Annotated in this window: 56 protein-coding genes, 1 tRNA gene and 1 pseudogene (1 of these 58 only partly in view); 25 read left to right on the top strand and 33 right to left on the bottom strand. The window is 70.1% G+C overall.

Annotated elements, in window-relative coordinates; genetic code table 11:
• From AX721_RS18315 to AX721_RS18300, 5 genes are all read right to left on the bottom strand, one after another.
• On the bottom strand, positions 1-425 hold part of the coding region annotated (locus AX721_RS18315) for an L-serine ammonia-lyase (protein WP_068877416.1) (this coding region is incomplete at its 3' end). The annotated region extends 650 nt beyond the left edge of the window; 425 of 1,075 annotated nt are visible.
• Positions 426-496: 71 nt separating this feature from the next.
• Positions 497-1,222, bottom strand: a complete 726-nt coding sequence (locus AX721_RS18310; RefSeq protein ID WP_231733266.1) for a DUF1963 domain-containing protein — start codon at positions 1,220-1,222, stop codon at positions 497-499.
• A 158-nt stretch (positions 1,223-1,380) separates the two neighbouring features.
• Positions 1,381-1,899 carry a hypothetical protein gene (locus AX721_RS28055; protein ID WP_231754739.1) on the bottom strand — a complete coding sequence of 173 codons (519 nt, stop codon included), beginning with the start codon at positions 1,897-1,899 and terminating at the stop codon, positions 1,381-1,383.
• Between the two features lie 393 nt (positions 1,900-2,292).
• Complete coding sequence (locus tag AX721_RS18305) at positions 2,293-3,189, bottom strand: pirin family protein (protein ID WP_068877414.1); 897 nt, start codon at positions 3,187-3,189, stop codon at positions 2,293-2,295.
• A 22-nt stretch (positions 3,190-3,211) separates the two neighbouring features.
• Positions 3,212-3,709 (bottom strand): Lrp/AsnC family transcriptional regulator, encoded by a 498-nt coding sequence (locus AX721_RS18300; RefSeq protein ID WP_068877413.1) that lies wholly within the window; start codon positions 3,707-3,709, stop codon positions 3,212-3,214.
• A 142-nt stretch (positions 3,710-3,851) separates the two neighbouring features.
• On the opposite strand from AX721_RS18300, the gene AX721_RS18295 reads away from it, so the two are divergent.
• Positions 3,852-7,286 carry an indolepyruvate ferredoxin oxidoreductase family protein gene (locus tag AX721_RS18295; RefSeq protein WP_068877412.1) on the top strand — a complete coding sequence of 1,145 codons (3,435 nt, stop codon included), beginning with the start codon at positions 3,852-3,854 and terminating at the stop codon, positions 7,284-7,286.
• A 390-nt stretch (positions 7,287-7,676) separates the two neighbouring features.
• Here AX721_RS18295 and AX721_RS18290 read toward each other — a convergent pair whose 3' ends face one another.
• The 3 genes from AX721_RS18290 to AX721_RS27470 are packed head-to-tail and all read right to left on the bottom strand — an operon-like array spanning position 7,677 to position 9,030.
• A complete protein-coding gene (locus AX721_RS18290; protein ID WP_068879202.1) occupies positions 7,677-8,168 on the bottom strand; it encodes a hypothetical protein in 492 nt (163 codons plus the stop codon).
• Positions 8,165-8,836 (bottom strand): spermidine synthase, encoded by a 672-nt coding sequence (locus tag AX721_RS18285; protein ID WP_068877410.1) that lies wholly within the window; start codon positions 8,834-8,836, stop codon positions 8,165-8,167. Before AX721_RS18285 ends, AX721_RS18290 begins: the two co-directional genes overlap by 4 nt.
• A 17-nt stretch (positions 8,837-8,853) precedes the next feature.
• Positions 8,854-9,030, bottom strand: coding sequence for a hypothetical protein (locus AX721_RS27470; protein ID WP_156467243.1), 177 nt, complete (start codon positions 9,028-9,030; stop codon positions 8,854-8,856).
• Between the two features lie 185 nt (positions 9,031-9,215).
• On the opposite strand from AX721_RS27470, the gene AX721_RS18280 reads away from it, so the two are divergent.
• Entirely contained in the window at positions 9,216-10,424 is a 1,209-nt protein-coding gene (locus tag AX721_RS18280) for an acyl-CoA dehydrogenase family protein (protein WP_068877409.1), read from the top strand.
• Positions 10,425-10,431: 7 nt separating this feature from the next.
• Here the strand turns inward: AX721_RS18280 and AX721_RS18275 are convergent, their stop codons facing one another.
• Positions 10,432-11,298, bottom strand: a complete 867-nt coding sequence (locus tag AX721_RS18275; protein WP_082765497.1) for a DUF1206 domain-containing protein — start codon at positions 11,296-11,298, stop codon at positions 10,432-10,434.
• Between the two features lie 158 nt (positions 11,299-11,456).
• Here AX721_RS18275 and AX721_RS18270 point away from each other — a divergent pair, with 158 nt between their 5' ends.
• On the top strand, positions 11,457-11,669 hold the full coding sequence (locus tag AX721_RS18270) for a hypothetical protein (RefSeq protein ID WP_156467242.1): 213 nt from the start codon (positions 11,457-11,459) through the stop codon (positions 11,667-11,669).
• A gap of 17 nt (positions 11,670-11,686) precedes the next feature.
• Here the strand turns inward: AX721_RS18270 and AX721_RS18265 are convergent, their stop codons facing one another.
• Positions 11,687-12,856: a serine hydrolase gene (locus AX721_RS18265; protein ID WP_068877407.1), complete on the bottom strand. Its 1,170-nt coding sequence runs from the start codon at positions 12,854-12,856 to the stop codon at positions 11,687-11,689.
• A 113-nt stretch (positions 12,857-12,969) separates the two neighbouring features.
• On the bottom strand, positions 12,970-14,274 hold the full coding sequence (locus AX721_RS18260; RefSeq protein WP_068877406.1) for a tetratricopeptide repeat protein: 1,305 nt from the start codon (positions 14,272-14,274) through the stop codon (positions 12,970-12,972).
• Positions 14,275-14,453: 179 nt separating this feature from the next.
• On the opposite strand from AX721_RS18260, the gene AX721_RS18255 reads away from it, so the two are divergent.
• The 4 genes and pseudogenes from AX721_RS18255 to AX721_RS18245 all read left to right on the top strand — a co-directional run bounded on the left by AX721_RS18255 (position 14,454) and on the right by AX721_RS18245 (position 17,249).
• Positions 14,454-15,080 carry a TetR/AcrR family transcriptional regulator gene (locus tag AX721_RS18255; RefSeq protein WP_197422639.1) on the top strand — a complete coding sequence of 209 codons (627 nt, stop codon included), beginning with the start codon at positions 14,454-14,456 and terminating at the stop codon, positions 15,078-15,080.
• 48 nt (positions 15,081-15,128) lie between these two features.
• On the top strand, positions 15,129-16,241 hold the full coding sequence (locus tag AX721_RS18250) for an NAD(P)/FAD-dependent oxidoreductase (RefSeq protein WP_068877404.1): 1,113 nt from the start codon (positions 15,129-15,131) through the stop codon (positions 16,239-16,241).
• A gap of 113 nt (positions 16,242-16,354) precedes the next feature.
• Positions 16,355-16,450, top strand: a pseudogene (locus AX721_RS28420) (nitronate monooxygenase); the annotation flags it as partial.
• Between the two features lie 184 nt (positions 16,451-16,634).
• Positions 16,635-17,249 carry a nitronate monooxygenase family protein gene (locus AX721_RS18245; RefSeq protein WP_231733271.1) on the top strand — a complete coding sequence of 205 codons (615 nt, stop codon included), beginning with the start codon at positions 16,635-16,637 and terminating at the stop codon, positions 17,247-17,249.
• Between the two features lie 108 nt (positions 17,250-17,357).
• On the opposite strand, the gene AX721_RS18240 is transcribed toward AX721_RS18245, so the two are convergent.
• Genes AX721_RS18240 through AX721_RS18230 form a run of 3 tightly spaced genes read right to left on the bottom strand, consistent with a single transcriptional unit; the run spans position 17,358 to position 21,435 of the window.
• Positions 17,358-18,611 carry a PQQ-dependent sugar dehydrogenase gene (locus AX721_RS18240; protein ID WP_068877419.1) on the bottom strand — a complete coding sequence of 418 codons (1,254 nt, stop codon included), beginning with the start codon at positions 18,609-18,611 and terminating at the stop codon, positions 17,358-17,360.
• An 8-nt stretch (positions 18,612-18,619) separates the two neighbouring features.
• The gene (locus tag AX721_RS18235; protein ID WP_068877403.1) at positions 18,620-20,407 is read right to left on the bottom strand and encodes an asparagine synthetase B; all 1,788 of its coding nucleotides are present in this window, start codon (positions 20,405-20,407) and stop codon (positions 18,620-18,622) included.
• Entirely contained in the window at positions 20,407-21,435 is a 1,029-nt protein-coding gene (locus tag AX721_RS18230; RefSeq protein WP_068877402.1) for a glycosyltransferase, read from the bottom strand. The genes AX721_RS18235 and AX721_RS18230 overlap by 1 nt, the downstream gene beginning before the upstream one ends.
• A gap of 102 nt (positions 21,436-21,537) precedes the next feature.
• On the opposite strand from AX721_RS18230, the gene AX721_RS18225 reads away from it, so the two are divergent.
• Positions 21,538-21,614, top strand: a tRNA-Met gene (locus AX721_RS18225).
• Positions 21,615-21,662: 48 nt separating this feature from the next.
• Here AX721_RS18225 and AX721_RS18220 read toward each other — a convergent pair.
• Positions 21,663-21,878 (bottom strand): hypothetical protein, encoded by a 216-nt coding sequence (locus AX721_RS18220; protein ID WP_068877401.1) that lies wholly within the window; start codon positions 21,876-21,878, stop codon positions 21,663-21,665.
• A 156-nt stretch (positions 21,879-22,034) separates the two neighbouring features.
• Here AX721_RS18220 and AX721_RS18215 point away from each other — a divergent pair, with 156 nt between their 5' ends.
• Entirely contained in the window at positions 22,035-22,232 is a 198-nt protein-coding gene (locus AX721_RS18215) for a hypothetical protein (protein ID WP_068877400.1), read from the top strand.
• A 7-nt stretch (positions 22,233-22,239) separates the two neighbouring features.
• Here AX721_RS18215 and AX721_RS18210 read toward each other — a convergent pair whose 3' ends face one another.
• Positions 22,240-22,860, bottom strand: a complete 621-nt coding sequence (locus tag AX721_RS18210) for a class I SAM-dependent methyltransferase (protein ID WP_068877399.1) — start codon at positions 22,858-22,860, stop codon at positions 22,240-22,242.
• Between the two features lie 17 nt (positions 22,861-22,877).
• Entirely contained in the window at positions 22,878-23,927 is a 1,050-nt protein-coding gene (locus tag AX721_RS18205) for a DUF2125 domain-containing protein (protein WP_068877398.1), read from the bottom strand.
• Between the two features lie 37 nt (positions 23,928-23,964).
• Here AX721_RS18205 and AX721_RS18200 point away from each other — a divergent pair, with 37 nt between their 5' ends.
• Complete coding sequence (locus tag AX721_RS18200; RefSeq protein ID WP_068877397.1) at positions 23,965-24,501, top strand: gamma-glutamylcyclotransferase; 537 nt, start codon at positions 23,965-23,967, stop codon at positions 24,499-24,501.
• On the opposite strand, the gene AX721_RS18195 is transcribed toward AX721_RS18200, so the two are convergent.
• From AX721_RS18195 to ftsE, 4 genes are read right to left on the bottom strand one after another with little or no spacing between them, the layout of a single operon-like run.
• Positions 24,498-25,202 carry a 1-acyl-sn-glycerol-3-phosphate acyltransferase gene (locus tag AX721_RS18195; RefSeq protein WP_068877396.1) on the bottom strand — a complete coding sequence of 235 codons (705 nt, stop codon included), beginning with the start codon at positions 25,200-25,202 and terminating at the stop codon, positions 24,498-24,500. The two genes, AX721_RS18200 and AX721_RS18195, sit on opposite strands and share 4 nt — an antisense overlap.
• Complete coding sequence (locus AX721_RS18190; RefSeq protein ID WP_068877395.1) at positions 25,199-25,828, bottom strand: YdcF family protein; 630 nt, start codon at positions 25,826-25,828, stop codon at positions 25,199-25,201. The genes AX721_RS18195 and AX721_RS18190 overlap by 4 nt, the downstream gene beginning before the upstream one ends.
• Positions 25,828-26,718 (bottom strand): ABC transporter permease, encoded by an 891-nt coding sequence (locus AX721_RS18185; protein ID WP_068877394.1) that lies wholly within the window; start codon positions 26,716-26,718, stop codon positions 25,828-25,830. The genes AX721_RS18190 and AX721_RS18185 overlap by 1 nt, the downstream gene beginning before the upstream one ends.
• Positions 26,715-27,425 (bottom strand): cell division ATP-binding protein FtsE, encoded by a 711-nt coding sequence (gene ftsE, locus AX721_RS18180; RefSeq protein WP_156467240.1) that lies wholly within the window; start codon positions 27,423-27,425, stop codon positions 26,715-26,717. The genes AX721_RS18185 and ftsE overlap by 4 nt, the downstream gene beginning before the upstream one ends.
• A gap of 72 nt (positions 27,426-27,497) precedes the next feature.
• On the opposite strand from ftsE, the gene AX721_RS18175 reads away from it, so the two are divergent.
• From AX721_RS18175 to AX721_RS18160, 4 genes are read left to right on the top strand one after another with little or no spacing between them, the layout of a single operon-like run.
• A complete protein-coding gene (locus AX721_RS18175) occupies positions 27,498-28,304 on the top strand; it encodes a DUF3426 domain-containing protein (RefSeq protein WP_082765498.1) in 807 nt (268 codons plus the stop codon).
• Complete coding sequence (locus AX721_RS18170) at positions 28,291-28,821, top strand: phosphoribosyltransferase (protein WP_068877392.1); 531 nt, start codon at positions 28,291-28,293, stop codon at positions 28,819-28,821. The genes AX721_RS18175 and AX721_RS18170 overlap by 14 nt, the downstream gene beginning before the upstream one ends.
• 40 nt (positions 28,822-28,861) lie before the next feature.
• Positions 28,862-29,428, top strand: coding sequence for an XRE family transcriptional regulator (locus tag AX721_RS18165; protein ID WP_068877391.1), 567 nt, complete (start codon positions 28,862-28,864; stop codon positions 29,426-29,428).
• Positions 29,429-29,431: 3 nt separating this feature from the next.
• A complete protein-coding gene (locus AX721_RS18160) occupies positions 29,432-29,908 on the top strand; it encodes a GNAT family N-acetyltransferase (RefSeq protein WP_068877390.1) in 477 nt (158 codons plus the stop codon).
• On the opposite strand, the gene lysA is transcribed toward AX721_RS18160, so the two are convergent.
• The 3 genes from lysA to argH are packed head-to-tail and all read right to left on the bottom strand — an operon-like array spanning position 29,905 to position 32,896.
• Positions 29,905-31,173, bottom strand: a complete 1,269-nt coding sequence (gene lysA / locus AX721_RS18155; RefSeq protein ID WP_068877389.1) for a diaminopimelate decarboxylase — start codon at positions 31,171-31,173, stop codon at positions 29,905-29,907. The two genes, AX721_RS18160 and lysA, sit on opposite strands and share 4 nt — an antisense overlap.
• The gene (locus tag AX721_RS18150; RefSeq protein WP_156467239.1) at positions 31,170-31,478 is read right to left on the bottom strand and encodes a hypothetical protein; all 309 of its coding nucleotides are present in this window, start codon (positions 31,476-31,478) and stop codon (positions 31,170-31,172) included. The genes lysA and AX721_RS18150 overlap by 4 nt, the downstream gene beginning before the upstream one ends.
• Complete coding sequence (argH, locus tag AX721_RS18145) at positions 31,475-32,896, bottom strand: argininosuccinate lyase (protein WP_082765491.1); 1,422 nt, start codon at positions 32,894-32,896, stop codon at positions 31,475-31,477. The genes AX721_RS18150 and argH overlap by 4 nt, the downstream gene beginning before the upstream one ends.
• Here argH and AX721_RS18140 point away from each other — a divergent pair, their 5' ends adjacent.
• On the top strand, positions 32,897-33,535 hold the full coding sequence (locus tag AX721_RS18140; protein ID WP_068877386.1) for a TlpA disulfide reductase family protein: 639 nt from the start codon (positions 32,897-32,899) through the stop codon (positions 33,533-33,535).
• A gap of 4 nt (positions 33,536-33,539) precedes the next feature.
• Here the strand turns inward: AX721_RS18140 and AX721_RS18135 are convergent, their stop codons facing one another.
• Positions 33,540-33,989, bottom strand: a complete 450-nt coding sequence (locus AX721_RS18135; RefSeq protein WP_068877385.1) for a helix-turn-helix domain-containing protein — start codon at positions 33,987-33,989, stop codon at positions 33,540-33,542.
• Positions 33,990-34,043: 54 nt separating this feature from the next.
• Here AX721_RS18135 and AX721_RS18130 point away from each other — a divergent pair, with 54 nt between their 5' ends.
• Both AX721_RS18130 and AX721_RS18125 read left to right on the top strand, forming a co-directional pair.
• Positions 34,044-34,388 carry a DUF3703 domain-containing protein gene (locus AX721_RS18130; protein ID WP_068877384.1) on the top strand — a complete coding sequence of 115 codons (345 nt, stop codon included), beginning with the start codon at positions 34,044-34,046 and terminating at the stop codon, positions 34,386-34,388.
• A gap of 106 nt (positions 34,389-34,494) precedes the next feature.
• Positions 34,495-36,408: a TonB-dependent siderophore receptor gene (locus AX721_RS18125; RefSeq protein WP_231733264.1), complete on the top strand. Its 1,914-nt coding sequence runs from the start codon at positions 34,495-34,497 to the stop codon at positions 36,406-36,408.
• A 27-nt stretch (positions 36,409-36,435) separates the two neighbouring features.
• Here AX721_RS18125 and AX721_RS18120 read toward each other — a convergent pair whose 3' ends face one another.
• Together AX721_RS18120 and AX721_RS28050 are read right to left on the bottom strand one after the other, a co-directional pair.
• The gene (locus tag AX721_RS18120) at positions 36,436-37,113 is read right to left on the bottom strand and encodes a DUF6624 domain-containing protein (RefSeq protein ID WP_369807940.1); all 678 of its coding nucleotides are present in this window, start codon (positions 37,111-37,113) and stop codon (positions 36,436-36,438) included.
• 42 nt (positions 37,114-37,155) lie between these two features.
• A complete protein-coding gene (locus AX721_RS28050; RefSeq protein ID WP_068877382.1) occupies positions 37,156-37,575 on the bottom strand; it encodes a helix-turn-helix domain-containing protein in 420 nt (139 codons plus the stop codon).
• 213 nt (positions 37,576-37,788) lie between these two features.
• On the opposite strand from AX721_RS28050, the gene AX721_RS28045 reads away from it, so the two are divergent.
• Positions 37,789-38,040 (top strand): hypothetical protein, encoded by a 252-nt coding sequence (locus AX721_RS28045; protein ID WP_068877381.1) that lies wholly within the window; start codon positions 37,789-37,791, stop codon positions 38,038-38,040.
• 18 nt (positions 38,041-38,058) lie between these two features.
• Here AX721_RS28045 and AX721_RS18105 read toward each other — a convergent pair whose 3' ends face one another.
• Entirely contained in the window at positions 38,059-39,135 is a 1,077-nt protein-coding gene (locus AX721_RS18105) for an endonuclease/exonuclease/phosphatase family protein (RefSeq protein ID WP_156467237.1), read from the bottom strand.
• 267 nt (positions 39,136-39,402) lie between these two features.
• On the opposite strand from AX721_RS18105, the gene AX721_RS18100 reads away from it, so the two are divergent.
• Both AX721_RS18100 and AX721_RS18095 read left to right on the top strand, forming a co-directional pair.
• Positions 39,403-40,140 carry an enoyl-CoA hydratase/isomerase family protein gene (locus AX721_RS18100; protein ID WP_068877379.1) on the top strand — a complete coding sequence of 246 codons (738 nt, stop codon included), beginning with the start codon at positions 39,403-39,405 and terminating at the stop codon, positions 40,138-40,140.
• A gap of 35 nt (positions 40,141-40,175) precedes the next feature.
• Positions 40,176-40,970, top strand: coding sequence for an SDR family oxidoreductase (locus tag AX721_RS18095; protein ID WP_068877378.1), 795 nt, complete (start codon positions 40,176-40,178; stop codon positions 40,968-40,970).
• Between the two features lie 4 nt (positions 40,971-40,974).
• Here AX721_RS18095 and AX721_RS18090 read toward each other — a convergent pair whose 3' ends face one another.
• From AX721_RS18090 to AX721_RS18080, 3 genes are read right to left on the bottom strand one after another with little or no spacing between them, the layout of a single operon-like run.
• Complete coding sequence (locus AX721_RS18090; RefSeq protein WP_068877377.1) at positions 40,975-42,018, bottom strand: formylglycine-generating enzyme family protein; 1,044 nt, start codon at positions 42,016-42,018, stop codon at positions 40,975-40,977.
• A complete protein-coding gene (locus AX721_RS18085) occupies positions 42,011-42,910 on the bottom strand; it encodes a transglutaminase family protein (protein ID WP_068877376.1) in 900 nt (299 codons plus the stop codon). The genes AX721_RS18090 and AX721_RS18085 overlap by 8 nt, the downstream gene beginning before the upstream one ends.
• Positions 42,907-45,420 (bottom strand): circularly permuted type 2 ATP-grasp protein, encoded by a 2,514-nt coding sequence (locus AX721_RS18080; RefSeq protein ID WP_068877375.1) that lies wholly within the window; start codon positions 45,418-45,420, stop codon positions 42,907-42,909. Before AX721_RS18080 ends, AX721_RS18085 begins: the two co-directional genes overlap by 4 nt.
• Positions 45,421-45,562: 142 nt before the next feature.
• On the opposite strand from AX721_RS18080, the gene AX721_RS18075 reads away from it, so the two are divergent.
• Complete coding sequence (locus tag AX721_RS18075; RefSeq protein WP_068877374.1) at positions 45,563-46,348, top strand: hypothetical protein; 786 nt, start codon at positions 45,563-45,565, stop codon at positions 46,346-46,348.
• Between the two features lie 16 nt (positions 46,349-46,364).
• Here AX721_RS18075 and AX721_RS18070 read toward each other — a convergent pair whose 3' ends face one another.
• Together AX721_RS18070 and AX721_RS18065 are read right to left on the bottom strand one after the other, a co-directional pair.
• Entirely contained in the window at positions 46,365-47,390 is a 1,026-nt protein-coding gene (locus tag AX721_RS18070) for an alcohol dehydrogenase catalytic domain-containing protein (protein WP_068877373.1), read from the bottom strand.
• A 123-nt stretch (positions 47,391-47,513) separates the two neighbouring features.
• On the bottom strand, positions 47,514-49,151 hold the full coding sequence (locus AX721_RS18065; protein WP_068877372.1) for a PP2C family protein-serine/threonine phosphatase: 1,638 nt from the start codon (positions 49,149-49,151) through the stop codon (positions 47,514-47,516).
• A gap of 109 nt (positions 49,152-49,260) precedes the next feature.
• Here AX721_RS18065 and AX721_RS18060 point away from each other — a divergent pair, with 109 nt between their 5' ends.
• From AX721_RS18060 to AX721_RS18045, 4 genes are all read left to right on the top strand, one after another.
• On the top strand, positions 49,261-51,903 hold the full coding sequence (locus AX721_RS18060) for a translocase (protein ID WP_068877371.1): 2,643 nt from the start codon (positions 49,261-49,263) through the stop codon (positions 51,901-51,903).
• The gene (locus tag AX721_RS18055; protein ID WP_068877370.1) at positions 51,893-52,993 is read left to right on the top strand and encodes a HAMP domain-containing protein; all 1,101 of its coding nucleotides are present in this window, start codon (positions 51,893-51,895) and stop codon (positions 52,991-52,993) included. Before AX721_RS18060 ends, AX721_RS18055 begins: the two co-directional genes overlap by 11 nt.
• Positions 52,990-53,373, top strand: coding sequence for a hypothetical protein (locus tag AX721_RS18050; protein ID WP_068877369.1), 384 nt, complete (start codon positions 52,990-52,992; stop codon positions 53,371-53,373). Before AX721_RS18055 ends, AX721_RS18050 begins: the two co-directional genes overlap by 4 nt.
• Positions 53,370-54,585 (top strand): hypothetical protein (locus tag AX721_RS18045; RefSeq protein ID WP_068877368.1); only part of this gene is annotated, 1,216 nt, incomplete at its 3' end. The genes AX721_RS18050 and AX721_RS18045, both read left to right, overlap by 4 nt.

The following is a 54,585-nucleotide window of genomic DNA, read 5'->3' as shown; positions in this document are numbered from 1 at the left end:
GTCCGCGACGCCAGCGAGGCGCCCGCCGCGTCGAAGGCCTCGAACCGCATGGCGTTCGGATGCTGCGGCAGCCGCGTGCGGCCCTCCCAGGCGATGTCCCGCGCTTCATCGAAGCCGATCTCGTGGATGCCGCCCAGCTTCAACCGCCCTGCCGCGCGGACTGTCTCGACGACCACGTCGGCCGCGTCCGGGTCGAGGGTGCGCGGCTGCAGCCCCGCCAGGCCCAGGATCACGGCCCGGTCGGTCGCGTGCCCCCGGCCGGTCAGCGCCAGCGAGGCGTAGAGCGTCGCCTGCACCCGCGCGGTCCGCGGCAGATCCGGTCCCAGCCGCTCCAGGAACCGGCCCGCCGCCGTCATCGGGCCCATGGTGTGTGAGCTCGACGGCCCCACGCCCAGCTTGAAGAGGTCGAAGACGCTGACGTTCATGGGGCGGCTCTAACTTGGCCCAGGCTTCGGCTCAATCATCGCCGCGCAAACGGTGGCACGCCACGCTCGGTTCAGTGCGTCTGGGTGATCGTCACCGTTTTGGAAAAATCGCCCCGCTTCACATCCCGCGTGCGGGCGAAGACATAGAGGCGCCCACCGTCCCACCAGTTCATCTTCAAGGCGGGGTCGGAGTCGATCTGCAGCAGTAGCCGCCATTGTCGAGACGCCTGCAGAAGGTCGTCCGGAACGGGTGCTCGATAATCCAGCGTGAGCCCCCGGTGCAGATACTCGCACTCGAGGAACATCTGGCTGGCCTGAATCTCGCTCGGGTAGCCACCCACCCGGTGGTCGGGATCGTCGCCGAAGGTGGCCTCCTCTAACGTCGCCCCTTCCCCAAGGCTTAGCCCGCTCGGCCACTCCTCACCAAGCCAATCCTCGCTCGGCAGCGACGTGAAGCGTCTGAAGTTGACCCTGCGCTCGTCGAAACGCCGATGCTTCGGCAGCGGCTGGGGTGGGTTCGCCTCTGGCCCGGGTGCGGCGCGGGTGAAGATGATCTTGCCGCAATCCGCCAGTCCGTTCCGTTCGTCGTCGAAGAACAGATAGATGCGGCCTTCTTCCGGCAGCCAATCAAAGCCGATCTCCGACTTCACAGCCTCCAGGTCGATCTGCGCCACGAACGCCAAGGGACCCTCTTCGCCCACGGGCCATGAAACGTCAGAGGCTAATTCCGGGCGGCCTCCAATCTTCGAGAACGCCGGGGATGGGGCAGGGCCGAGCGAGAGGGCCGGCCGGGCCATCCGCGCAATCCTAGCGCGAAGCTTCGAAACCTCCGCAGGATCCAAGGTGATTTTGGGAGCCGATTTGCGAAAGGCGATGCGCAGACGCTCGTAGAGGAGGACGACGACGCAAAACCCGGCAAAGAATATCAGTCCCTGGGCCAGACCGTTCGTTAAGATCATCGCCGCTGCTTCTCCGCTGCAAGGGTCGGAGCGCGAACAGCGCCGCCAGCGCCGGACACGGCAGCGGGCTTGGTCCAGGTCGGCGTCCCATGCCATACGCGCTCGGCAAGCCCAAACCGTGGAAGCTTAACGCCATCCACGGTATACCGGCCGTGAATTCGACCGTGAGTCACCCGGTCCAGCCCCTTAATGTTCCAGGGCTGGTTCTTGATGTAGTCTGGCACCGCCTTGCCCCAGCCACCCTGCGGGACAATGCCATGATGCCCATGCTCTCCAGGCTTGAGGTATCCTTTCTCGCCCATCCATCTGCGCACACCCGGCGCCTCGTCCCAAGGCTTGCTTCGCCAAGCGTAAGAGCCACCCACCTTAACGGCGCCCTTGCCGAGCGCGACCAATACGCCCTTGGCTAAGGCGACATCGGACAAGGCCATGGCGCCATTACCGGCGGCGCCCACGTAATCACCGTCATGCAAGTCGGCGAGAGCCTCCCGCCCCGAACCCCAGACCGGGATCATGGATTCCAAGGCGCCTGGATGGCCCACGTCGGGAGCCCACTCGGGCCCCTTACTTGCGGGAGAGACCGTTGGGCTCGCCGCACGGCGCCGTTCTACCTCCGCGGCCTGACGCTTATTGTATGCCAGTTGCGCCTTTGCTGCGGCCGCGTGTGCAGCCGCGTCGGGGTCCGGAACCGAGCGCGGTCGATCGCCTCGGGCATAGGAGCCGGAGCTTGCCAATCTTCTCTCCTGGATATGTTTGCCGTGTGCGGCGGAAAGTCCGACGCCGAGCCTTCAGCTTCTCAAAATGGCCGGAACTTGTCAAGAACAAAACATGAACAAACCGGCAAATCCCCGTGGCTCATCGAAGATGCGTGCCGTGCTCCGCGCCCCACGGAGGTCGCTAAGTCCCGATCAGCTCATCGGGTTCGCGGGCGGCGGCGGTTCCGGCAGGGGGATGAATTCCTGGTCGTCGGCGTCGGGCAGCTTCATGCGGCCCGCGCGCCAGTCGGCCTTGGCCTGCTCCAGTCGCTCCTTGGACGAGGAGACGAAGTTCCACTCGATGAAGCGTGGGCCCACGGGCTCGCCGCCCAGCAGCATGACGATGGCGTCGGTGGCGGCGGTGAAGAGGATCGGCTCGCCGGGCTGGAAGACGGCCATCTGACCGGCGCGCAGAGTATGGCCCGCGGCCTCGACCTCCCCCTCTGCGATATAGGCGGCGCGCTCGGGATACTCCGCGGGCAGTTCGGCCTTCGCCCCGGCCCGCAGGCGCCAGTGGCAGTAGAACATCGGCGAGGCGGTCTTCACCTTGGCCTCGGCGCCCCAGCCCTTGCCGGCGATCAGCCGCGCCCACAGCTTGCCGTCCGGGGTCTCGTAGGTGGGCAGGTCGGCGGGGCCATGGTTGGCGAAGGACGGCTCGGTCTCCTCCAGCTCGGTCGGCAGGGCGACCCAGGCCTGGATGCCATGCATCTTGCCGCCGTTGGCGCGCAGGGTTTCGAACCGTTCGGAGTGCGTGATCCCGCGGCCCGCGGTCATCCAGTTGACCTCGCCGGGGTTGATCTCCTGGATCGCGCCCACGCTGTCGCGGTGGGTGATGTGGCCGTCGAACAGGTAGGTGACCGTCGACAGTCCGATGTGCGGATGCGGCCGGACGTCGACGTTGCGCCCGAACCCGGCCTGGAAATCCACCGGGCCCATGTGGTCGAAGAAGACGAACGGCCCCACCATCCGCCGCTTGGCGAACGGCAGCACGCGGCCGACCTCGAAGCCGCCGAGGTCCTTGCGGCGCTGGTCGATGATGAGGTCGATCATGAGAGGTCTCCGGGGTGGAGGCCTAGCTTTGCGCACTCACATAGGGGCTGACCAGCCCGAGCGGCGCGGCGGTGGTGTTCTTCACCGACCTGATGACGATGCGGCTCTCGATGTTCGACACCAGGCCGAGGCTGAGGATCTTGTCGCGCAGGAAATCGTCGAAGGCGTGCATGTCGCGGGTGACGATGCGCAGCTCATAGTCGGCGGCGCCGGTGACGGTGGCGCATTGCACCACCTCGGCCAGCTTGCCGATGGCCTGTTCGAAGGCGTCGAGGTTGTCCTTGGTCGGCAGCGACAGTTTGACGGTGCAATAGACCTCGAAGCCGAGGCCCAGCTTATCACGGTCGAGGATGGTCACCCGGCGCTGGATGACGCCGGCGTCCTCGAGCCGCTTGATCCGCCGCCAGCACGGGCTGGACGACAGTCCGACACGGTCCGCGATCTCGGCGACGGACAATCCGGCGTCGTGTTGGATCAGATCCAGGATCTTGGCATCGACCGCGTCGAGGGCCTCGGACAACTTTTCCTCCTATATTCGACATAAGAGCATATTCTTCTTGCCCCGGAACCACCGTCCAGGGGCATGCTTTTGGCAAGCAATTGCGGCGCTCTTATATGATCTTGCGATCCGTTAGGGGAGGCCCGAAAGGAAAAAAATTGCGATGCGCCACCAGGAAGTGACGCTCGACGACAAATTTCTGCTCACGGATGGCCGGGTGTTCATCACCGGCGTCCAGACGCTGCTCCGCGTCCTGATGGACCAGCACCGGCTGGATCGCGCGGCCGGCCTCAACACGGCAGGGTTCGTTTCGGGATATCGCGGCTCGCCCCTGGGCGGCCTCGACCAGCAGGCCGCCCGTGCGGCCAAGTATCTGAAATCCGCCGAGGTGGTGTTTAAGGAAGGCCTCAACGAGGACCTCGCCGCCACCGCCGTCTGGGGCAGCCAGCAGGCCAACCTGTTCCCGGGCGCCCGCTACGACGGCGTGTTCGGCATGTGGTACGGCAAGGCGCCTGGCGTCGACCGCACGGGTGACGTGTTCAAGCACGCCAATTTCGCAGGCGTGCATCCCAAGGGCGGCGTGCTGGCGGTGGCCGGCGACGACCACACCTGCAAGTCCTCCACCCTGCCGTCGCAGTCGGAATACGCCTTCCAGGACTTCGAGATGCCGGTGCTGTCGCCGGCCGACGTGCAGGAGGTGCTGGACTACGGCCTGATGGGCATCGCCCTGTCGCGCTTCTCCGGCCTGTGGGTGGGGATGATCGCCCTGGCCGACACCATGGATTCGGGGGCGACCATCGACGTGTCCCTCTCGCGCCACCGGTTCGCGACGCCCGAGAACTTCCGCCTGCCCGCCGGCGGCCTGGGAATCCGGCTCAAGGACCAGCCGCTCGACAAGGAGCGGCGCCTGCGCACGCAGAAGATCCCGGCGGCACTGGCTTTCGCGCGCGCCAACCGGATCGACCGGATCATGCTGGGCGCGGCGCGACCGCGCCTGGGCATCGTCTGCCAGGGCCAGGCCTACAAGGACGTGATCGAGGCCTTCGCGGCCATGGGGATCACCCAGGCCGAGGCGGCCGCCCTAGGCGTCGCCATCTATAAGGTGGGTATGCCCTGGCCGCTGGAGCCGACCGGCATCCGCGCCTTCGCGGCCGGCCTCGAGACCCTGATGGTGATCGAGCACAAGCGGCCGCTGATCGAGGTCCAGGCCCGGGCCGCGCTCTACGACCTGCCGGCCCATGCCCGCCCGGTGATCATCGGCAAGACCGATGAGAAGGGCGCGCCCCTGCTGTCGGAGCTGACCTCGCTGTCGGTGGCCGAGATCGCCCTGGCCATCGCCGACCGCCTCCCGGCCGGCGGCCACATGGACCGGGTCTACGACTACCTCAACCGGGTCTCGGCGGCCTCGATGGCGGCGGTGACGCTGTCGGCGGACCAGCAGCGCAAGCCCTTCTTCTGCTCGGGCTGTCCGCACAACACCTCGACCCGCCTGCCGGACGGCAGCCGCGCCCTGGCTGGCATCGGCTGCCACTACATGGCCAGCTTCAACGACCCCTCGACGGACCTGAACAGCCACATGGGCGGCGAGGGGTTGTCGTGGGTCGGCGCCTCGCCGTTCACCGACGAGAAGCACGTCTTCGTCAACCTGGGCGACGGCACCTACAATCACTCCGGTTCCCTGGCGATCCGGGCCGCCGTCGCGGCTGGGTCCAACATGACCTACAAGCTGCTGTTCAACGACGCGGTGGCCATGACCGGCGGTCAGGCGGCCGAGAGCGGCTTCACCGTTCCCCAGATCACCCGCCAGCTCGCGTCCGAGGGCGTGAAGAAGGTGGTGGTCGTGGCCGCCGAGCCCGAGCGCTACCAGGGCGTCACCGACCTCGCGCCGGGTGTCGAGGTCCGCCCGCGCATCGAGCTCATGAAAGTGCAGCGCGAGTTGCGCGATACGCCCGGCGTGACGGTGCTGATCTACGACCAGGTCTGCGCCACAGAGAAGCGCCGGCGGCGCAAGCGCGGCAAGATGGCCGCCGCGCCGATGCGGGTGATGATCAATCCGCTGGTCTGCGAAGGCTGCGGCGACTGTTCGGCCAAGTCCCACTGCGTGTCGGTGGAGCCGCTGAACACCGAGTTCGGCCGCAAGCGCCGGATCAACCAGTCCACCTGCAACCAGGACTATTCCTGCCTGGACGGCTTCTGCCCCTCGTTCGTCACCCTTGAAGGCGCCGAGAACGCCCACCGCGAGACGATGGCGGCGCTGACGGCGGACTCCACCCCGCTCCCGACCTTCCAGGAGCTGAAGGGCGTCCAGAACATCGTCTTCACCGGTGTCGGCGGCACGGGGGTCACCACCGTCGCCTCGATCCTAGCCATGGCCGCCCACGTGGATGGCCGGGCCGCCTCGGTGGTGGACATGACGGGGCTGGCCCAAAAGGGTGGGGCGGTGTTCAGCCACGTGCGGATCGGGGAGACCGAGACCACGACGATCGGCGGCCGGGTGCCCGCCGCCTCGGCCAATGTGCTGATCGCCTGCGACCTGCTGTCGGCCGCCGGCCCGGACGCCCTGGCGCTCTACGCCAAGGACCGGACGGTGGCCGTCGGCAACGCCGACTTCGCCCCCACCGCCGACTTCGTGACGGACCGGGACGTCCGTTTCGACGCCGACGAACAGGGCCGGCGGATCGCGGCGGCGACCAAGAGCTACGACGCCGCGCCGGCCAGCCACCTGGCCGAAACCGGCCTGGGCGACGCCATCTACGCCAACATGATCATGCTGGGCTTCGCCTGGCAGAAGGGCGTGATCCCCGTCTCCAGCCGCGCGCTCTACCGCGCCATCCGGCTGAACGGCGTGGAGGCGGAGGCCAATCTCCAGGCCTTCGAGCTGGGCCGCAAAGCCGCCTTCGATCCCACCGCCCGGGGCAAGCGCGAGGACGACGTCCCGACGCCGGAGACCATGCCGCTGGACGAGCTGATCGCCCATCGCGTCAGGGAGCTCACCGCCTATCAGAGCAAGGCCTACGCCGCCCGCTATCTGGCCAGGATCGAGAAGGTGCGGGCCGCCGAGGCGCCGCTGGGCTCCACCGACCTGACCCGCGCGGCGGCGGTCAGCCTCTACAAGCTGATGGCCTACAAGGACGAATACGAGGTCGCGCGCCTCTACTCCGACGGCCGCTTCGCCGATTACCGCGCCCAGACGTTCAAGGGCGGCAAGGCCAAGGTCTGGCTGGCTCCGCCGCTGCTCGCCCGCAAGGGGCCGGACGGTAAGCCGAAGAAGATGGCCTTCTCGCCCTGGATGCTGGACCTGGCCTTCCCGACGTTGGCCAAACTCAAGGGCCTCCGCGGCGGGCCGCTCGACGTCTTCGGGCGCACGGCCGAGCGGAAGATGGAGCGCGGCCTGATCGCCGACTTCGAAGCCGACCTCGACCGCCTGGTCGCCGGCCTGGACGCCGACCGGCACCATCTTGCGGTGAAGCTCGCCCAGGTCCCCCAACAGATCCGTGGTTTCGGCCACGTGAAGGACGCTTCGGTCGGACCTGCGAAGGCCGAGGCGAAGCGGCTCTGGGGAGAGTGGGAGAAGGTCGGGGCGAAGGAGGCGGCGTAGCCGGAGTGGCTTCGCCCGCTCCGGCTAAGAGTGTTCTGTGGCAAGCGTTACGATGTGAAGTCTGGCGGGAAGCGAAGGCCTTTCAATCAGCGGCGTTCGCAACGTAATGAGAAGATAAGCTGCTGGATTCGCGGGAGATAGCGTCTGCGCGGGCGCTTCCCAATCCGCATGCACCAGGGCGGCATCACACTGGAGCCTCAACGGTTTGGAGGCTTGGCCGTGGAACTCTTCGATACGAGCTGGCTGCTCGCTCTGTACCTCGTCGTCAACGCTTGACGGCGTCCGTGAACGCCGGTTGCGATTTCATCTCGCAGGAAGCCGGTGGCGACCAGTCGCGCTACCCAAAACCAGCCGCAGCACTCATGGCTCCGCTCCGGCTCGCCACCGCGGTTACCCTGCGACACGCACTATTTCCACGGTCACCCGCCCGTCTGGCCCCTCGACCACTTTGAAGCCCGCCTCCGGCTCCACCTCCCCCAGATCGACGTCCTCCCTCGGCGTGATCACCCAGGTCCGCCGCCCGGCCACCGCCAGGGCCAGCTTGCCCTTGCCCCAGTGTTCGGTCGCGAAGGCCTTGAGCGCGGCGTACATCGGGTTGCGTCGCCAGGCGGTCGGATTGGCCGCGTCGCAGCGGGCGATGAGCCAGAGACCCTCGGGGTCCTGGTCCAGCACCACCTTGGTCTGATCGGGCCGGAAGCGGTGGGGCATCTCCGGGTCCATCAGCCAGACACATTCGAAGGTTCGACAGCTGTGCGGACGGGCCTTGTAGATGCCGCAGCCCGCGCCGGCCCTGGCGTGGGCGCAGAGCCGACCCATGGGTTTCTGCAGTTCCTCCACCGCGAGCACGCGGCAGCACTGCACGCAGGCGCCGCAGGTCTTCAACGCCCGACACCCACCCAGATCACGTGCCTCGGGCCCTTGCCCGAGGGGCTCGCGCCAACCTTGTGCTCGTCCACCGCGAAGCCGGCGCGGCGGAAGCGGCCGGCGAAGGCCTGGTCGGGGCCAGCGGACCAGACGGCGACCACGCCGCCCGGCTTCACCGCCCGGCGCAGGTTCGCAAGGCCTGCCACGGAATAGAGGCTGTCGTTGGCGTCGCGGTTCAGGCCGTCGGGGCCGTTGTCCACGTCCATGAGGATCAGGTCGTACGGCGGCTTGGCCTCCGCCAGCCGGTCGGCGACGTCGCCCTGGACGATGCGGGCGCGCGGGTCGGCCAGGCTGTCGCCGTAGAGCGGGGCCAGGTGGCCGCGGGCCCAGGCGATCACCTCGGGGACCAGCTCGGCGACCACGATCCTGGCGTCTTTGGGTAGGTCGGCGAGCGCGGCGCGCAGGGTGAAGCCCATGCCCAGGCCGCCGATCAGCATCCGCGGCGCCTTGAGCTGCGCGACCTTGGCCCAGGCCAGCTTGAACAGCGCCACTTCGGAGCCGTAGAGGCGGCTGTTCATCAGCTCGATGCGGCCCGACATGATCGAATAGTCCTGGCCGCGCCGCATGAGCTTCAGCTCGCCGCCGCCGGGGATCTGGGCCGTATCGAGGTGGATCCAGGGATTCATCGCCCCTGCATACAGCCTTACGCGCTGGTGGGCGCGCCCTGGCGTTCGACCGGCCTGGACGGCCCGGGCGCCGGGATCACGACGGGCCGCAGGGGCACGCGGCCGACCAGGAAGCAGCGGTCGGCGCCCAGCTGCGGACGGGCCGGCGGGCGGGGCAGGAAACAACGGCGGTCGAGGGCGGCGATGGAGGACATGGCGGGCGGTCTTGGCGGAAGGGCGTCGTGCGGCGGCCCGTATGACCGGCCCGCGCCGGCCGCGGTAGTTAAGCTTGTGTAAGGCTTGGCGCGATCTTGGGGCTTCTCTACCGCCGCGTCAGCCGGACTATGCCTTGTCGCGACCGCCTCGCACCGTAAGCTGGCGGAAAGCGGAGGATTTTCCCATGGCCGACTTCGGCGGCGACACCGACCTCGAAGCCTTCCGTCAGGAAGCGCGGGCCTGGCTGGAGGCCAATTTCCCGGCCTCGCTGAAGGGCAAGGGATCGCTGGCGACCAGCGAGGTCCGCTCCAACGAGCCCGACCTGGTCGCGTGGCGCAAGGCCATGGGTGAGAAGGGGTGGGGTACGCCCACCTGGCCGAAGGAGTACGGCGGCGGCGGCCTGTCGCCCCAGCAGGCGCGGGTCCTGCTGCAGGAGATGACCAGGATCGGCGCCTTCAACCCGCTGATGTTCGGCATGGGCGTCACCATGATCGGCCCGACGATCATGGACTACGGCACCGAGGAGCAGAAGAAGAAGCACCTGCCGCCGATCGTGCGGGGCGAGGTCCAGTGGTGCGTGGGCTACTCCGAGCCCAACGCCGGCTCCGACCTGGCCAGCCTGCAAACCAAGGCCGTGGACAACGGCGACGGCTGGACGGTGACGGGCAGCAAGATCTGGACGAGCGGCGCCCAGTATTCGGATTGGTGCGGCGCCCTGGTGCGGACCGACCCGTCGGCCAAGAAGCACGAGGGGATCAGCTTCATGCTGATCGACATGCATCAGAAGGAGATCGAGGTCCGCCCGATCCCGCTGATCGCCGGCGCCTCGCCGTTCTGCGAGACCTTCTTCACCGAGGCCAAAGTGCCGCGGGACGGCCTGTTGGGGCAGCTCAACGTCGGCTGGACCGTGGGCAAACGCCTGCTGCAGCACGAGCGGGCCAGCCAGACCGGCGCCTCGACCGGCGGCCGGCCGCCGCCGCCTGTGTCCGACATCGCCAAGAAATACGTGGGCGTGGACGCCCAGGGCCGGATCGCGGATTCCGACCTGCGCTCGCGGGTGGTGAAGCACCAGATGGACGCCAAGGTCCATGGTCTGACCCTGGCCCGGGCCATGGCCGAGGCGAAGGGGAACAACAGCCCCGGCAACGCCGCCTCGGTGCTGAAGAACTCGGCCACCCACGTCGCCCAGACCCGGGCCGAACTGACGCTGGAGATCATGGGCCACCAAGGCCTGGGCTGGGACGGCGACGCCTTCACGGGCGAGGAGCTGGAGACCGTGCGGAGTTGGCTGTTCGGCAAGGCGATGTCGATCTACGGTGGCTCGGCCGAGATCCAGAACAACATCGTCTCCAAGCGCATCCTGGGTCTGCCGGACACAACCCAGTCCACCTGAGGCGAGGTCAGGCGGAGAGCTTGCGCAGGGTCATCGGCCTTAGCGCGCCCTCGGCGACCGCGAACAGGCCGAAGGCGACGAGGCCCAGCGCGATCAGGGCCAGAAGTGGCCCACCGAAGGGCTGTACCTCAAGGGTGTTCAGCGCGCCGCCGAGGCCCTTGGCCTCCGACGCCCGGGCGTGCAGGCCCGCGCGGACCAGAAGGCCGCCGGCCGGGATAAGCGCGACGCCGCGGGCGGCATAGCCGATCCGGGCCAGCGTGCCTGCCCAGGCCCGTACCGGCCGATCGCAGTCCAGATCGCGGCCAAAGTGGTCGAATACGGCGCGGTAGGCGCTGCCGAGGCCCGCACCCAACACGAACAGTCCGGCCGCCATGACGATGAGGTTGCCGAAGGGCATCTCCAGGGCCTGGGCGACGGCGGCGCGCGTGGCGGCCTGGTCGTCGGTCTCGTGCAGGTCTTCCAGGGCGTCGAGCAGACCAAACACCGAGATCGCCAGGCCCGCGTAGACGGCCCCGCTGACCCCCTGTCCGGCCCGGATGAGAAGCGCCTTGGCCGACCGCCCGCGGCGGTCGACGTCCAACACCGCCTGCAACGCGCGCCAGCCGGCGAAGCCGTAGAGGCCCAGGCCCACCAGCCACAGCAAGAGCACGCCAATCCGCCATTCCCGCCAGGCTTCCAAGGCGCCGACGGCGCCTTCGGCTCGCGGCGTCAGGTCCAGAGCGGCGAGCAGGGCGATCAAGCCGATGCTGACATAGACCGCGCCGCGCGCCGCGTAGCCCAGGCGCGCCGCCGCCTCGCCCAGCGCCTGCCAGGGGGTGTGTTCGAAGCGTCGACGAAGACGGTCGAGCGGCTTGGCTTGGGCGAGCGTGGCCATGGCCTGCGCCAACGCGGCCCTTGCCGAATGCGTTCCGCGCGGAAACGGGATGGAAACTGAACCGCAGTTAAACGTCGCCCTCAGGCGTGCCTCACAAGCGGGGGCGCAAGCCTACCGACCATCCGCGCGAAATGCGGACGCAAGCTGAGGTTCTGACCATGGCGAGCTCTCACGCCATCGACTGGGTTCTTCTCGACCACGCCGCCGACCACCCGGTGGACGTCGGCGACATGGTGTCGGCGGACGCCGGCGGGATGCCGATCTACCGGGTCCTGGCGCTGGCCGGCCGCGAAGTGCAGCTCGCCAACGAGCGGAACGCGGCGGTCGGCGCCCTCCCGCTGGACCGGTTCCGCTGGCGCAGCGCGCGCTGACTACCAGCGCGCGCTGACTACATCGCGTTCGCCGCCGCCCGTGCGGCGGCGAGGAACGCGTTGCGGGCCATCGACAGCTCGCGGCCGGTGGCGTTCGGCCAGGCGGCGTTGGTGACGATCACGATGCGCTCGTCCCGGAACACCGTGATCGACTGGCCGAAGATGCCCCGCGCCTCGAACGCCCCGCTGTCGGGCATCCACCAGAAGTAGCCATAGCCGCGCTCGCGGGTCCCGCTGGTGATCTGGGGCGTGGTCGCCTCGGTGGTCCAGCCGGGTGGCAGGATCTGCTTTCCGCCCGCCACGCCGCCGTCCAGGATGAACTGGCCTACGCTGGCGTAGTCGCGCAGGGTGACGGAGAGGCAGCAGCCGCCGCGCTCGTGGCCGGCCGGATCGACCATCCAGATCGCGTCCCGCTCCATCCCGTAGGGCTTCCACAGCTTCTCGGAAGCGTACTGCGAGAGGCTCTTGCCGACGGCGTTGGAGACGAGGATCCCCACCAGGTCGGTCTCGCCGGTGTTGTAGTTGAACATCGTCCCCGGCGCGTGGGCGCGCGGCAGGCGGCTCATGTAGGTCACCAGCGGGTTCTTGCCCGGTTCCAGTGGGAGGGCCGTGGACTGGGCGACGTCGGACTTCGGGTCGGTATAGTCCTCGTTCCACTTGACGCCCGAGCTCATCATCAGGAGCTGGCGCACGGTGACGCCGTCGTAGCCCGAGCCCTTCAGCTCCGGGATGTAGTCGGTGACCGGGGCGTTCAGGCTCTTGATCTTGCCATCCTGGATCGCCGCGCCGACCAGTGTGGAGGTGACCGACTTGGCGACCGAGAACGAGGTCCAGCGGTCCTCCGGCTTGCGGCCCAGGCCATAGCGCTCGAGCAGAACCTTGCCGTCCTTGAGCACGATCACGCCCGAGACGTTGTGGGCCTTCATGTAGTCGTCGACCGACCAGGTCTTGCCGCCGTAGTCATAGCTGAAGTCGATCTGCCGGTCGGCGGCGGGCAGCGGATGGATCTTGTCGCCGCGCTTCACGGTCTCGACGCGGTAGACGCTCTCGATGTCCTTGTACCAGTCGGCCTGCTGCTGCGGCGTCCAGACCAGGATCGACGGGAGGCCGGGCCGGATCGGAACCTGAGCGTGAGCCGCGCTCCCCGCCAAAGCCGCTGCGACCGCCAGCCCAAGAACCCTACGCATGCCAAAGCCTCCCCGATTTTGCGGGGAGGCTAAGGGTGTTGCGCCAACTGAACAACATTCACCTGCCATCCGGCCCGGCCGCCTTCGCGTCCGTCCGGACGGAAGGGCCGGTATCAGGCCGCCAGGGCTGTGGCTTTGGGCGTGGCGAACGGCTGGGCCTGGTCGCGTTCCGCCAGGAGGGCGCGTTCCAGGCTGGTTTCCCCGGCGCGCCCGGCCGCCGCAATCAGGGTGAGGTCCAGCACGTCGCGCTGGGCGTGGCTGCCCCCGAACCGCGCCGACCTGTTCCGCACGCCCCGCAGCAGCTCCACCGACTTGCCGTAGGCGCCCTGGCCGAAGGCGTGGATCGCCTGCATCGCCGGCAGGCCCACCTCTCCGGTAAAGTAGGCGTTGTCGCCCGGTCCCTGTAGCACGCTCTTCTGGAGGTCGAGCAGGGCCTTGGCCTCGTGCTCCCGGCCCGCGCCGACGAAGGCCATCATGGCGTGCATGTCGACGAAGGCGCTCTGGCCGCGCGGCTCCTTGGTGAAGCTGTCGGCCACCGGCGCCCAGCGGTCGCCGATCTCCACGCCCACCAGCTGGAGCCGCCACAGCATGGCGGCCGCGTCGGCCATGTCGAAGGCGAAGGTCGTGGGCTCGCCATAGATCGGACCGTCGAACAGCTTCAGCACCTCGTCCGTCTCGCCCAGGCCCAGGTGGAAAAGGGCGGTGTGCCACCAGTTGTGCACGCCCAGCGTGGCCTCCGCCTGCCAGGCGTCGTTCTCGTGGCGCATCCAGCGGACGCCCTCGGCATGGCGGCCCTGCATGAGCATGACGTGGGCGACGCCGTGCTGGGCCCAGTTGTTGCGCGGCAGGATCGAGATCGCCTCGCGCCCGCAGGCCTCGGCGCGGTCGTAGAGGCCGGTTTCCTCCAGTCCGAACGACATCATCCCCTGGATGGCGTGCCAGTCGGTCATCTCGCGCGACCAGGCGGGAAGGGCCCGGGCGATACGGTCGCGCAGCATCCGGGAGTCGCCCAACAGGAAGTCCATCGTCTGGCCGACGTGGAGGGCCAGGGAGTCGAGGGGATGGGCGATGGTCACGTCCTCGAGGATCCGCGCGGCGCTTCGGACCTCGCCGGCCAGCAGACTGCCGATGGCGGCCAGGTGGCCGAGCTCGCGCGCATTGGCGTTGACAAGGTCCTTGGCGACGCCGAACGCCTGGACGCCCAGCATGGCCGTCTCGCTGTTGGAGCCCACCTGGGTCATCCACGCCTTGAGCACATGGGCCATGACGAAGCGCGGGCTGTCGGCGATGGCGGCCTCCAGCGGCGTCATCGCATCGCCCGCATAGCAATGGTAGGCGGTGAGCGCCTTCTGATATAGTTCGGCCGCCGCAGGGCTGGCGCCGGTCATTTCCAGGCCGTGGTGATCCTTCACCGACATGTCGTTCTCCTTTTTCTCGGGGCGGCGAGGGTTAAGGCCTGGAGCGCGGCGGCTCTAGCGGTTGCGCGGTCGGTTCGTCAGCGTGCCGTTTTGCGGTGTGTTTTGAAAGCCTTGGCGTAGATTCGAACGGAGGGCGGACGACGATGCCGGCGCCGGCTACAGAGAAAACTGTACCCGAGGTGCAGTCCGAAGCGCGCACCAAGGGCGAACGCACCCGCGAACGCCTGCTGGACCTCGCCTACGAGGCGGTCATCCGCAAGGGGTTCGCCTCGACCTCGATCGAGGAGCTGGTGGAGGCGGCCGGGATCACCAAGAGCGGCTTCTTCTATCACTTCAAGGACAAGACCGACCTCGCCCGCCAGCTCATCGAGACCTACACCGGCCGCAACGCCCAGTTCCTGGACGAACTGGCGCTGCGCGCGCGCGAACTCTCGGACGATCCGCTGCACAGCTTCCTGATCTTCCTAAAGCTCTATGCCGAGGAGATGGAGGAGAAGACCATCGCCCACCCGGGTTGCATGGTGGCGACGGTGACGTTCCAGGACCGATCGTGGGATGCGGGGGTCCGCCAACTGGTGATCGACCAGGTGCTGGCCTGGCGCGCCCGGTTCATCGCCTGGCTGGAGGAGATCGCGGCCGTCTATCCCCCCAAGGGCAAGGCGCCGATCGAGGATCTCGCCGACGCGATCCTTGCGTTCACCTACGGCGGCATGACCATCGCTCGCGCGCTGGCTGACGACAGCGCGATCAGCAGGCAGACGATCATGTTCCGCGAGACCGTGCGGCTGCACTTCCTGGGCGCCTGATCGCGGCGGCCGCTTTGCGTTCGGCCGGACCTCGGCTAGGCCAGGGTCATGGCCGAATTCGATTTCGACGCGGTGGTTGTCGGCGCGGGCGCCGTGGGGCTGGCCTGCGGCCATGCGCTGGCGCGGCGCGGGCTGGTGGTGGCGGTCCTTGAGCAGGACGTGGCGATCGGCCAGGGCGTCTCGTCCCGCAATTCCGAGGTCATCCACGGGGGCCTCTATTATCCCACCGGTTCGCTGAAGGCGCGGCTCTGCGTCCAGGGGCGGCGGATGCTCTACGCCTTCTGCGACGACCACCACGTGGAATACGATCGCTGCGGCAAGCTGGTAGTGGCCGAGACGCCGGACGACCTAGCCCGGCTGGACGCGATCCTGGAGCAGGCGCGCGCCAACGACGTCGAGGGAATGGAGCGGCTGACCAAGGCCGAAGCGCTGGCGCTGGAGCCGGAGCTTTCCTGCGAGGGGGCGCTGCTGTCGCCACAGAGCGGCGTCTTCGAAAGCCACGCCTACATGCTGGCTCTGCAGGGCGAGATCGAGGCCGCGGGCGGCGCCGTGGTGCTGGCGACGCCCTTCGAGGGGGCCACGCCGCTGGAAGCGGGCGGCTTCTCGGTCCGGGCGGGCGGCGCCGAGCCGACGGTCCTGACCTGCCGCTATCTCGTCACGGCGGCCGGGCTGTCGGCCCAGCATGTGGCGGGCGAGATCGAGGGCTTCCCCAAGGCCGTGATTCCCGAGGCCCACTACGGCAAGGGCATGTACTTCCGCCTCACCGGAAAGGCGCCGTTCTCGCGGCTGATCTACCCGCCGCCGATCCCCGGCGCGCTGGGCACGCACTACCGTCGCGACCTGGGCGGGCAGGGCGTGTTCGGGCCGGACCTCAATTATGTGGACGAGCCGGACTACACGGTCGATCCGTCGGCGGCGCCGGCGTTCTACAGCTACATCCGCAAGTTCTGGCCGGGCCTGCGGGACGGCGCGCTCAGCCCCGACTACGCGGGCGTGCGACCCAAGATCCACGGACCCGGCGAGGCCCAGCCCGACTTCCGGCTGGACGCTGCGGACGTCCATGGCCTCCCCGGGCTGGTGACCCTGTTCGGCATCGAAAGCCCCGGACTGACGTCTTCGCTGGCGATTGGCGAGGAGGTCGCAAGCCGGCTAGGGCTCTAAACGGGCGTTTGGATTCCGCCCTGGATTGGCGATAGTCGCCGGCCAGGGAGAACGCCGTGAAGAACCGCATCACCGACCTGCTGGGGGTGAAGTACCCCTTCGTCCAGGCCCCGATGGGATGGATCGCGCGGGCCCAGCTCGCCTCCGCCGTCTCCAACGCCGGCGGGCTGGGGATCATCGAGACCTCTTCCGGCCGCCTCGACGAGGTGCGCGAGGAGGTGAAGAAGATGAAGACCCTCACCGACAAGCCGTGGGGGATCAACGTGGCCCAGGCCTTCGTGCGCGACCCGGACATCGTGAGCTTCGTGGCGGACCAGGGGCTCAGGTTCGTCACCACCTCGGCGGGCGACCCCAACCGGTACTGCGAGGCGCTGAAGGCCAAGGGGCTTGACCGTGTTCCACGTGGTGCCCAACCTGGCCGCCGCCGAGAAGGCCCTCGCCGCCGGCGTCGATGGCCTGGTGGTGGAGGGCGGCGAAGGCGGCGGGTTCAAGAATGGCCGCGACGTGGCGACCATGGTCCTGCTGCCGCTGGTCTGCTCCCGGACGGACCTGCCCGTGATCGCGGCGGGCGGGATCACCGACGGCCGGTCCATGGCCGCGGCCTTCGCTCTCGGCGCAGAGGGCGTTCAGATGGGCACCCGGATGGTCTCGGCGGCCGAGAGCCCGGTGCACCAGAACTGGAAGGACATGATCGTGAACGCCAGGGAGACGGACACCGTCTTCCTGAATCGCCACGGCCCCGGCCCGGCCCTGCGCGCCCTGCGGACCGAGAAGACCACCCGCTTCGAGCTGGAGCCGCCGCCAAACATCATGGCCGAGATGGCGAACGCCCTCGACCTCTACTTCGGCGGCGACATGGAGGCGGCCATCGCGCTCACCGGCCAGGTCGCCGGCCGCATCGACAGCGTGAAGCCGGTGGCGGAGATCATCCGCGAGACGGTCGAGGAGTTTGAAGCCGTGATGACCCGCCTCGGCCGCCAATATGGCCGGGTGGCGGAACCGGCCTGATCGCAGCGGCCCTGGGGGCGGAGCGGAAACCCCCTCCACCGCTTCGCGGTCCCCCTCCCCCTGCGGGGGAGGAACTGTCTCGCGGCGCCTCTCCCAGCGCGGCGGGCGCTACTTCGGCGCGACTCGCAGGATGCGCCCTTTCTCGTTGTCGGTGGCGACGTAGAGGGCGCCGTCGGGACCGACGACGACGTCGCGCAGGCGCTCGCCCACCTCGGTCAGCAGGCGCTCCTCGCCGACGACCTTGTCGCCCTGAAGCGACAGGCGGGCGAGGTACTTGGGGCCCAGACCGGTCACGAACAGGCTGCCCTTCCAGGCTGGCGCGGCGTCGGCCGTGTAGAAGGCCATGCCGCCTGGCGCGATGACCGGGTCCCAGTAGTAGATCGGCTGCTCCATGCCGGCCTTCTGGGTGATGCCGCCGGTGATCGGGCCGCCCGCGTACTCGACCCCATAGGCGATGGTGGGCCAGCCGTAGTCCTTGCCCTTGCGCACGATGTTCAGCTCATCGCCGCCGCGCGTGCCATGCTCGACCTCCCACAGCTCCCCGGTCGAGGGATGCAGCGCCGCGCCCAGGATGTTGCGGTGGCCGATGGAGAAGATCTCCGGCTTCACGCCCGCCTGGCCCACGAACGGATTGTCCTTGGGGATCGAGCCGTCGGCGTTGATGCGGACCACCTTGCCGAGCGTGCCGTCCATGCGCTGGGCCTGCATGCGGCCCTCGGTGATCGAACGCTCGCCGCCGGTGATGAAGAGGGTTCCGTCGCGCGCGAAGACCAGCCGGCCGCCATAGTGCTTGGTCGAGGCGAGCCGGGGCGTCTGGCGCCAGATCACGGTGACGTTTTCGAGCCGCGGGGCCCCGCCGGTGGTCACCAGTCGGCCACGGGCCACCGCGGCGTTGTTCATCTCGTCCTTCGGAGGCTCGGCGTAGGCGAGGTAGACGAGGCCGTTCTCGGCGAACCTGGGATCGAGGGCGATGCCCAGAAGGCCGCCCTGGTCGCGGGCGTCCACCGCCGGCACGCCCGCCACCGGCTCGGAGAGCTTGCCGTCCTTGAAGAGCCGCAGGCGCCCCGGCCGCTCGGTGATCAGCAGGCCGCCGTCTGGCGTGAAGGCCATGCCCCAAGGGCGCTGCAGGCCGGTCACGTGGTCCGAGACCTCGTACGCCACACCCGCCTTGACCTCCGGCGCGCGGGTCTGGCCGGGGAAGGCGGGCTTCTGGTCCTTGCCGTTGGGCGGACGGGTCTCGACCGGCGCGCCGCCCGCCGCGGCGGCGTCGGGCGTTCCGGTCTGGGCGGCGCCGGGCTGGCCTCCGCAGGCGGCGAGCAGGACGGCCGTGGCGGCGGCGGACAGAAGCGACTTCATGGACATCCTCATGTTCAGGTCCGTGCGATGGCGGCCAGCGCGTCCTTGGGTTCGGCGCCTTCCAGGTGGATCAGCGCCCAGACACCGAAGAACAGCCACGGCCAGAGGGTTCCCGCGGCGGGTGGTCCTCCCAGCTTCCGCACCGCATCGATCCTGTCCAGTCCCGCGCGGATATCGGCCGCGCGCGGGGCGATCCAGGCTTCGACAGGCACGGTGAACCCCTGCTTCTTCGCCCAGGGCTCCGCCGCTGGGCAGGTTCGCTCCAGCCACTTGCGCAGTAGCCATTTGCCATAGCCGCCGCGCACCTTGAACCGGTCCGCGAGCGGCCAGGCGAAGGCCGCGACCTCTCGATCCAGGAACGGCGTGCGGCCCTCCAGGCCGTGGGCCATCAGGCAGCGGTCCAGCTTCAGCAGCAGGTCGTTGGGCAGCCAGGTGACGACGTCGGCCCACTGGGCTTCCTGCAAGGGGGTCAATCCGTGCGGCGGGCGGGCCCGTTCGCGCCAGGCGGCCAGAACCTGCGGACGCGCGCCGCGGGGCTCGGCCGGCCGGCCGCCCAGCAGCTTCGGCCGCAGCGCCCGCCGATAGCGGCCGTAGCCGCCGAACAGCTCGTCGCCGCCCTCGCCGGTCAGCACGACGGTCAGGGCCCCTTTCGCCGCCTCGGCGAGCCGATAGGTGGGCAGGGTGGCGTAATCGGCCGTCGGGTCGTCCAGGGCCCACGCCACCTGCGGCAGGATGCGCCAGAAGTCCTCCTCGCCGAACGTGGTCTCGCGCCAGTCCAGGTCCAGCGCCCGGGCCACGCGCTCGGCCTGGGCCCGCTCGTCCTTGGCGCCGGGAGCGTCGAAGCCGCAGGTGAAGGCGGTGACGGGTCGCTGGTTCAGCCGGGCCATCAGGGTGGCGATGGCGGTGCTGTCGATGCCGCCGGAGAGGAACAGGCCATAGGGCACATCCGAACGCTGGTGGACCCGCACGCTGTCCTCCAGCACGGCGTCGAGCTGGGTGAGAAGGTCTCGCTCCTCCCCCGTCCCGAAGAGGGCGGGGGAGGGGGACCGCGAAGCGGTGGAGGGAGCGTTGGACTTTGCGTCTGGAGCCTGCGGCCTCACGCCCCCTCCGTCTCGTCGCTGGGGCGCCGAGCCACCTCCCCCGTCCTCTTCGGGACGGGGGAGGAGCGGGTTGCGGCGCTTTCCGCTCACGATCCGGCCGTCGCGGACCTCCACCACCTCGCCGGGCGCCAGGCGGCGCAGGCCGTGGAAAGGGGTCCGCTCGCCGAGCACGTAGTTCAGGTCGACGAGCTCCCGGGCCGCCCCCTCGTCCAGCACCTTCCGCATCAGCCCGGCGGCGAAGAAGGCACGCGGTTCGGAGGCGAAGGCCAGCCCGCCGGCATGCTCCATGATGTAGAGCGGCTTGATGCCGAAGGGGTCGCGCGCCAGCCAGGCGCGGCCGTCGGGGCCGATCAGGCAGAGGGCGTACATGCCCCGCAGTCGCGAGAACGCGGCCTCGCCTTCGCGAGCATAGAGATGCAGCAGGGGTTCGAAATCCGAGCCGGTGGCGGTGGAGAGGCCGAAGTCCCTCGCCAGCTCCACGTAGTTATAGATTTCGCCGTTGCCGATGACCGTGCCGCCTGCGGCGTGCAGGGGCTGCCAGCCGCCCTCCAGGTCGATGATCGACAGCCGTGCGTGGGCGAGCCTGGCGCCCGTGGCCGTTTCCAGGCGGATTCCGTCGGGACCGCGATGCTGGAGCGCATGGATCATGGCCTCGACGGGCGCGTCCTCCGCGCCCCCCAGCTGGCCCGCGATGCCGCACATCAGCCGGCTCCGTAGTCGGCGAACAGGGTCTTCCACTGGCCGACCACCGCGGCCTCGGAGAACTCCGCCTCGACCCGCGCGCCGCCGGCGGCCGCCAGCCGGGCGCGCAGCATGGGCTCGGCCAGCAGGCGGCGGACCCCTGCGGCCAGGGCGTCGGCGTCGTCGACGGGGACCAGCAGGCCGTCGTCACCGTCGCGGATCAGCGCCTTCGGGCCCTGGCTCTCGGCGGCCACCACCGGCAAGCCGTGGGCCCAGCTCTGGATCACCACATTGCCCAGGGGTTCGTAGCGCGAGGGGAAGACGCAGACGTCGGCGGCCCGGTAGAGGGCGGAGGGGTCGGTGCGCCACCCCAGGAAGCGGACGCGATGCGCCACGCCCAGGGCCTCGGCCATCCCCTTCAGCTTGGCCTCCAGCGGTCCGACGCCGGCGATCCATAGGAAGGCCTCAGGCAGCTGGACGAGGGCTTGCAGGGCCACGTCGTGAGCCTTGTTCTCGTGCAGCCGGCCCATGGCGAGGAGCAGGGGGACGTCCTCGGGCGTGTCGAGGCCGGCGCGGTCCACGGGCGCGGCGTCCGGCGGGGCGGCGGCGAAGTTGGGAATGCAGGTCACCCGGCCCGCCGGCCAGCCCTGGCTCACGATCCAGTCGGCGATGTCCTCGGTGTTGGCCACCAGGTGGTCGAAGCCCTTGTAGTATTTGAGGCTGTAGTAGCCGCCGAGCCGGCCGATCCGCGCCCAGGGCCCGCGCGGGGTGTGGCGCGCGGCGCGGTTCATCCAGGCCAGCGCCACCCGGGTCTTCTGCAGGGCGGCGAATCCGGCGGCGGCGGGCTTGGTCAGGATGTCGATCGGACCGCCGAAGCGCAGCACCTTCACGGGTATGCCCGCGGCCTTCAGCCGGGCCTCGCGGGCGGCGTTGCCGCGAATCGCCGCCGCCTCGGCCACGCCGGCGCGATTCAGGGCTTCGAGCAGGTCGACGAAATACGTCTCCGCGCCGCCTTCGCCGGCCGTTCCCAGGAGGTGCAGGACGCTCATCGCAGGTGCGACCCTAACGGCAGATCGTCGCTTGCCCAAGCGCTTGAAGCGGAGCGTCTCTCACCCTATAACCCCCGCCTCGCGCGGCGAGCGCCCTGGCTTGGCTGGGTAGCTCAGCTGGTTAGAGCGGTGGATTCATAACCCACAGGTCGGCGGTTCGAGCCCGCCCCCCGCCACCAGGGCCTCGCCGCGCGAATACCCCCTAGACTAGAGCCCCGCTCCCGCCGTCAGGCCGCGTCGCGATCCTCCGCGCGCTCGACGGGCTCGGGCGGGGTGTTGATGGTCAGCATGGCGTCATAGCCCTGGGCCTCCGCCTTGTGCGCGGCCTTGCTGGCGGCCGTGACGGCCGCGTCCAGGGTCGAATAGGGGCCGAACCGCTTGCCGTTCAGCCCGACCACCCAGGCGCCGTCGACCAGATCGACGGTGTAGTTCACCCGCGCCATTCGTTCCCTCGTCGCATAACGCCGGGATCGTCGCTGATTCGGGCCGGTTCGCGAGGCCGAATACGAAACACCCCGTCATCCGCGTCTGGCACGCCGCTTGTTGCGTAACGTGTTAGGCGGGCCAAAACGGCACGCCGGCCCGATGGAGACCTGATCATGGTGTCTTCCGTTGTCGTGGCCCGGACCAAGTCGGACGGGCTCGAGTATCTTGCAGAAGCCGCTCCGGTCGCGTGGACCGACGCGTCGGATCTCGCCCAGCATTTCCACAGTGTGCGCGACGCCACCCGCGCCGCGATGCGGCTGCCCAGCCGCTTTCGCGCCTTCGCCTTGCCTGTCACGGACCTCGCCAGCTGAGCGGAGTCTAGGGCGCGGCTTCGCCCCACTCGTTCCAGCCGGCGAAACGGGGCGTGCCGGGCAGGTACATGCTGTCGTGACGGCGGACCTTGAAGCCGGCGGCCTCGATGGCCGTGGTGACGGGGCGCGTCAGGTGGCAGCCGCCGGCGATGCGCTTCCAGACCGGCTCGATCCGCCGCTGCCATTTGGCGACGCCGGCGTCAGGCGCCAGGCCGTGCTCGCAATACAGGAACCGACCGCCCGGCTTCAGCACCCGGCGTGCCTCGGCCAGCGCCGCGGCGGGCGTGTGGACCGAGCAGAGGGTGAAGGTGCAGACCACGCAGTCGAAGCTGGCGTTCTCGAACGGCAGCGCCTCCGCCGTCCCGTCCTCGACGGCCACGGACAGCCTCGGATCGCGCGGCGCGGCCTGGGCGATGGCGCGCAGTTCGGGCGCGGGGTCCACGCCGGTCACGCTTTCCACCTTGCCGGCGTCGTACAGCGCCAGGTTCAGGCCCATGCCGATCCCCAGCTCCAGCACACGCCCCTCGGCCTGGGGTACGATCTTCGCCCGCTGCTTCATCATCGGCGGCGCCGAGCAGGCGCACTTGAGCAGCCGGGGCAGGATGAAGCGGTCGTAGAGCGAGGCCATGCCGCAGCATGGCCCAGCTAGCGGGGTTCGTACACCTTCGGGGCCGGCGCGATGGCGACGGGGCCGAGGGTGGTCTGGCCGGCCTCGAAGTTCAGGGTCGCCCGGGCGACATCACCTTCTTGGCGCGCCGTCGTCACCGCGGTGGCGGCCTCGACCCGATCCTGCGGGATCGTCCCCGTGGAACCCAGGGCGCCCAGCGCGCGCGGAGCCTGGCGCAGCGAGACGTCCAGCACGCCCCGCGCCCGGCCATCCGAGCCGACGCTCAGCGTCCCGGAGTTGACGCCGACTAGCGCATCTCCGGCGGTGAGGCCGCCGCGTCGCACGTTCATCTGCCCGCCCGCGGCGACCCAGGCGCGCACCGCGCTGGGCCAATCCTGGCCGCGGAAGGCGCTGATCTTGGACATGCGGCCGTCCCACTCGATGGAGACGGGCTTTTCGCCGGCGATGCGGCCCAGCAGGCCCGAGAGGCGCGCCTTGCCATCCTTGACCGACAGCCAGACGCCGGCCTCGTCGCCCACCTCGCTCGGGGCTTGGCGGAGGTGGAACTCCACACGCTCGGCGGCCTGCAGGCCGAAGGGCTGGGCGCCGGCAGCGGGCTGGAAGGTCAGGCCCACGCCCTCGAACGACACATTGGGCGGGGTGTTGGACAGATGGCTGAGGCTGGCGCGGAGCGTCTTGCCGCTCACCCGCACCGGCCCCCCGATCGGCCGCACGAAGGTCGCGCCATCCGGGGCGGCCAGGACCCAGCTCGTCGGCGCGTGCATGAAGGCCTGCGCCTCCAGCTTGGGGGTCTCCAGGGCCCATCCCGAGCGGTCGCGAACACGGGCTTCGGTGAGGGTCACGTTGAGGCGGAAGGGATAGCCGCTGATGGCCCGCTCCTTCCAGGCCACCTCGTAGCCGGCGTTGCGAAGGGCCTCGGCGCCCGCTTCGATGCGCGCCTGCGTCTCCCCCCGCGCCCAGATCCAGGCGGCGGACCATGCGGCGACCAGGATGAAGGCAAGGCCGAAGGCGATGTAGAGGCGAAGCGGGCTCAGTTTGCGAGGCGCGGTCGGATCGGGCACAGACATCTAAGGGGCTGGTCTTGGCTGCGGGTTCGGGGAGCGTATGGCGTCTGAACGGTGGGTCTTCGGCTATGGTTCGCTGATGTGGCGGCCGGGATTTCCGTTCGCGGAGCGGCGGGGGGCCACCTTACACGGACGCCGCCGGGCCTTCTGCATCTATTCGGTCCATCACCGCGGCACCTACGAACGGCCCGGTCTGGTGCTGGGCCTTGCGCCCGGCGGGGCCTGCCGCGGCGCGGCTTATCGCGTGAGCGAGGCGGATTGGGCGGAAACCTACGCCTATCTGCTGGAGCGCGAGCAGCCGACCGAGACCTACATTGAAGCCCGCCGGCACGTGCGGCTGGACGACGGCCGCCGCGTCGAGGCGCTGTGCTTCCTGTCGGACGTGCATCACCTGCAATGGGCCGGCGCGCTCAGCCTGGAGCGACAGGCGGACCTGATCGCCGGGGCCAGGGGCCTATCCGGCCGCAACGTCGACTACCTGCGCGACCTGGTCGAGCACCTGCGGGAGATGCGAGTGCGCGACACCGCCATGGAGCGGCTGCTGGGCATGGTCGAGGTCAGGGAACTCGCCGCCTAGAGCTTCATCAGGGCGTTGGACGCGGTCTCGATCCGCTCTTCCAGCAAGCGCATGAACTCGGCGCGCTTCAGGCCCGGCGGGATGGGCTCGAGGTATTCGAACACGATCGTGCCCGGGTGCCGGATGAAGCCGTGGGCCGGCCAGTGGACCCCGGCGTTGGTCGCCACCGGGTGCACCGGCACGTCCAGTTCGCGGTAAAGCGCGGCGATGCCAGGCTTGTAGTCCGGCGGCGCGCCCGGCGCCTGGCGGGTGCCTTCCGGGAAGATCACGATCTGGCGGCCCTTGGCGAACAGCGCCTTACCCTCGCGGATCACCTGGCGCATGGTCTTGGCCTGGCCTTCGCGGTCGATGACGATCGCCCCGGCCTTCTTCCCGTACCAGCCGAACCAGGGGATCCAGGCCAGCTCCTTCTTCATCACAAAGGAAGAGGCGGGCAGCACAGCGAACTGGGCGAAGACGTCCAGCATGCACTGGTGCTTCGGCGCCACCAGACCCGCGCCGGTCGGGATGTGTTCGCGGCCCCGGATCTCGACCCGGATGTCGCAGATGGCCAGCAGCGCGATCACACCGCGGCCCCAGAAGTTGAACATCCAGTAGGTCCAGCGCATCGGCCCGAACAGGACCGGCGTGAAGCCGACCGCGACCACGGCCGTCCATAGGTAGAAGCAGGCCACGTACAGGAGGGAGCGGAGCGCGGTCACGACGTCGCTTTCGGTTGCGCCGCGGGGGCTTCGCGGGGCCCCAGCCCCAGCACCGCCTCGCGGCCGAGGATCGCCAGATACTTGCAATACTCCACAACCATCAACCGCGCCGCGCGCGGGTTGCGCCACCAGTGGCGGTCCTTCAGAGCCGGCGTGGGCACGGCGTAGGTCTGGGCGGTGACCCCGGTCCCGCGCAGCACGGCGTTCAGCTCCAGCATGGCGCGGGGCATGTGGTAGTCGGCGGTGACGACGATCAGCCGGTTGTAGCGCATGGCCTGGGCCCAGTCGGCGGTCTCCCGCGCGTTGCCGACGGTATCGGCTGCGGTGAAACCCAGGTCGACGCAGCAGTCGTAGAGCCGCCGCACGGCGCGCGAGACGTTGCGGATGTCTTCCCGGCTGGCCATGCGGTTGACGCCGGAGACGAGGACCCGGCGGCCATAGCCGTCCTCCAGCAGTCCCATGGCCGCCGCGAGGCGTTCGTTCGATCCGGCCCCGGTCAGGGCCACGATGCCCTGGGCAGGCGCGGGCGCGCGGGCCGGCGTCTGCTGCTGCACCCGGCTGGCGAAGGCCAGGAGCCCGGCGAACCAGATCAGCGCCACGACCAGGAAGGCGGCGGTCGACCTCATCAGAGCCGTTGTATCAGCCGGCGGGCGGTGATGCGCGCCGCAACCGCCGCCACCAGGGCGGCGAGGATGGGACAGGGCAGGACGGCCAGGAGGTCGACCCAGGCGATCGGCAGGGCGGGCGTGATCCCCTGGCCGCCGCCGATCAACCGCAACACGGCCCCCAGGACCGCGGCGCCCAGCGCGCCCGCAGCCCCGGAGAGGGCGGCGATGCGGGCGAAGCGCAGCTCGAACAGGTTGGCGATCTGGGCGTCCTCGGCGCCGGTCAGGTGCAGCACCTCCACGACGTCGCGGCGGGCGGCCAGGCCGGCGCGGGTGGCGTAGGCGACGACCGCCGCCGCGGCCCCGGCGATCAGCGCCAGCAGCGTGCCCGCGGTCCAGCGGACCACCCCGGCAGCATGGCGGATGTCCTTGATCCAGACGCTGTGGTCGTCGACGACCGCATCGAGGCCCTGGCCCTTCAGCGCCTTGTCCAGGGTCGCGGCCGTGGCGGGCGCCTTGTCGTCCAGGCCGACGGCCACCAGGCGCGGCACGGGCAGATCGTCGAGGTCGGCCACGTCGCCCAGCCAGGGCCTGATCAGCTCGTAGGCCCTTTCCTTCTCCAGCGCCCGGGCCTCGGTGACGCCCGGCACGCCGGCCAGGGTTTCCGCGGCGCGCGCCGCGGCGGCGTCTGGGGTCTCGCCGCCCCGTGCGCGGACGATCACCGTCGCCTCGCCGGTGAGCTGGCTGGCCCAGCCCTGGGCGGCGCGATTGCCGGCGATAACGCCCAGCGCCGTGAGGCAGGCCAGGAAGCAGAGCACCGCCACCACGAACAGCAGCGCAGGATCTCGCGCGTCCTCCTCGGGCAGGAAGGAGGCCGGCCGCCAGCGCGCCGGGTCGAATGGTTCGCTCATGCCGCCGGCCCCTGCGGCGGCAGCGGGCGCAGGCGGCCCTTGTCCAGGTGCAGCACCGGGCGCGCCGATCGGGCGACCAGGTCCTGGTCATGGGTGGCGATGATGATCGTGGTGCCCAGGCGGTTCAGCTCGACGAACAGGCGATAGATGCGCAGCGCCATTTCGTGGTCGACGTTCCCGGTGGGCTCGTCGGCCAGCAGGATTTCCGGACGATTGACCACCGCCCGCGCGATCGCCAGCCGCTGCTTCTCCCCGCCGGCCAGCGTCGGCGGCAGGGCGTCCATCCGCGCGCCCAGGCCCACCCAGGTCAGCAACTCGGCCACGTCGTTGCGATATTCGGAGGCCTTGTGGCCGGCGATCCGCAGCGGCAGGGCGGTGTTGTCGAACGCCGACAGGTGATCCAGCAGCAGCAGGTCCTGGAACACCACCCCGATGCGCCGCCGGGTGCGGGGCAGATCGCGGGCCGGCATGGCGGCGACGTCCTCGCCGAACAGCCGCACCGAGCCGGACGATGGGCGCGAGGCGAGGTAGATCAGCTTCAGCAGCGAGCTCTTGCCCGCACCCGACGGGCCGGTGACGAAGTGGAACGAGCCGCGCGGCAGCGACAGCGAAACGTCGCTCAAGACCTCGGGCCCGCGCCCGTAGCGCATCGAAACGCCGGCGAAACGGAGGATCTCGTCGGCCGATGGATCAACCGACGGCGTCATTCGGGTTTCTGGACATGGAGGCCGAAATCGGCGACCTCGACGTGAGGGTGCTGGAGCGTCCGATTCGACCGCATGATACTGACCTGTCCAGAGTGCGCTACCAGCTATTTCGTGGATGACCTGCGCATCCCGCGAGGCGGACGCATGGTCAAGTGCACGACCTGCGGAAACCGCTGGCGCGCCTTCCAGGATCGCTCCGTTCCAGAGTCGGAAAAGCCCGAGGAAGAGATGCTGGTGGAGGGCCCGCGGCCCGAGCCCACGCCCGCGGACGACATCGATTTCGTCGCCGCGCCGGCGGTCCCCGAACGCAAGCCGCCGGTTCGGAAGAAGACGCCCCTGGGCCTGGTCGTCGGCGTCAGCCTGGTGGCCGTCCTCGGCGTGGCCCTGGGCGGGATCGTCCTGTTCCGCCAGCAGGTGGCGACGCTGATCCCGGCGGCGGCGCCCATCTTCGCGGCCATCGGCCTGCCGGTGAACACCACGGGGCTGGTCATCGAAGGCGTGAAGTCCCAACCGACCTTCCAGGCGGGGCGTCCCGTGCTGTCGGTCACGGGTGCGATCCGCAATGTCAACAAGGTCTCCACCGAGGCGCCGCCCATGCGCATCGGCCTGCTGGACCGGACCGGCAAGACCGTGGCGGGCGTCCTGGTCCAGCCCCTGAACGCCAAGATCCCGCCGGGCGCCACACGCTATTTCGCGATCTCCCTGCCCGACCCGCCCGCCGGCGCGGAGGAACTGGACATCGCTTTCGAGCCGGCCGCCAAGGGCTCGGCCGCACCGGCGGCTGACCACGCGGCGCCAGCGGCGGCCCCGCACCCCGTCGAGGCCCAACCCCTGCCTGCCACCTCTCCGGACGCCCTGAAGACCCATGAGCAGCACTGACCAGCCGACGGTCCTGATCGCCGAGGACGAGGTGATGCGCCGGGTGGAGGCCCTGGCCGCCCAGATCGCGCCGCGGATCGACGACGAGACGGTGGTGGTCTGCCTGCTGACCGGTGGCATCTGGTTTGCCGCCGACCTGACCCGCGCCCTGGCGCGGCAGGGGCGGATCGTGCGCTTCGACGCCCTGTGGTTGGCCTCCTACAAGGATGAGCGCCAGTCGAGCGGCCGCTGCGAGGTGCGCGCCGACCTTCAGCGCCCGATCGCCGGCCGCAAGGCGCTAGTGGTGGACGACGTCTTCGACACCGGGTTGTCGCTGTCCGAAGCGGCGCGTCTGGTGAAGGATTCCGGCGCGACGGAGGTGCTGACCGCCGTCTTCGCCCGCAAGCCCTGGCCCACCCCACGGGCCATGGAGCCCGACTTCGTGGCCTGGGAGGCGCCGGGCCGGTTCCTGGTGGGCTACGGCCTGGACGTGGCCGGCACGATGCGAGGCCTGCCCTACATCGGGGCCATGGACTGACGGTCTTGCCATAGAGGCCTTCGTCTCTCATAAGAGACGAATGGATAATTTAGTCGACGACTCATCGGCCAAGCTCGCGCGTCGCATCCAACTGGAGCGTGACGCCCGAGGCTGGTCGCTGGCCGATCTCGCCGAACGGTCCGGCGTGTCGAAGGCCGCCATTAGCAAGATCGAGCGGGCGGAGGTCAGCCCGACGGCGGTGATCCTGGTTCGGCTGGCGACGGCGTTCGACCTCACTCTGGCCGGCCTGCTGCTGCGCGCCGAGGGCGATGCGGGCCGCCTGTCGCGGGCGGGCGAGCAGCCAACCTGGCGCGATCCCGACACCGGTTACGTCCGGCGCCAGATCTACAATCGCCCGGACCATCCGCTGGAGCTGGTGCAGGTGGAGCTGCCGCCGGGCCGGCAGGTGGAGTTCCCCGCCTCGGCCTATGCCCGCATCCGCCAGGCGCTGTGGGTCACCGACGGGGAGCTGGTGGTCCACGAAGGGACCGAGCGCCACGTGCTGCAGGCCGGCGACTGCCTCGGCTTTGGGCCGCCCGCCCCCGTCGTCATCGCCAACCAGAGCCTGCGCCCCTGCGCGTATGTCGTCGCCCTCGTCCGGAGCTGAGCCATGGATGCCGCCACCGCCCCTTTCCTCGTGCGTGAGGACGACCTGTCCAGCCCGCAGACCCAGGACCTGCTGCGGCTGCATCTGGCCGGCATGCGTGACAGCTCGCCGCCCGGTCATTCGTTCGCCCTGGACCTCTCAGGCCTGAAGGCGCCGGGCGTCACCGTCTGGAGCGCGTGGCGGGAAGGCTCGATCGCCGGCATCGGCGCGCTCAAGGAACTGGGCGACGGCACGGCCGAGATCAAGTCGATGCGGACGCATCCGGATCACCTGCGCCAGGGGGTCGGGGCCGCGATCCTGGAACGCATCATCGCCGAAGCGAAAGGACGGGGCCTGAAGCGGCTGAGCCTGGAGACCGGCAGCGGCGAAGCGTTCGAGGCGGCCCTGGCCATGTACCGCCGGCGCGGTTTCCGGTCGGGTGGCGCGTTCTCTGACTATGTCGCCAGCGACTTCAACCAGTTCATGCACCTGGATCTCTAGAGCCAGGGGGCGGAACGCTCCCGGGCCAGCATGTCGTCGTAGGTGGGGCGCGGACGGACCACGGCGAAGTCATCACCCTTCACCAACACCTCGGGGACCAGGAGGCGCGAGTTGTATTCGCTGGCCATGGCCGCCCCGTAGGCGCCGGCGCTCATGAAGGCCACCAAGTCGCCGGCCTCGAGCGGCGGCAGGACGCGGTCGCGGGTGAAGGTGTCGCCGGTCTCGCAGACCGGGCCCACTACGTCGTAGGTCACCGGGACGCCCGGACGCGGACGGACCGGGCGGATGTCGTGATAGGCGTCGTACATAGCCGGCCGCAGCAGGTCGTTCATGGCCGCGTCCAGCACCAGGAACTTGCGTCCCTCGGGCCGCTCGTGGACGTGGTTCACCTGGGCGACCAGCACGCCGGCGTTGGCGGCGATCATCCGGCCGGGCTCGAAGGCGAGCTGGACGTCGAGGCCCCGGGTCACGCGGCCTATCATGGCGGCGTAGTCCGCCGGGTCGGGTGGGGTCGGCTGGTTGAAGTAGGGCACGCCGAGGCCGCCGCCCAGGTCCAGGCGCTCGACGGACAGGCCTTCGGCCTTCAGCCGCTCCACCAGGCCGCGCATCTTGGTGAAGGCGGCCTCCATGGGGGCGAGGTCGGTGATCTGGCTGCCGATGTGGCAGGCGACGCCCGCGGGCCGGACACCGGCCATGTTCGAGGCGTTGGCGTAGAGCCGCTCGGCCTCGGAGAAGCTGACCCCGAACTTGTTCTCGGCCTTGCCGGTGGAGATCTTGGCGTGGCCGCCGGCCTCCACGTCGGGGTTCACCCGGATCGCCACGGTGGCGCGCCGGCCCATCTGCTGCGCAACGCGGTTGACGAGGTGCAGCTCGGGCTCGGACTCGACGTTAATCTCGGCGACGCCGGTCTCGACGGCGAAGGCGACCTCGCCCTCGGTCTTCCCGACCCCGGAGAAGACGATACGTTCGGGCGGCACGCCGGCGGCCAGGGCCCGGCGGATCTCGCCCTCCGACACCACGTCGGCCCCGGCGCCCAGCCTGGCCAGGGTGCGCAGCACGGCGACGTTGGAATTGGCCTTCACGGCGAAGGCGATCAGCGGGTCCTTCAGCCCGACGCCGGTCAGGGCGTCGCGCAGGACGGTATAGTGCCGCTCCAGCGTGGCCGAAGAATAGACATAGACCGGCGTCCCCACCGCCTCTGCGATGCGGGAGAGGGGAACGCCTTCACACGCGAGCTCACCCTCCAGAAGCTCGAAGTGGTTCATCGCCGCGGGTTGGCGTAGGGGTCGGGCAGGGCGCTTTGCGGAGGCAGCGCGCCGGGGCCCCGGTTGGTGCCGGGGATCGGCAGGGTGCGCGGCGGCGCCGGGTCGGTGGAGCGGTCGCGCGGATCGACGGTGTCGACCGGCCGGCTCGGGTCCTGTTGGCGCTGGGCGTCGTCGGCGTCGCGGGTGCGGTTGCGCTCGGCGCCGAACAGCGGGCCGGGCCGCTCCAGCTGGCCCACCTTACCGCAGCCGGCGAGGCCCGCCGTCGCCAGGATCAGGGCGCTCAGCGCCATTAGACGACGGCTCATGCCAGGGCTTCCTTCCAACGCTTGATCTGCGCCCGGACCTGGTCCGGCGCGGTTCCACCATAACTCCGGCGGCTGGCGACCGAGGCCTCGGGAGTCAGCACATCGTAGATGGACGCGGTGATCCGTCCATCCAAGGCTTGCAGATCGGCGATCGGCAGATCGGACAGGCCGACGCCCAGCTGCTCGGCCCTCTTCACCGCGGCGCCCGTCACATGGTGGGCGTCGCGGAAGGGCAGGTTCAGCTCGCGCACCAGCCAGTCGGCGAGGTCGGTGGCGGTGGAGAAGCCGGCGCCCGCCGCGGCGGCCATCTTCTCGCGCACCGGCTCCAGGTCGGCGACCATGCCGGCCATGGCGCGGAGGCTGAGCTCCAGGGCGTCGAAGGCCTCGAAGGTGGGGACCTTGTCCTCCTGCATGTCCTTGGAATAGGTCAGCGGCAGCCCCTTCATCACCACGGTGAGCTGGGTGAACGAGCCCAGCAGGCGGCCCACCTTGGCGCGCACCAGTTCGGCGGCGTCCGGATTCTTCTTCTGCGGCATGATCGACGAGCCGGTGGTGAAGGCGTCGGAAAGCTTGATGAAGCCGAACTGCGGCGTCATCCAGATCACGATCTCCTCGGCCAGCCGCGACAGGTGCGTGGCGCAGATGGCGCCCGCGGCCAGGCTCTCCAGGGCGAAGTCGCGGTCGGCGACGCTGTCCAGGGAGTTGGCGGTGGGCCGTTCGAAGCCGAGGGCCTTGGCGGTCATGTGCCGGTCGATGGGGAACGGCGAGCCGGCCAGGGCGGCGGCGCCCAGGGGGCTCTCGTTCATCCGCGCCCGGGCGTCGGCGAACCGAGCGGCGTCGCGGCCGAACATCTCTACATAGGCCATCAGATGGTGGCCGAAGGTCACCGGCTGGGCCGGCTGCAGGTGGGTGAAGCCCGGCATCACCGCGTCGGCGTGGGCCTCGGCCTTGGCCAGCAGCGCCTTCTGAAGCGCCTGGATCTGGCTCTGGGTGCGGTCGCAGGCGTCGCGGACCCACATGCGGAAGTCCAGCGCCACCTGGTCGTTGCGCGAGCGGGCGGTGTGCAGCCGGCCGGCCGCCGGGCCGATCAGCTCGCGCAGCCGCGCCTCCACGTTCATGTGGATGTCTTCGTATTCGTCGCGGAAGGGGAAGGTCCCCGCCGCGATCTCGGCCTCGATGGTCGCAAGGCCGCCCTGGATCGCCGCCTCGTCCTCGCTTGTAATCACGCCCGCGGTGCGCAACATCGCGGCGTGCGCGCGGGACCCGGCAAGGTCCTGGGCCGCGAGGCGCTTGTCGAAGCCGATGGAGACGTTAATCGCCTGCATCAGCTCGGCGGGCTTGTCCGAGAACCTGCCGCCCCACATGGCCTGTCCCGCCGAGGACGGGCTGGCGGGCGGCGCGGAGGAAGATTGGGTCATATGAGCGAAGGTCCGGAAACGAGCGGCGGGCAGGTGGCGGGCAAGCCCAAGGCCGGCGTGCTGACCTGGGGCCTCTGGGGCGCCGCCCTCGTGGGCGTCGCGGCGGTTGTCTACATCATCGGTTCGGCTTCCACCAAACCGACGCCGCCGGCCCCGAGCGCGGCGACCACATCGACCACCTTCGCCAGCAAGCTCACTACCCCGGCCCAGCCGACGCCGTCGCCCGACTACACCTTCTACGACGCCAGCGGGAAGGCGATGAAGCTGGCCGACCTGAAGGGCAAGGTGGTGGTGATGAACATCTGGGCCACCTGGTGCGGGCCTTGCGTCACCGAGATGCCGACGCTCGCCAAGCTGCAGGCCGCCTATGCCGGCAAGCCGGTGGAAGTGGTCGCGATCAGCATCGATTCCGAGAGCTCGGCCGCCAAGGCGCGGCTGTTCATCGCCCAGCACGACCCGCTGAAGTTCTATCACGACCGCGAGATGAAGCTGCCGTTCAAGCTCTCGCCCCCCGCGCCGGGCGCGCCGACCACGGTGATCTACGGCAAGGACGGGATGGAGGTCGCCCGCGTGGCCGGCGAGGCCGACTGGGCGGGCCCGGAAGCCCGGGCGCTGGTGGACAAGGCGCTGGGGAGCTAGGCCCCTAGACGTCGGCGAGCGTGATCGCCGGACCGTGCTCGTGAACGCACTGGCCGTGGTCGTTCAGGGCCTCGATCACGCGGCAATCGCCCGCGCGGCCCTGGCAGTCGGCCGTCGCGATGCGCCGCAGCTCGTCCCGCAAGGCCTCCAGTCGCGCGATCTTGGTTTCCACTTCCGACAGCTGCTCCGCCGCCAGCGCGTTGGCCTCGCTGCAGGGTCGGTCCGGATCGTCGGACAGCGCCAGCAGCACGCGGATGGCGTCGACCGAGAAGCCGAGCTGCCGTGCATGCTTGATGAAGGACAGCCGCCGTACCGCCCCATCGTCGTAGATGCGCCGGTCGCTGTCGGTTCGCTCCGCGGTGGGCAGCAGCCCGATCTGTTCATAGAAGCGGATCGTCGGGACCTTCACGTCTGCGACCCGCGCTAGCTTGCCGATGCTCAAGACCGTCGTCATGGCGCAGCAATAGGCGCTTGATCCTCTAGTCGCTAGAGGATGCACACAGCGTCCATGTCGACTCGCACTGCCCGACGCCAGGCCTTTTCCCACGAGGCCGCCGCGGCCAAGCGCGCCTTCGCCAACGGCGACCTGGCCGAGGCTTTCCATCATCTGGAGCGCGCGCATGTGCTGGGTCAGCCCTGGGCGGGCGCTCATACGTGGGCTCACTGGATGATGCTGCGGATCGGTCTGAAACGGCGTGACTGGCGCGAGGTACGTGGCCAGATCCTCCGGCTCGCGGCCGGAGGGCTGCTTTCGTGGATGGGCCGGTTGCCGACGGGCAACACCGGTGGCGCCGATGTTCCGCCGGAAGAGCCCATGCCGCCCCCCGCCGACCTCGCTCACCTCTGCCGCTAACGGCCTCTCGATCCCACGACCCGGAGCCTGTCTCGTGCGTCGCCCGCCCCCCATCCTCCGCCATTCTCTCCCTGGTCTGGCGGCCGTCCTCTCCACCGCAGTTCTCGTGACCGGGGCCCGCGCCCAGGAGGCCGTCGGTGAAGCCCGCGAAGACGAGGAGGTCGAGGAGGTCGTCGTCCAGGCGACCCGCTCCGGCCGCCGCGTGCAGGACGAACCCATCCGGGTCGAGGTCATCGGCCGCGAGGAGATCGAGGAGAAGATCGCCATGCGGCCCGGCAATATCGCCATGCTGCTCAGCGAGACCGGCGGCCTGCGCGTGCAGGTCACCTCGCCGGCGCTGGGCGCGTCCAATATCCGGGTGCAGGGGATGCGCGGTCGCTACACCCAGCTGCTCACCGACGGCCTGCCGCTTTACGGCGGCCAAGCGTCTTCCATTGGACTGTTGCAGATCCCGCCCACGGACCTGGGACAGGTCGAAGTCATCAAGGGCGCGGCCTCCGCACTCTACGGGCCTTCGGCCTTAGGCGGGGTGATCAACCTCGTCTCGCGCCGCCCCAGCCGCGAGCCTCTGGGCGAGATCCTCCTCAACGCCACCAGCCGCGATGGACAGGATCTTACGGCCTATGGCTCTTCGCCCCTCTCGGCGGCCTGGAGCTATTCGCTGGTCGGCGGCCTGCATCGGCAGACCCGCAAAGACGTGGACAACGACGGTTGGGCGGACATGCCGGGTTACGACCGCTGGACCCTGCGGCCCCGTCTGTTCTGGTCGGGCTCCGGCGGCGGGACGGCCCTCTTTACCGTCGGAGCCATGCAGGAGGATCGCTCGGGCGGTACGTCGCCAGGCCGAACCGTCCCGGATGGGGCGAGCTTCCCAGAGGCGCAGGACAGCCGCCGCCTCGACGCCGGCATGGTCATCGAGCATCCGCTGCCAGGCGCCGGAAAGCTCCACCTCCGCGCTTCGGCCATGCGTCAGGAGCACGACCATCGCTTCGGCGACGTGGTCGAGGACGATCGTCACGATACGGCGTTCGGGGAGGCGGCGCTGTCGGCGAATATCGGAGCGACGTCGCTGCTGGGCGGCGTCGCCATTCAGCGCGACGCTTACCGTTCAAAGACCTTTCCGGACTTCGACTACACCCATACGGTCCCGGCCGTGTTCGCGCAGGTGGAGCACGTGGTTCGGGACGATCTGACGCTCGCCGGCAGCGGTCGCATCGATGTCCACAACCGCTACGGAACCCGGTTCAGCCCGCGGCTTTCCATGCTCTACCGGCCCGGCCCTTGGACGGTTCGCGCCTCGGTAGGGCAGGGCTTCTACGCACCGACTCCGTTCGTCGAAGAGATCGAAGCCGCGGGGCTGTCTCGCCTCGATCCGCTCACCGGTCTGAAGGCCGAGGTCGCAGAGAACGCCTCCCTGGAAGCGGGCTACGTCTCCGGCCCGCTGGAAGCCACGGTTGCGGTCTTCGGCTCGCATATCCACGACGCTGTCCAGCTCGTCCCTTCGACGACCGGCAACTCGGTCCGGCTCGTCAATGCCGATGGGGAGACCCGCACCCAGGGTGCGGAAGTCCTGCTGCGCTACCGGTGGGAGTCCTTCACCGTGACCGGCAGTTACGTCTACGTGGACGCCACCGAACCGGACCCCTCAGGCCGCGGTCGGCGCACGACCCCGCTGACGCCCCGGCATACAGCGGGTCTGGTCGCCATGTGGGAAAAGCACGACGTCGGCCGCGTGGGCTTCGAGGCCTACTACACCGGGCGCCAGCAGCTGGAAGACAATCCTTATCGGCAGGCGTCCAAGCCCTACTTCGAGCTTGGCTTCATGGTCGAGCGGCGCTTCGGTCCTCTGAGCGTCTTCCTGAATCTCGAAAACCTGCTGGATATCCGGCAGACGAAGTACGACCCCCTGGTGCTTCCGCGCCGGGCGCCTGACGGCCGCTGGACGGTCGACGCCTGGGCGCCGACCGACGGCTTCGTCGCGAACGGAGGCGTCCGGATCCGCCTCGGCGGCGGCCACTGAGCGCCAGGTTCTACTGTTCAGGCTCGCTCAGCACTTCCGACCTTCGAGGCCTTTCCGATACGCCTCGTGCAGAGGCTGGGTGAATTTGATCGCGTCGCGGCGCGCCTGGACCTTCTCCGGCTCTTCCATCTCCGCGATCGCCACGGCGCCGTCGCGGCAAATGGCCTGGGTTCCGTACCGCTGCCTGCCAGTTTCGGCGAGCATCACCCGGTCGTACATCAGCGCGAAGCTGGCGGGGGAGACTTCGCCAGCCATCGCAAGCGGCTCCATGCGCGCGACGATCTCCTTGCGCCAAGCCGCATCCGGCGAGTGCTGGACGATGAGGAAGGCGTTGTTCGCCACCGACGGGCCGTCGCGAGAAATCCTGAACCAGCCGTCCGCCGGAAGCTGCGTCTTCAGCCAGGCGGTGTTCTCCATGTCGATCTGGGCCATGGCGGGTGCGATGACTTGAACGGCGGCGCGCTGGTCCCCGACGGCCAAGCCGGCCTGCCAGCTCCAGTCGCGAACCGCCTGGTCGACGTCCACGCGACGCTGAAGCTCTTCCGCAAGATTTGCCGGCGGCGGAAGGCGGCTCTGCGCGTCCTGCAGAGCCCTTACCCTGGCGAGGGCGGCTTGCGCCGCCGCCTCGCCCTTCCCCGCCGAATCTGGCGTGTCCGCGGAGGCGGACGCGGCGATCGACAGCGCGACGACAATCCCGAACGCCACCCTGCGCACAGGCTCTCTCCCGGAACCGCGGAGTCGACCCGATCAGGCCGACACGGTGCTCTTGTCGGCGGCGGCCTGCTGGTTGGTCAGGGTGCGGATCAGGTTCACCAGCGAGCTGCGGACCTCGGGCGCGAGGCGCTCGTAGGCGGACAGCAACTCCAGCGCCCCCGGCGTGCGCATCCGGGTCAGCAGATCCAGATCCTCGGCGGTTTCCTTGTCGGCCCCGTCGAAGACGTCCATCAGGTCGGTCACCCGGCAGCGAAGCGCGCGGGAGATCTGCACGAGCCGTGAGAAGGAGATGCGGTTCGCGCCGTTCTCGTACTTCTGGATCTGCTGGAAGCTGACGCCGCACTGGTCGGCGAGCGCCTCCTGCGACATCCCAATGGTCCGACGCCGAATGCGCACCGCGGCCCCGAGCGCGATGTCCATGGGATCGGGCGCCTTGATCGACACCTCGGCCATTTGATCATTCCTCATCTTTTGCGGGGCCCCTGTCCGACGCCGCAAGCCCAAGTTGCGACTAAAAGCCTTTGTGTCGGAACCGCAAAGCTTTTTCAGCCTGCGGGGGAGTGCCCTGCAACCGCGCGCACCGGGTCGGGAAACCGCGCGGTCAAGGTCTTGGTAACCGAAACACCGCGGAAGTGCGGTGGACAGAGTTAGTGATTCCCGAAGGCCATGCGCGTCATCCAGCTCCATCCCCCGTTCGACCACGGCGCCGCCCTGCGGGTGCCGCCGCCGCACGACAAGAAGAACTGGTCGGTGCTCTGGCAGTGGCTCGGAGAGGACGCCAAGTCGGTCGCCGAGGCCTCGGCGGTGCAGGTCCGCACCCCTGAAGGGCCCGTGGTCGCCCACTGCGGCGACTGGATCGTGCTGTCGCAATCCGGCTCGTTCCATGTGGCCCACACCCTCAGGCCCATGGACTCCTGACGGCCTGCGCCGGAGCGATCAGCGCTTGAAGGAGACCTTGACGCCCAGCTTGTGCGGCCTGACCTCCATCGCCGGGGTCGGGCGATAGGCCGCCAGGGTCGCGGCGCTCCACGACAGGCGGTAGCGAACCAGGTAGCCCTCGTGGTCCGACAGCGCCCGCCTGGTGGGCCCCGCCGTGAACAGGGCCTCGGACCGCACCGGCTGAACCCGCACGGCGCCCGGGCTGAAGGCCTGCAGGTCCTGGCTGCGCAGCCAGGGTTCCGACGTCGCATCGGCCGAGCCGTCGCCGCACCCCGAGGCCGGCTGGCTGCAGAACTCGCGCACCACGGTGTAGGGGCGATCGAGGGCGTCGTAGTAGTAGCGGGCCGGCGAGTTGCGGACGTTGAAGTCCCCGCCCAGCAGCAGCGGATTGCCAGGCTGGCGGTTGGCCTGCAGGAAGGCGGACAGCTCCCGCATCTGGCCGTTGTGGGCCGGCAGGGTCCGCGAGCGGGGGGCCCGCGAGGCCTTGCGCGAGTTCAGGTGCGTGTTGACGACGTCGATGGGCGTCGGCAGGCCCTCGGGCGCCAGGCGCACTAGCATGGCGCCCTTGTTGGCCAGGCAGTCGAGGCCGGCGCAGTTGTTGTAGGCGATGCTGCGGACGTCGACGATGGGGGCGTCGCTGAAGACGTGCAGGCCCGCTCCCATCAGCTTGCCGACGCCTTCGCCGCGGAAAAGGTCACGGGCGCCCACCACCATCCCGGCGAAGGGGGTGCGCTCCGACCGGCGGGGGCCCTGGGCCCAGTAGCGATAACCGCTTTCCCGGAAGAGGCCGGCCACCTCATCGCGGAAGCCTTCCTGGATCAGCACCACGTCGGGCTGGCGGCCCTCGCGGCGCAGGGCGGCCAGCTCGCGGCCGATCTCGTGCAGCGCTTCGCCCCGACCTGATGCCATGGGCCAGGGCAGGCCGCGGACATTGTAGGTGAGGACGCTGAGCTCGGCGGTCTGAGCCGGCGGCTCCGTCGAGGCGGGCTGCAAGGCGGCCCGGATCGCAGTGCTGCTAGGTCCCAATTCAGGCGCCGGCGCCATGTAGGCGGCGGCTGTGGCAGCAGGTTCCAAGTACATCTCTCGCCGCTCCAGGACATGCGACCCCGTTGCTTGGCGGAAATCCCCCGATTCCGCGGCGACGGAGCATCGCGTTGCTCAAGTACGGCCCGATGTATTTTCGCTCTTGTCCGGGCGAGGGTGGAAATGCCCCGACTCGTTTACCGGCGTGTGACAATTCGAACGTCGTTTCGCGACATGCGCCTTTGCCGCAGCCGACGGTGACGCGAAGGCAGCCCCGGGCTGGCCCATACTGGCGCAAAGAGCAGCCTGGAGGACGGCATGAGCGACATCCTGTTGGTGGAAGACCTGGAGGGCGGCGCCCAGCGGCTGACCCTGAACCGGCCGGACCGGCTGAACGCGATCAACCAGCCGATGGCCGAGGCGATGCTGGCCTATTTCGAGCGCCTGCGCCGCAACCGTGACGTCCGCGTCGTGATCGTGCGCGGGGCGGGCCGCGCATTCAGCGCCGGGGCCGACCTGAAGGCCATGGGCAGCCCCGAGGCGCTGCAGGACGGCCCGCGCGGCGACTGGGTGCTGCGCGACCTGATGCGGGCTATGCGGGTCTGCCCCCAGCCGCTGGTGGCCACGGTCCGCGGCGCGGCGGCGGGCGGCGGAATGGCCATCGCGCTGAACTGCGACATCATCCTGGCCAGCGAGAGCGCCGCGTTCCACTCGGCCTTCACCGCCATCGGCCTTTCGGGCACGGAACTAGGGGTGAGCTGGCGGCTGCAACGGACGATCGGCATATCGAAGGCGCGCGAGGTGCTGATGGCGGGCCGTCCCCTGCTGGCCCAAGCCGCGCTGGAGGCGGGGCTGCTGTCGGCCGTGACCGCGGAGGCGGACCTGGACGAGGCGGGCCTGGCCATGGCGCGCGACATGCTGAAGGCGGCGCCTGACGCCCTGCGCCTGTCGAAGCGCTCCATGGACGCCTCGCTGGAGCAGCCCAGCTTCGACGCCGCGGTCGAGGCCGAGGAGCGCAGCCAGATGCTGATGATCGTGCGGCGCGGCCAGGCATAGCCAGCGGGCGTCTCGATCGGGCATAGGGTTTCAGCATGGACATCAAGGACAAGATCATCGTCGTCACCGGCGGCGCCGAGGGCATCGGGGCGGGGCTCTGCCGGGCGTTCGCCCGCGCGGGCGCGGCTGTGATTGTGGTCGCCGATCGCAATGGCGGGGGCGCCGCGGCGGTGGCTCAGGAGATCGGCGGCGAGGCGGTCACGCTGGACGTCAGCGACGGCGCCGCCGTGGCGGCCATGGTCGCCGACATCGAAGCCCGGCACGGGCGGATCGACCTCTTCTGCTCGAACGCGGGCGTCGGCGACGGCGACCCGGACCGGCAGAACGCGGCCTCCTCGCCCGACGCCGTCTGGCAACGGGCCTGGGGCGTCAACGTCATGGCCCATGTCTATGCGGCGCGGTCGGTGACGCCGGGCATGGCGGCGCGTGGCGGCGGTTACATCCTCAACACGGTGTCTGCGGCGGGCTTGCTGTCGCAGATCGGCGGCGCGGTCTATTCGACCACCAAGCACGCGGCCATCGGCTTCGCGGAATCGCTGGCGATCACCCACGGCGACCAGGGCATCAAGGTCTCGGTGCTGTGCCCCCAGGGCGTGGACACCGCGATGCTGCGCGCGGGCGGCGACAACCAGCCCCAGAACCTGGACGGCGTGCTCACGCCGGACCAGGTGGCGCAGAGCGTCATCGAAGGCCTGGCCGCCGAGCGGTTCCTGATCCTGCCGCACCCCGAAGTGCTGACCTACATGCAGCGCAAGGCGGCCGACTACGACCGCTGGCTGGGCGGCATGCGCCGCCTGCGCGCCAAGATCATGAGCGCGCCGGCAAGCTGAGGTCTCAACCCTCGACTCGCAGCACCGTGCGGAAGCCGACGTGGTCCGAGCCGGTGTCGGTGGGCCCGGCTTCGCGGGCCGGCGGGCGGTAGCGGAAGCAGAAGTTGTCGGCGCACAGGAAGGAGCCGCCCTTGATCACCCGCCGCTTCTCGTCTGGCGTGGACGGCAGGTAGGCGTCGCGCTCGGTGGGGCCGACCGGGTCGACGATCTGGGTGGGGTCGAGGTTGGGCGCGTACCAGTCCTTGGTCCACTCCCAGACATTGCCGGCCATGTCGACCAGGCCATAGCCGTTGGCGGCGTAGCAGCCCACCGGGGCCGTCTCGGCCTTGTAGCCGTCGGTCCCGGCGTCGGCCTGGGGGAAGGGGCCCTGCCAGACGTTGGCCTGGGGCTTCTGCAGGTCGAGGGGCTGGTTTCCCCAGGTGTAGGCCGCGTCTTTCAGCCCGCCCCGCGCGGCGTACTCCCATTCGGCTTCGGTGGGCAGGTCGCGGCCCAGCCAGCGGGCGTAGGCGAGAGCGTCCTCATAGCCGATCTGGACCACGGGGTGGTTGTCCCGACCCTCGATGGAGCTTCCAGGCCCCTCGGGCTGGCGCCAGTTCGCGCCCTGGACCACCCGCCACCACTGGCCCGGGCCGTCATTGGGGTTTTTCGCGCCCACGAAGACGATGGCCGACGGCTTGAGCTGGTCGCCGGAGAGCGCGGGGTAGGCCTTCGGGTCCAGCGGCCGCTCCGCGAGCGTCACATAGCCGGTGGCGGCGACGAAGCGGGCGAAGTCGGCGTTGGTGACCTCGGTGCGGTCGATCCAGAATGCGCCGACCTTGGTGGCGCGGGGTGGACCTTCCTCGGCCCGGGCGGGCGCGGCGCCCTGCAGGAACTCGCCGCCCTTCACCAGCACCATGCCGGCGGTCGAGGGCGCTGGCGCCGGGACCGGCTGCGGCGGGAGGCATTCGCGCGCGGCGGCCGCCACCTTCTGTGGGCTGGCCGGCCGGTCGCAGGCGGCGAGCGACAGGGACGCTGCAAGGAGGGCGGTGAAACTCGAAACGCTACGCATTCGCCGCGGCGGGCTCCTCTTCGGGGATGACGTCGACCTCGACCTTCAGGGTCTGCTCGCCGGAGGCCAGGATCACGCCGTCGATGGGGGCCACGTCCGCATAGTCGCGGCCCACGGCCAGGACCAGGTGGTCGTTGCCGGCCAGGATGGCGTTGGTGGGGTCGAAGCCCACCCAGCCGGCCGCATCGCCGCACCAGACCGCGACCCAGGCGTGGGTGGCGTCCGCGCCCTCCAGCCGCGCCTGGCCGGGCGGCGGGATGGTGCGCAGGTAGCCGCTGACGTACTTCGCCGGCAGGCCCAGCCCGCGCAGGCCGCAGATCATGATCTGGGCGAAGTCCTGGCAGACTCCGTGCCGGGCCTCGAACGCCTGGGCCACGGGGGTCGAGACCTCGGTGGCGCTGGGATCGTAGGCGAATTCGCCGTGGATGCGGCTGTTCAGCTCCGACACGGCGGCGACGATCGGCCGGCCGGGCGGGAAGCTGGCCCGCGCATATTCGGTGATGGCCGGCACGATGGGCGTGCGCGGCGTGGGGAAGAGGTAGGACGCCGGCCCGTTGGCGCCGAGGTCGGAGGTGTTGAGCGCCCTGGTGCGGACCGCCTCCCACGGCGGGCTGGCCTGCGGGTCGCCGATGGGCGGGACGTCCACGTCGATGCGGGAATTGGCCTCGATGATGAGGGCGGTGTGCGGCTTGTCGACGGTGACGGTCAGGATCGCCGCGCCGAAGGGGCCGATGCGGTCCAGCCGCGCCGAGGGCTCGGGCGTGACCGTGATGGCGCTCTCCAGCACCGTCTGTGTGGCCGACGAGCGGGGGGTCAGGCGCAGCACGCAGCGGGCGAACGGCACCTCGCCCTGATAGCTATAGGTGGTCCGGTGCCGCAGCCGGTACCTCACGCCAGGCCCACCAGCTTCACCGTCGGCACCGCGTTGGCCCCTTGCAGGAAGAAGCGGTCGGCCACCGCGTTGGAGAGGCGCATCAAAGCGCGCTCGTAAGCCAGCACCTTGTCCGCATGCAGCTTGGCCGCGTCCTCGGTCTCCAGTTCCGCGGCCAGGGGCAGCAGGATCTTGGACGGCGCCTCCAGGATCCCATCCTCCTGGAGGGTGGGCAGGACGGCGAGGTGGTCCTTCAGCGCGGCCACTTGGAACGCGACCGAACGGGTGTTGTACGGGTCCAGCATGACGAGGTCGCGCACAGCGTTGAGCGCCAGACCGACCAGGTAGCGGGCGCGGTAGGTGATCTGGCTGTCGTTCAGGTCCAGCAGCAGGTCCAGGTCATCGATGGTCGCCGTGTCGTGAGCCAGGGTGCGGGCGAGCTGGCAGGTGTTGGCGCCGCGCTCGATGCGGCGGCCCATGTCCAGGAAGCGCCAGCCGGCGACGCGGTTCATGTTCTCCTGAGTGAGGCCCGCCAGGCCCGCGATGTGGCGCAAGGCCCGCTCAACCTGCTCCAGGGCCTGGGCCTCGGAATGGATCTCGTTGGCCCCGCCGGCGAGATCGCCCTCGAGGTCGACCAGCAGGCCCCAGAAGTCGGCCGACAGCCGCTCGCGCATCCCCGAGGCGGTGCGTTTGGCCGAACGCACGAGGTAGGTGACCGAGCCCCAGGCCTTGGCGTCGTGCAGGGCGTCGCGGGCCGAATCCAAAGCGCGGGCGGGCCGCGTCCTGCCGTCGAGCGCGCCCCAGTCGACCAGCACGCTGCGCAGGGACTCGAAGGTCTGGCCGCGGCCGTGCAGTGACGACTCCGAGTCCATCAGACTGGAGCACAGGGCCCGCACCAGCCGCAGCGTCGCCTCGGTGCGCTCGATGTAGCGGCCCAGCCAGAACAGGTTGTCGGCGGCCCGACTGGGCAGGTGGCCCAGGATGCGGCGAACCTTCACCTCGTCGCCGCTGGCGATCAGAGTCAGGCGCTCCACCGGCTTGTCGTCCAGCACCCAGACGTCGGCGGTCCGCGCGCCCTCGCCCATGGAGATCACCCGCGCGTCGGGCCGGTCCGAGGTGCGGCAGAAGCCGCCGGGCAGGATGCGCACGCCCTCCGGCGTCATCGCCGCGAAGACGCGCAGGGTAAACGGCGCGGGTTGCAGGCGCCCGTCGCGCAGCACCGGCATGGTCGACAGGTGCGCGACCTCCTGGCCCACGAAGTCGCCGGGACGATCGGCCATCCGCTGGCGCAGCGCCGCCTTGTCCTCAAGAGAAAGCTCGGCCGGCAGCCGCGGGCCGTTGAAGAGGCCAGCGTTCTGGAACGCTGGCGCGATGGCCAACTCGTCGAGGCGGCGCTCGACCAGCGCCTGCTCACTGGCCTGGCCGCACCACCAGGTGGCGATGTTGGGCAGTTTCAGCGGCTCACCCAGCAGGCGCTCGCTCAGGCCCGGGGCGAAGCTCATCAGGGCCCGCGATTCCACCAGGCCGGAGCCGGGCACGTTCAGCACCGTGACGCCGCCGGCGCGGATCGCTTCCAGCATCCCCGGGGTGCCGAGCCGCGAGGCGGCGTTGAGCTCCAGCGGGTCCAGGAAGTCGGCGTCGACACGGCGCAGGATCACGTCGGCCCGCTTCAGCCCGGCGATGGTGCGCACCCAGACCTTGCCGTCGCGGGCCACCAGGTCGTCGCCCTCCACCAGCAGGAACCCCAGATACCGGGCCAGATGCGCCTGCTCGAAATAGGTCTGGCTGAATGGGCCTGGGCTCAACAGGCAGATGCGCGGTTCGCTGCGGTCGGCGGTGGCCGCCAGGCCGCGCCGCAGGCCGTCGAAGAAGGGCGCCAGGCGGTGGACGTTGAGGGTGTTGTAGAGATTGGGATAGGCCCGGCTCACCACCAGCCGGTTCTCCAGCGCGTAGCCGGCGCCCGAGGGCGCCTGGGCCCGGTCCTCGAGCACCCACCAGCGCCCGTCGGGCCCCCGGCCCAGGTCGGCGGCGTAGATCTGCAGGTAGCGGCCGGCCGGCGGGGCCACGCCGCGCATGGCGCGCAGGAAGTCGGGACTGCCGGTCACCACCGCGGCCGGCAGGACCCCGTCGCTCACCAGCCGGCCCTCGCCATAGACGTCGGCCAGGATGGCCTCCATCAGCTCGGCCCGCTGGGCGACCCCGGCGGCGATCTGGTCCCACTCGGCCTGGGGGATGATCAGCGGCAGCGGGTCCAGCGGCCAACTGCGCTCGGTCTCCTCGCCGTAGATCCGGTAGGACGCGCCCGAATCCCGGATGTGCCGTGCGGCCATGCCGAAGCGGCCGTCGGCGTCGGCGTCGGCATAGCCGGCGAACTCGCGCAGAAAGGCCATCCAGTGCTCGCGCGGCTGCCCGGCCGCGTCGAACAGTTCGTCGGGCGCGCCCGGCAGGGGCCGGTAGCCGGCCAGCCAGCGCGACAGCCGGTCGGGCGCGCCGCCCCGGCTGCGCGGGGCCGTCGAGGTCTCAGACGCCACCGGCCGCTCCCTTGTCCCAACGCTTCACGGATGTGTTCGGCGGGACCGTAGCATAGCTGTCCGTCCGGTCACCCGACCCGCGGGCTATGGCCCGGTTCGGATCTGTCGAGTATGGCTGCCGCAGGGCTGTTCCGGGGGATCCATGCTGCGCCTGTTCCTGTCGGTCGACATGGTGGGCTCGACCGAGTTCAAGGCCCGCTTCACCGGCCAGGGGTCGGAGGGCTGGCTGGGCATCTTCCAGACCTTCTTCACCAGCTTTCCGCTGATGGTGGCCGGCCAGATCGGCATGGAATTCCTGGACGACGACGCGACCCCGGCGATCGACGTCTGGAAGGTGATGGGCGACGAGGTGGTGTTCGTGACCTCGCCCGCCAGCGCCGAGGAACTGACCTCGATCCTCGCGGCCCTCCTGCGGACCATGCAGCTCTACGAGGAGCGCCATTTCCAGCAGCTTCCGCTGCGGCTGAAGGGGACGGCCTGGCTGGCGGGTTTCGACGGCCAGAACATCGAGATCGAAATCCCAGAACTCTCCAGCGGGACCGGCGCGCACCTCGACTTCATCGGCCCAGACATCGACCTGGGGTTCCGGATCAGCAAGTTCGCGCGGCCCGGCAGCCTGGTGATCTCCCTCGACGTGCTGGAGGTGGTGCTGGGCGCTGGCAATGCCGACCGCGCCGCGCTCTACCTCATGGGCAAGGAGCCGCTGAAGGGCGTGATGTTCGGCCGGCCCTATCCGATCGTGTGGATGCTGGAAGCCGGCGAGCGGTTCGCCTTCCTGCCCTGGGAGGTCGAGCAGGACCCCCTTATGGCCCAGGCGGCCGCCATGGCGCCCACGCCCCGCGCGGACCTGATCCGCACGATCGAGGACATGCGCCACTACCTGCGCAAGATGCACGGCCGCGAGCGCGCGCCGGTGCGGTTGGGATAGCCGGCGGGCGGCCCGTCTAAACCCGGGGGTCGACCATCACCTTGCACTGGTCGGCGCCGTCCCGAAGCGCCTGGATGGCCGCGGGCAGAGCGTCCAGCCCCACGATGTCGCTGACCATCGTCCGCGGCTCCACGGCTCCGCTGTCGAGGGCGTCGATGGCGGTCTGGAACTCGGCACGATCGTAGACCATGGAGAACCTGATATCGATTTCCTTGGTCAGGCCCCGCACGGGGAGCCAGTGGTCCGGCTCCATGCAGGCTCCCACGACCACGACCTTACCCTGGGGGGCCACGGTCGCTATGGCCTGGTCGATGGAGCCCGGCAAGCCGACGCATTCGAACACGATCTCGGGAGCCTCGGCCATGGCCGCCCTGGCCGTGTCGTGAGGCGCCTCGCCATCGACGGTGGAGACGAAGACGTCCGCGCCCATCTGGCGGGCATAGTCCGCGCGCCGACGGGACCGCGCCTGAACCGCGACCTGACTGGCCCCGGCGCGCCTGGCCCAGTAGGCGATCCCTAGGCCGATCGGACCGGCGCCCAGGATCAGTACGCGGGAGCCGGGGCGGACGCCGGCGCGGATGACGGCGCGCACGGCGACTGCGAGGGGCTCGACCAAGGCCCCGTCGTCGGGGGTCAGGCCTCCGGGCAGCTTCAAGGTGAACGGCGCGCCTGTCACCACGTACTCGGCGAAGGCGCCCGGAACGTCCGAGCCCAGGTTCGCCGTCTTCTCGCAATGCACGGGATAGCCCCTCAGGCAGGCGAGACAGGCGTTGCACCCCAGATAAGGCAGCGCCGTCACTAGGTCGCCGACCTTCAGGCCTTCGACGCCCTTGCCGACTTCGACGACCTCGCCCGAGAATTCGTGGCCGGGGATCGTGCCTTCCCGGAACGTCGCGAAATTGCGTTCCGAGCGATGCAGATCGGTCCCGCATACGCCGCAGCGACAAACCTTCAGGAGCACCTCGTTGGCGCCGGGCTTCGGGTCCGGAACGGTCTCGACGCTCAGCAGGCGGTCGGAGCCGCGGAAGACAGTGGCGCGCATCGGGCGGCTCCATCGGACTACAATATGATAGTAATAGCTATCATATTTCGAGGCGGCGGCAAGTCAGCCGCGCCACGTGCGTGGAGGCGACGATCCCAGAGCGTCCCCGGGGACAAAGGAGACCTATCTCTTGGCCCCCTCGTACCGCACCACGAGGATGGCGATGTCGTCGGACTGGGGGGTGGCGCCGACGAAGACGCGGACGTCCTGCGCCAGGCCCTCGGCCAGGTGGCGGGCGTCGGTTTCGGCGCGGGCCGTGGCCAGGGCCCGCTCGATGCGGGCCGTGGTGTAGAGGTCGTCGTCGGCGTTGGCGGCCTCCGACACCCCGTCGGTGAACAGGATCAGGGCGTCGCCGGGCGATAGCTGGAAATGGCCCGTCTCGAACGGCGCGTCGCCGATCACGCCCAGCGCCATGCCCTTCAGCTTCGGCAGCCGGGAGACCGACCCGTCGGCGCGCCGCACGAACGGCGCCTCGTGGCCGCCGTCCGAGTACTCCACTCCCCCGGTCCGCAGGTCCAGGATGCCGCTGAAGGCGGTGACGAACATCTCCTGGGCGTTGTCGCGCGACAGCTCGGCGTTCACCCGGGCCATGATCTCGCCCGTCGAGTTCGCCGTCAGGGCTGTCGCCTTGAAGAGGGTCGTCGTCATGGCCATGAACAGGGCGGCCGGTACGCCCTTGCCGGAGACGTCGCCCACCACGAAGAACAGCCGGTTCTCGTCGATCAAGGCGTAGTCATAGAGATCGCCACCCACGTGCTTGGCCGATTCCAGCAGGGCGAAGACGTCCACGTCGCGCCGCTCGGGGAACGGCGGGAAGGTGCGGGGCAGCATGCCCACCTGGATGTCGCGGGCGGCGGAGAGCTCGCCCTCGACCCGCTCGCGGGCGGCGGTGGCCTGCTCCATTTCCAGGAGGTAGCGCTGCAGGCGGGCGATCATGGCCGTCATGGCCTCGGCCAGGCTGCCCACTTCATCGGGCCGGCGGCGGCTGATGGCGTTCATGGCCGCCAGTTCGCGCTCGTCGGGCTGGAAGTTGCGCTGGCCCATGTTGCGGGTGAATTCGGTAAGACGGAGCAGGGGCCCGACGATGCGGTCGACCAGCAGCCAGCCGAGGGCCATGGAGAGCGCGAACATCACGGCGCCCACGCCCACCGACATCTGCAGCGCTCGGATCAGCCGCTGCTGCACCATGGCCAAGTCGACGTCGGCGCCGACCACATAGGTCCGTTCGTCCACGCCGCGGACGGGCAGGTAGATCGAGCGGAAGCGGCCGAAGGAGTCGCTGTACTCGTCGAACCGCATCTGGCCGTCGTCGAACGCGCGGTGCAGCGTCTTCGGGGCCGTGTCGTAGAGCGTGAAGAAGGGAATCTCCGCCCGGCGCTCGATCTCGCGTGGGGTGGCGCTGGTGGACACTGTGCGGATCTCGTCGCCGAACCGCATGTAGGTATAGACGTAGACCAGGTCGGCGCGGGCCGCGAAGCGCGAGAGCCGGTACTGGAGCAGGCGGTACTCGGCCTCGGGGATCGAGTCCGGGCCGACGATGCGGGCATGATACTCGTCCGGTACGATCTCGTTCACGGCCAGCACGGCCGTCTTCAGCCGCCCGTCGATGCCATCGATGATCTCGCGCCGATCGATGCTGTAGAGCACGACCGAGTAGGCGGCGGCCGAGATCAGGCTCAGCGTGAACAGCAGGAGAAGCAGTTGGGTCTTCAGCCCGAACCGCCGGCGGCGCGCGGCCTGGTCTGCGGCGGGCTCGTTCATCGCGCTGGGGCAACCTATGGGAGCGTTCGGGAAATCAAAGCTAGTCTATAGAAAATTAGCGGGTGGTCGTTAACGCGGTGCGAGCGGCGCGGCCGCGGCGGGGGATTGCGTGCAGGACCTGTTGAATCGCCTGTTCCGGGTCGAGCGCGGCGAGTGGCCGAAGCTGCTGCAGTTCGGCCTGTTCGGCCTGTTGCTGCAGACCGGCATGGGCATCGGGTTCGCGGCCGGCGATGCGGCGTTCCTCACCCACGTGGGGCCCGACAAGCTGCCGGTGATCTTCCTGCTCACCCCCGCGGTGATGCTGGTCTACACGGCGATCTTCTCGTTTCTGCTGGTCCGCTTCTCCATCGACCACGTGGTGGACGTGACGCTGGCGGCGCTGATCGGCGGCGGGGCGATCCTGTGGGCGCTGATCCAGATCGGGCCGCCCGAGCCGTTCCAGACCGGGCTCTACTACGTCCTGAAGCTGTACCTCGCCATGTGGTACATCGCGCTCTACTCGCTGTTCTGGAACTTCACGGACGCCTACTTCGACATCCAGGACGCCAAGCGGCTGTTCCCGCTGTTCGCCGCCTTCTGCGCGTTGGGCACCACCATCGGCGCCCTAATCGTGAGCTTGTTCGCGGCCGTCCTGCCGATGCACGCCTTCCTGTTGGTCTGGGCCGCGGTGGCTCTTGCAACAGCGCCCGTGGCGCTGCTGCTGCGCCGGCGTTGGCAGCGGATCGCCGACAGCGACGCCGACCTCGACGGCGACGACACCGGCGTGCTGCGCCAGTTGGGCCAGGTGGCCCGCGCCTTCCGCACGTCGCCCTATGCGGTGACCCTGGTGCTGACGCTGTTTGTCACCCTGCTCATGACCAACTTGGCGGAGTACCAGTACTCCACGGTGCTGCAGGCGGGCCGGAGCGAGGCCGAGCTCGCCGCCTTGTTCGGCCGGCTGTACGCGGGCGCCAGCATCTTCAACCTCGTCGTCTGCCTGTTCGTCTTCAACCGGCTGGTGACGCGGGTCGGCGTCCGGAACGTCGCCCTGATCCTGCCGGTGACCTACTTTGCGGTCTTCGCCTACTTCTTCCTGGCGGGCGGAACGACGGCGGCGCTGGCGGCCTTCTTCGCCTATCACGGCGTCCTGACCTCCATCGAGTACAACAACCAGAACCTGCTCTTCAACGCGACGCCGTCGCAGGTGAAGCGTCCGTTCCGGACGGTGGTTGAAGGCCTCTGCGAGCCGCTCGCCAGCCTGTTGGCCGGCGGCTTTCTGCTGCTGGCGGCCAAGAACGCCGACATGCGCGAGCTGTCGGGGATCGGCGTGCTGCTAGGGGCCACACTGATCGTGGTCGTGGTGGCGCTACGCCATTACTACCCCGCCGCCATGGAGGCTAACATGCGCCGCGGGTGGCTGAACTTCGGCGATCCGGATCTGCACGCCCCGCAGTTCGACGCGGCGGCGACGGACCTGCTACGCCGGAAGGCGGGGGAAGCCGATTCCGGCGCGGCCGCCGCCGCCCGCGCCCTGCTGCATCGTCGGGGAGGCCGGCGCACGACATACGACATCGGCGGGGAGCCTGAGGCGTCCCAGGCCACCGAGGACTTCGCCGCCAAGCTGTCGGATCCGTCGCCCACCGTCCGCAAATACGCCCTTCAGGCGCTCACCAGCGTGGTTGGGCCGGGCGACATCGGCCTGGTCGGGCCGCTGGTGCGCAACCTGCCGGCGATGGACCGAGCCAGCCGCGCGACCATCCTGAACCTGCTGGCCGCCATCGGCGACGTTGAAGCGATCCCGCAGGTCCTGGCCGCCGCCGCACAGCTCAGTCCCCGGGAACTGCGTGCGACTGAGGCCATGCTCGCGGACCTGGGCGAGGCGGCCATCCCGCGCCTGATGCAGGCGCTGGCCAACTACCGTACGCCCTACCGCGCCCGGGCCGTCGCCGCGCGCGCCCTCAGCACGCTTTCCCACGCCCAGTTCGTCTCGCAGCTGGACCGGCTGGTGCGTGAGGAGCTGGACGAGACGGCGCGGCGCCTGGCCGTGGCCGAGCGGCTCGCCGCCGATGCGGACCGTTCCCCGGCGCTGCGCCTGCTGGCCGAGACCTACCGCCAGCGGATCGCCGAGTCGGTGGACTTCACGCTCGAGCTTCTGGCCCTCGGCGGCCTGCTGCCGGACTTCGACCTCCTCATCGTCTCGCTGCATTCGGCCAATCCGAAGGTGCGCGCCAACGCGGTCGAGGCGATCGCGAGCGGTGTGGATGCGGCCACCTGGGGGCGGCTGGAGCCCCTGGTCTCCGGCAAGGCCGCCGCCGGGACCGGCGCGGGCGAACTGATCGCGCTGCTGACGGCCGCGGTGGCGGATGACCACGGTTTCGAGGCCGTGGCGGCCGCCCAGGCCCTGCGCGACCTCGTGCCGCCGGATGAGCTGGCCGCCGCCGTGCGGCCGGGCCTGAAGCCGGACCTCCCGCCGCTCTTCCGGGACAGCTTCGCGAGCCTTCTGGGACTGGAGGCCGCGGCGCGGCCTACCGCGGTGGACCTGGTGGAGGCCGTCCGCGCCACGCCAGACTTCGCCGCAGCTTCCATCGACGCCCAGACAGCCCTGGCCGCGCGCGCCACGCCCGAGCCCGCCGGCCGAAAGCCTGTGGAGCTGCGGCTCGGGGACCGCTCCTACTGGATCGCGCGCGCGGACATCGAGGAGGCGGCCACCCGCTATCCGGACCTCGCCTTGACGATGCTGAAAGCCCGGGACGATCGCGCCTATGCGGCCTGACGGGATCCCCATCAAGACGCTGCTGTGGCGGACCATCACGCCCGCGATCCTGGTGCTGGCCCTCGCCCTGGGGGCGCTGGTCTACAATCGCCTATACGACACCATCCTGGACGGCTTCTCGCGCAAGCTGATCACCACCAGCGCGCTGACCGGCGCCCTGATCGACCCGGCGGACCATGACTTCCTGATCCGCGCCGCCCTGGTGCGGGCGCCCGCCGAGGCGGTGGAGGAGATGCCGCAGTATCGGCGCAACGTGGAGCCCATGCGCCGCATCCGGCGCGAGCTCGGCCTGACCTATCTCTATTCCCAGGTCCTGGGCGGCCTGAAGGACGTGGTCTACGTCCTGGACTCCACCGAGGGCGAGGAGCATTCGCTGATCGGCTCGGAGGACGAGCTGACCGCCGAGACGCGCGCCGGCCTGCGCCGGACCACCACGGACGGCGCGATCTACGTCTCGCCCATCGAGTTCCAGGAACAGTGGGGGCTGCTGAAGACCGCCGCAGCGCCGATCCGCAGCCGCGACGGCCGCATCGTGGCCACCGCTGGCGCCGACGTGAACATCTCGGTGATCGAGGTGGCGACCCAGAACGCCCTCTTCGCCAGCGCCCTGATCGGCGTGGCCTCGCTCGTGGCTTCGGCGCTGGTGACGTTCCTGATCGTCCGCTGGGTGGCCCTGCCGATCGAGGGGCTCAAGGCCGATGCCCTGCGGATCGCCGCCGGCGACCGCTCGCCGCCGGCCCGCATCGCCGGCCCGCGCGAGGTCTCGCGGCTGCGCGAGGCGCTGGAGGACCTGGCCACCCACCTGATCGAGCTGATGCGTCGCGCCTGGAGCGACACGCTCGCGCTGGACCGCGCCCGCAACGCCGCCCGGCTTGAGGCGGCCCTCCCGCCCGCAGCGCCGGTGACACTGGTCGCAGACGGCGCCGGTCGTGTCGTCTGGACGCCCAGGGACGACGGCCTGGAGGCGCGGCTGGAGCATCGCGCCATGAGCTTGCTGGCGGCCCGCATCGCCGCCGATCCCGGCCTTGCGGCGGCCTGGCGGGACCTCGCCGCCCCGGCGCACGGGGAACTGCAGGAGCGCGCGGCATGATCGGTCCCGATGTCGTCGACCGCCTGTTCCTGCTCCGCGCCGCCGGACCGTTCCTGCGGCTGGAGGACGCTGAGCTGCTGCTGATCGCGCGCCACGCCCGGCCGCGCGCCTTCGCCCCAAGCAAGCTGGTGATCCCGGCGGGGACGGTCGGCGAGGCGCTCTTCGTGGTCGCCGCGGGCGGCGCCGAGACCGCCGGCGCGCCGGCGCCCGTGGTCTTCGACGCCCCCGGCCTGCTGTTCGGCCTGGCGGCGCGGGCGGACTATGTGGCGGGACCGGAGGGCCTGGAGGCCCTGGTGATCGCCAAGCCGCACGTTTTCACCATCGCCCGCGAGTGCCCGGAGTTCGTGGTCGGCCTGCGCGACCTGGCGGGGCCGGCATGAGCATCCGCCGCACCTTCCTGCTGCTGGTGGCGCCCCTGTTCCTGCTGCTGGCCGGCGTCAATGGCGCGCTGCTCTACGCCTGGGAGCGAGCCGAGGCCGAGCGGGGGCTCGCCAACCAGGCCATCGCCGCGGCGGTGACCACGGCCGCCTTCGCCGACGTCGCCGACGACCTAGCGCACGCCCTGTCCGATCCTGTGCGGGCCGCTGGCCTGCGCGAGGCCGCGCGCCGGGTGGAGGGGCTGATGGGGCTTTACCTCGTCACCCCCGCCGGTCGGACGGTGCAGATCGCCGGCCCGCCCTCCGCGCAAGGGCCCGGGACGTTCGAGGCGCCGCAGCGCCCGACGGCCGCGCCCCTCGGCGCCGACGCCTCGGGCCAGCGTCGCGCCACGGGCCTGGCTCCCATCGCCCAGGGTGGCTTCGTGATCGCCCAGATCGACGCCGAGCCGATGTTCGCGCGGATGCGGGATCTGCAGCGGCTGATCCTCATCCTCGTGGCGGGGGCCGGCCTGATCGGCCTGGCGCTGGCGCTGACGATCGCCCGCCTGATCGTGCGCGAGCTCGCCCGCAACAGCGTCACCATCGCCGCCATCCGCGCCGACGCCCCGGCCGACGACGTGGAAGGCTTCGCCATCCGCGAGACCCGCGACCTGGCCCTGGCGGTGCGGCTGATGCGCACCAGTGTCGCGGGCCGGCTGGCGCGCGCGCGGCATGAGCTCTCCCGCCGCGACCGCGAGCGGGACGAAGCGGCCAGCGCCGCCGCCTACCGCGAGACGGCCTTCCCGCCGCTGTCAGTCAGCGGGGCCGCGGGTGCCGCCGTTGCCGCTCGGATGCTGGGCGCGCCGCCGCCGGGGGCCTTCCAGGCCCTCTGCGTGGACGGCGACCGGGCGGCCCTGGTCCTGGGCGAATGCGCAGGCGAAACGCCTTCGGCCGCCCTGGCCCAGGCGCTCGCCGCCCGGCGGTTCCTGGAGCGGCGGCTGCTGGACGGCTCCTCCGAGGAGCGGCTGGCGCAGGCCGGGTCAGCCTTCGGCATCGAGCGTCTCGCCTGGGCGGCCTGGTCGCGCGAAGCCCCGCCGGCGGCCCAGGCCCTCGGTCTGCTGGACGGCGACGATCTGGCGCGCGCCCAGGCCTATATGGCGGGGGCTCCCGGGCTCTCGCCCGAGGCGGTCATCGACGACATGGCGGCCCTGCTCAGGCCCGACGGCCTGCTCGCGG

Origin of the sequence: Phenylobacterium sp. CCH9-H3 (assembly GCF_001557235.1) — a bacterium.
GTDB lineage: Bacteria > Pseudomonadota > Alphaproteobacteria > Caulobacterales > Caulobacteraceae > Phenylobacterium.
This window is presented reverse-complemented; position numbering and strand designations above follow the sequence as displayed.

Bases quoted from the DNA above. Each gene is read 5' to 3' on its own strand.
- AX721_RS18200 (WP_068877397.1), top strand. From the start codon at position 23,965: ATGGCGTCTGAACGGTGGGTCTTCGGCTATGGTTCGCTGATGTGGCGG.
- AX721_RS18295 (WP_068877412.1), top strand. From the start codon at position 3,852: ATGCGCCACCAGGAAGTGACGCTCGACGACAAATTTCTGCTCACGGAT.
- AX721_RS18265 (WP_068877407.1), bottom strand. From the start codon at position 12,856: ATGCGTAGGGTTCTTGGGCTGGCGGTCGCAGCGGCTTTGGCGGGGAGC.
- AX721_RS18275 (WP_082765497.1), bottom strand. From the start codon at position 11,298: ATGGCCACGCTCGCCCAAGCCAAGCCGCTCGACCGTCTTCGTCGACGC.
- AX721_RS18205 (WP_068877398.1), bottom strand. From the start codon at position 23,927: ATGTCTGTGCCCGATCCGACCGCGCCTCGCAAACTGAGCCCGCTTCGC.
- AX721_RS18140 (WP_068877386.1), top strand. From the start codon at position 32,897: ATGAGCGAAGGTCCGGAAACGAGCGGCGGGCAGGTGGCGGGCAAGCCC.
- AX721_RS18090 (WP_068877377.1), bottom strand. From the start codon at position 42,018: ATGCGTAGCGTTTCGAGTTTCACCGCCCTCCTTGCAGCGTCCCTGTCG.
- AX721_RS18240 (WP_068877419.1), bottom strand. From the start codon at position 18,611: ATGTCCATGAAGTCGCTTCTGTCCGCCGCCGCCACGGCCGTCCTGCTC.
- AX721_RS18305 (WP_068877414.1), bottom strand. From the start codon at position 3,189: ATGATCGACCTCATCATCGACCAGCGCCGCAAGGACCTCGGCGGCTTC.
- AX721_RS18215 (WP_068877400.1), top strand. From the start codon at position 22,035: ATGGTGTCTTCCGTTGTCGTGGCCCGGACCAAGTCGGACGGGCTCGAG.
- AX721_RS18100 (WP_068877379.1), top strand. From the start codon at position 39,403: ATGAGCGACATCCTGTTGGTGGAAGACCTGGAGGGCGGCGCCCAGCGG.
- lysA (WP_068877389.1), bottom strand. From the start codon at position 31,173: ATGAACCACTTCGAGCTTCTGGAGGGTGAGCTCGCGTGTGAAGGCGTT.
- AX721_RS18235 (WP_068877403.1), bottom strand. From the start codon at position 20,407: ATGTGCGGCATCGCGGGCCAGCTGGGGGGCGCGGAGGACGCGCCCGTC.
- AX721_RS27470 (WP_156467243.1), bottom strand. From the start codon at position 9,030: ATGTCCTCCATCGCCGCCCTCGACCGCCGTTGTTTCCTGCCCCGCCCG.
- AX721_RS18270 (WP_156467242.1), top strand. From the start codon at position 11,457: ATGGCGAGCTCTCACGCCATCGACTGGGTTCTTCTCGACCACGCCGCC.
- AX721_RS18280 (WP_068877409.1), top strand. From the start codon at position 9,216: ATGGCCGACTTCGGCGGCGACACCGACCTCGAAGCCTTCCGTCAGGAA.
- AX721_RS28050 (WP_068877382.1), bottom strand. From the start codon at position 37,575: ATGGCCGAGGTGTCGATCAAGGCGCCCGATCCCATGGACATCGCGCTC.
- AX721_RS18055 (WP_068877370.1), top strand. From the start codon at position 51,893: ATGCGGCCTGACGGGATCCCCATCAAGACGCTGCTGTGGCGGACCATC.
- AX721_RS18220 (WP_068877401.1), bottom strand. From the start codon at position 21,878: ATGGCGCGGGTGAACTACACCGTCGATCTGGTCGACGGCGCCTGGGTG.
- AX721_RS18095 (WP_068877378.1), top strand. From the start codon at position 40,176: ATGGACATCAAGGACAAGATCATCGTCGTCACCGGCGGCGCCGAGGGC.
- AX721_RS18260 (WP_068877406.1), bottom strand. From the start codon at position 14,274: ATGTCGGTGAAGGATCACCACGGCCTGGAAATGACCGGCGCCAGCCCT.
- AX721_RS18250 (WP_068877404.1), top strand. From the start codon at position 15,129: ATGGCCGAATTCGATTTCGACGCGGTGGTTGTCGGCGCGGGCGCCGTG.
- AX721_RS18210 (WP_068877399.1), bottom strand. From the start codon at position 22,860: ATGGCCTCGCTCTACGACCGCTTCATCCTGCCCCGGCTGCTCAAGTGC.
- AX721_RS18160 (WP_068877390.1), top strand. From the start codon at position 29,432: ATGGATGCCGCCACCGCCCCTTTCCTCGTGCGTGAGGACGACCTGTCC.
- AX721_RS18170 (WP_068877392.1), top strand. From the start codon at position 28,291: ATGAGCAGCACTGACCAGCCGACGGTCCTGATCGCCGAGGACGAGGTG.
- AX721_RS18285 (WP_068877410.1), bottom strand. From the start codon at position 8,836: ATGAATCCCTGGATCCACCTCGATACGGCCCAGATCCCCGGCGGCGGC.
- AX721_RS18165 (WP_068877391.1), top strand. From the start codon at position 28,862: ATGGATAATTTAGTCGACGACTCATCGGCCAAGCTCGCGCGTCGCATC.
- AX721_RS18135 (WP_068877385.1), bottom strand. From the start codon at position 33,989: ATGACGACGGTCTTGAGCATCGGCAAGCTAGCGCGGGTCGCAGACGTG.
- AX721_RS18075 (WP_068877374.1), top strand. From the start codon at position 45,563: ATGCTGCGCCTGTTCCTGTCGGTCGACATGGTGGGCTCGACCGAGTTC.
- AX721_RS18310 (WP_231733266.1), bottom strand. From the start codon at position 1,222: ATGGCCCGGCCGGCCCTCTCGCTCGGCCCTGCCCCATCCCCGGCGTTC.
- argH (WP_082765491.1), bottom strand. From the start codon at position 32,896: ATGACCCAATCTTCCTCCGCGCCGCCCGCCAGCCCGTCCTCGGCGGGA.
- AX721_RS18150 (WP_156467239.1), bottom strand. From the start codon at position 31,478: ATGAGCCGTCGTCTAATGGCGCTGAGCGCCCTGATCCTGGCGACGGCG.
- AX721_RS18065 (WP_068877372.1), bottom strand. From the start codon at position 49,151: ATGAACGAGCCCGCCGCAGACCAGGCCGCGCGCCGCCGGCGGTTCGGG.
- AX721_RS18050 (WP_068877369.1), top strand. From the start codon at position 52,990: ATGATCGGTCCCGATGTCGTCGACCGCCTGTTCCTGCTCCGCGCCGCC.
- AX721_RS18130 (WP_068877384.1), top strand. From the start codon at position 34,044: ATGTCGACTCGCACTGCCCGACGCCAGGCCTTTTCCCACGAGGCCGCC.
- AX721_RS28045 (WP_068877381.1), top strand. From the start codon at position 37,789: ATGCGCGTCATCCAGCTCCATCCCCCGTTCGACCACGGCGCCGCCCTG.
- AX721_RS18190 (WP_068877395.1), bottom strand. From the start codon at position 25,828: ATGAGGTCGACCGCCGCCTTCCTGGTCGTGGCGCTGATCTGGTTCGCC.
- AX721_RS28055 (WP_231754739.1), bottom strand. From the start codon at position 1,899: ATGATCCCGGTCTGGGGTTCGGGGCGGGAGGCTCTCGCCGACTTGCAT.
- AX721_RS18175 (WP_082765498.1), top strand. From the start codon at position 27,498: ATGATACTGACCTGTCCAGAGTGCGCTACCAGCTATTTCGTGGATGAC.
- AX721_RS18070 (WP_068877373.1), bottom strand. From the start codon at position 47,390: ATGCGCGCCACTGTCTTCCGCGGCTCCGACCGCCTGCTGAGCGTCGAG.
- AX721_RS18230 (WP_068877402.1), bottom strand. From the start codon at position 21,435: ATGAGCGTCCTGCACCTCCTGGGAACGGCCGGCGAAGGCGGCGCGGAG.
- AX721_RS18185 (WP_068877394.1), bottom strand. From the start codon at position 26,718: ATGAGCGAACCATTCGACCCGGCGCGCTGGCGGCCGGCCTCCTTCCTG.
- ftsE (WP_156467240.1), bottom strand. From the start codon at position 27,425: ATGACGCCGTCGGTTGATCCATCGGCCGACGAGATCCTCCGTTTCGCC.